The following is a 54,490-nucleotide window of genomic DNA, read 5'->3' as shown; positions in this document are numbered from 1 at the left end:
CCAGGAGTTCCAGGTCCCGGTCGTCGTCGAGGCGATCCTGGAGCGCATCACCAACATCGCGATGAGCAAGACGGTCGACATGAGCGACGTCACCGAGTTCGAAGAGCTCGCGACCGAGCCGGGCCACGCCCCGACCGCGATCAAGGCCCTCCAGGTCTGATCGGCGACCCGCGCAGTACCCGGCGACCCCCGCCCCTCCGTCAGGAGGAGCGGGGGTCGTTCCGCGTCCCAGGGGCGTGCCGGGGGCCGGGGGCCGACCGCTACGCGGGGACGGGGCCGAGCTCCGCGTCCACCGCGCCGGTCAGCAGCTCGCGGGCCCGTTCCAGGGACAGGGAGCCGCTCAGCCAGCGCTCGCTGAGGCCCTCCACCAGGGCGGTGAGCCGCTCGGCGGCGTCCAGCGGCGTGACGCGCAGATCGGCGAGGCCGGCCGCCTGGGCGTCCGAGATGGCCTCCGCGGTGTCCTGGGACCAGGAGCGGGTGGACTCGGCCAGGGTCGCGCGCAGGTCGGCGTCGAAGATGGCGCTGGCCCGCAGCTCGCCCCAGGCGGTGCTGTTCTCGCGGACCCGGGGAGTGTCCTGGAGCTCGCTCAGCAGCAGCTGCAGCAGGACGGCGCGGGCGTCCTCGGTGTCCTTGAGGGCCTCGTCGGTGTAGCCGGTGGCGCGGTCGCTGATGAAGGCGAGGGTGCGCTGGACCAGGCCGGCACGGTCCTTGAAGTGGTAGTAGATCAGCGCGGTGGAGACCCCCGCCTCGGCCGCCAGTTCCTCGACGCGCAGTCCTCTGACGCCGTTGCGCGCGATGACGCGTACGGCTGCTTCCAAGATCAACGCCTGGCGATCGGCCACTCTCGCTCGCACCTTCCGGTCGGAAACCCTTGACTGACCTTTCAGTCAGGTCCCACGATAGCTTCAACCCGACACCCTGACTCGATTTTCAGTCTCTTCGATCCTGACTGAAAATTCAGTCAATGATTTCGTTGTCCCGTCCCGCCCCGCACCGAAGGAGCACCCCGATGAGTCCGCAGACTCCGCGCCGTCCGCGCATGCCCGCCGAGTGGGCCCCGCACGAGGCCTGTCTGATGGTCTGGCCGACCCGCGCCGCCCTGTGGGGGCCGGCCTTCGAGGCGGCCAAGCGCGAGTACGCGGCCGTGGCCCGCGCCATCGCCGGCTTCGAGCCCGTGATCATGATCGCCGCGCCCGGCCTGGCCGACGAGGCCCGCGCCGCGTGCGGCGGATCCGCCGCGAGCGACGCCGACGGCGGCCACGGCATCGAGGTCGTCGAACTGCCGGCCGACGACTCCTGGCTGCGCGACTCCGGCCCGATCTTCGCCTACGACGAGCACGGCGACCGGGTCGGCGTCGACTTCCGCTTCAACGCCTGGGGGGAGAAGCACTACCCCTGGACCGCCGACGACAAGCTCGCCTCGCTCCTCCTGGACCGGCTCCGCACCCCCCGCGTCCACTCCTCCATGATCCTCGAAGGCGGTGCCATCACCGTCGACGGCGAGGGCACCCTCATCACCACCGAGCAGTGCCTGCTGCACACCAACCGCAACCCGCGCATGAGCCGCGCCGACATCGAGGACGAGCTGAAGCGCCGCCTCGGCGTCGAGAAGGTCATCTGGCTGCCCTACGGCGGCCTGGAGGACACCGAGACCGACGGCCACGTGGACGGGGTCGCCGCCTACGTCGCCCCCGCCAAGGTGGTCGTCTCCCTCCCCGAGGACCCCGCCCACCCCGACTACGCCCGGATGCGCGCCAACCTCGCCGTCCTGGAGGCCTCCACCGACGCCCGCGGCCGCGCCCTGGAGATCGTCGCCCTCCCGCAGACCACCCACGGGGAGGTCGAGGGCACCCCCGTCGAGGTGGGCTACCTCAACTTCTACCTCCCCAACGGCGGCTGCGTGGTCCCCGTCGGCGGGGGCCCGGAGGACGAGGCGGCCCTCGCCGTCCTCGCCTCCGCACTCCCCGGCCGCAAGGTGGTCGGCGTACCGACTCCGGTCCTCGCGTACGGCGGCGGCGGCATCCACTGCATCACCCAGCAACTCCCCACGGAGCGCAAGGACCTGACGGCATGAGCTACGCACTCCTCACCTCCTACGGCTCCCCGCTCGGCTCCCCGGCCCGCACCGAGCCCGCCGAGCGCGTCCCCCTGCGCGTCGGCCTCGTCCAGATGCGCTGGTACGCCGACGAGAACGAGCACGACGACCGGCTCCGCGAGGGCGTGGCCCTGGCCGCCGCCGAGGGAGCCACCGTGGTCTGCCTCCCCGAGCTCACCCGCAGCCCGTACTTCTGCACCACCGACGACCCGATGGCGCACGGCGCCGCCCGCCACCTCGAAGACGTGGAGGACGGCCCGACCGTCCACCTGGCCGCCGAGCTCGCCACCGGCCTCGGCATCACCGTGCACGCCTCGCTCTACGAACGCGCCGAGGACGGCGGCCTCGGGTACAACACCGCCGTCTGCGTGGGCGCCGACGGCAAGCTGATCGCCCGGACCCGCAAGAACCACATCCCCGCCTTCCCCGGCTACCGCGAGGACCTCTGCTTCCGCCCCGGCGACAGCGGCTTCCCGGTCGTCTCGCACCAGGGCGCCCGCTTCGGCTTCCCCACCTGCTGGGACGAGTGGTTCCCCGAACTCGCCCGCGCCTACGCCCTGAACGGCGCCGAGATCCTCGTCCACCCCACCGCCATCGGCTCCGAGGTGGGCCTGCCGGACTTCGACACCCGGCCGATGTGGGAACACGCCATCAGCGCCAACGGCCTCGCCAACGCGCTCTTCATGATCGTGCCCAACCGCACCGGAACCGAGGGCCGCTCGGCCTTCTACGGCTCCTCCTTCATCTCCGACCCCTACGGCCGGGTCATGCTGCGCGCACCCCGCGACCGGCCCGCCGTCCTCGTCGCCGACCTCGACCTCGACCAGCGCCGCGACTGGCTGGAGTTCGGCCTGCTGCAGACCCGCCGCCCCGAGCTCTACGGCCGGCTCACCGAGCCCCTCGCGCAGCACCGGAAGTAGCCGGGAGGCCGTACGACCGCACGGCGACAGGCCCACAGGGCCGGAAGGCGGGAACGGCAAAGCGCCGAGTCACGGGACCGTCCGTGACTCGGCGCTCTGGTTTGTTACCGCCCGACGGTACGAGGCTGGCGCGACAGGACGTTCGCACCGCCGGGCGGGGTATAGGGGGGAGGTGGGTTCCTCCGCGTGCAGGGGGCTCTGTGCGTAGCCCCTGTACGCAGAGGATTGGCTGGGACCGTGGCGGTCGGCGACGAGAACTCCGGCTTCGTCTCCCTCAGGTCAAGAGACGGGCCTCGGAACCCATTACCACCGCACTGGCTCGCACGCCCGCCACGGTCCTCGTCCTGCCCTCGCCGCGTACCACCCCTCATCCGGGTCCACGGGTCGGGCTCAGCACCCGGGGCCTGACCTCCCGTCAGGCCCCCGGTACAGCTGTGCGGCTCAGGCGTCGCGCAGGGCGCGCACGGCCTCCTCGACGCGACGGCCGTAGTCGGCGTCGGCGGCGTGGAAGTGAGCCAGGTTCTTCTCGATGACGTCCTCGAGGGTGACCTGAGACAGGCCGCCGGCGATGTTCGCCACCAGACGCTGCTTCTCGGCCTCCGACATCAGGCGGTAGAGCTCGCCGGCCTGGAAGAAGTCGTCGTCCTTGGTGTGGGCCGGGGCCTCGTGGGTGCCCGTGTAGCCGGAGACGGCCTTCGGGGCGCCCAGCGCCAGACCGGTCTCGGCCGGACCCTGGTACGAGTTGGGCTCGTAGTTCTTGTCGTGGCGCGAGCCGTTGCGCAGCGCCATGACACCGTCGCGGCCGTAGTTGTCGGCCTTCGTCGCCTTCGGGGCGTTGACCGGAAGCACGGTGTGGTTCACACCGAGGCGGTAGCGCTGGGCGTCGGCGTACGCGAAGAGGCGGCCCTGGAGCATCTTGTCCGGCGAGGCGGTGATGCCCGGGACGAAGTTGTTCGGGGAGAAGGCGGACTGCTCGACCTCGGCGAAGACGTTGTCCGGGTTGCGGTCGAGGACCAGGCGGCCCACGCGCTGCAGCGGGTAGTCGCTGTGCGGCCACACCTTGGTGAGGTCGAACGGGTTGAAGCGGTAGTCCGCGGCCTCGGCGGCGGGCATGATCTGCACGTACAGGGTCCACGAGGGGTTCACACCGCGCTCGATGGCCTGGAGCAGGTCGGTCTGGTGCGAGTTCGCGTCCTTGCCGACGAGCTCGGCGGCCTGCTCGCCCGACAGGCAGCGGATGCCCTGGTTCGTCTTGAAGTGGTACTTGACGAAGAAGGCCTCGCCCGACTCGTTGGTCCACTGGTACGTGTGGGAGCCGTAGCCGTTCATGTGGCGGTAGGACGCCGGGATGCCGCGGTCACCCATCAGCCAGGTGATCTGGTGCGTCGCCTCGGGGGCGTGCGCCCAGAAGTCCCAGACGTTGTCCGGCTCCTGCTTGCCCGTGAAGGGGTCGCGCTTCTGGGAGTGGATGAAGTCGGGGAACTTGATCGGGTCCTTGATGAAGAACACCGGGGTGTTGTTGCCGACGAGGTCGTAGTTGCCCTCTTCGGTGTAGAACTTGAGCGCGAAGCCGCGCGGGTCGCGGACCGCGTCCGCGCCGCCCAGCGAGTCGGCGACGGTGGAGAACCGCAGGAAGGTCTCGGTCTTCTTGCCGACCGTGTTCAGGAACGCCGCGCTGGTGTACGCGGTGACGTCGTCGGTCACCTCGAAGTAGCCGTACGCCGCCGAGCCGCGGGCGTGCACCACGCGCTCCGGGATGCGCTCGCGGTTGAAGCGGGCGAGCTTCTCCAGGAGCTGCTGGTCCTGGACCAGGAGCGGGCCACCGACGCCGGCGGTGGCGGAGTTCTGATTGTCGGCGACCGGGGCGCCGGACTCGGTCGTCAGCGTGCGCTTCGACATGGTGACCTTCCGTACGGGGTAACTGCTGACGGAAAGCGTCTTCCGTCATGCGGAACAGCCTAATTTCGGCGAGAACTAAACGTCAACAGTTTGTTGAACGAAGTTGAAGAGAGGTGATCCGGACGGCACCGGCGCTTGGGCGCGACAGGACAGGTGTCAGCGCCGGCGCCATCCGGAGACTCGGGCCCCCGTCAGGGGGAGGTGCGGCCCGGGATGCGGGCCGCGGGCTCAGATCTGAGCGCCGGAGAGGCGCTCGACCGCACGGAGCAGGGCGGAGTGGTCCAGGCCGCCGTCACCCTGGGCGCGCAGCGAGGCGACCAGCTGGGCGACGACCGCGCCGACCGGGAGCGCCGCACCGACGTTGCGGGCGGCGTCGGTGACGATGCCCATGTCCTTGTGGTGCAGGTCGATCCGGAAACCGGGCTTGAAGTCGCGGTTCAGGAAGTTGGCCTTCTTGCGGGTCAGGACCGTGGAGCCGGCCAGACCGCCGTTGAGCACGTCCAGAGCGGCTTCGAGGTTGACGCCCGACTTCTCGAGGAAGACGACGGCCTCGGCGCACGCCTGGATGTTCACCGCGACGATGAGCTGGTTGGCGGCCTTCACCGTCTGGCCGGAGCCGTGCGGGCCGCACAGGACGATGACCTTGCCGAGGGCCTCGAGGACCGGCAGGGCCTCGTCGAAGTCGGCCTGCTCGCCACCCACCATGATCGACAGGACGGCCTCGATGGCGCCGGCCTCGCCGCCGGACACCGGGGCGTCGATGACGCGGATGCCCTTGGCGGCGGCGTTCTTCGCGAGGTCGATCGAGGTCTGTGGGGTGATCGACGACATGTCGATGATCAGCGCGCCGGACTTGGCGTTCTCGAGGATGCCGTTCTCACCGTAGGAGATGGCCTCGACCTGCGGGGAGGCGGGCACCATCGTGATGATGACGTCGGCGTCCTTGACGGCCTCGGCGATCGAGCCGGCCGCGGAGCCGCCGGCGGCGGCCAGGCGGTCCAGCTTGTCCTGCTCCAGGGTGAAGCCGGTGACCGAGTAGCCGGCCTTCAGCAGGTTCTCGGCCATGGGGGAGCCCATGATGCCGAGACCGATCCACGCGATCTTGGGGAGGTTGCTCATGATGAGGGTCCTTCTCTTAATGCTTTGTACGAAAAGTTCGTGACGTGCCTGGCTGATCGCCTGGACTTTGTCCGCCTACTTCGCGGCGCGGGCCTCGGCCGGCAGCCATGCGAAGGACGCGGCAGCGTCGGCGGCCTTGTACTCCAGGCCTACGTAGCCCTCGTATCCGGCCTTCTTCAGCTGGTCGAGCAGCTCCTCGAGGGGCAGCTCGCCGGTGCCCGGGGCACCTCGTCCGGGCTTGTCCGCGATCTGGACGTGCCCGGTCTTGGCGGCGTACTTTTCGATGACCTCGGAGAGGTCCTCATCGTTCATCGCCAGGTGGTACAGGTCGAGCAGGAACTTGGCGTTGCCGAGGCCGGTGGCCTCGTTCACCTTGTCCACTACCTCGATGCCGGCCGGGGCGCTCACCAGCGGGTAGAGCGGCGACTCGGGCTTGTTGAGGGTCTCGATCAGGAGGATCGCGCCGACGCGGTCCGCGGCCTGAGCCGCCACGACCAGGTTCTTCAGTGCGAGCTCGTCCTGCACGGCCGGGTCCACGCCTTCGACGCGGTTGCCGTACAGGGCGTTCAGTGCCTTGCAGCCGACCGAGGCCGCGAAATCGGCGGCCACGTTGATGTTGGCGTTGAAGCGCTCCGACTCCTCACCGGGAACCGAGACCGCACCGCGGTCCGGGCCCGGCAGCTGGCCGGCGTAGAAGTTCAGGCCCACCAGCTGGGTGCCGGCGTCCTCAAGAGCCTGCTTGAGGGCGTCGAGCTCCTCCTGTGCGGGGGTGGGGGTCTCGATCCAGGGCCACCACAGCTCGACCGCCGTGAAGCCCGCCGCGGCGGCAGCCGCGGGGCGCTCCAGGAGCGGGAGTTCCGTGAAGAGGATCGAAAGGTTTACATCGAAGCGCTGGTCCGTGTATCCCATGAGGGGTGTGCGCTCCTTCCGTATTGCGGAAGTTAGTTTCTGCTTGATGGAAGACTGCATCGGGCTTGTCCCGGATGTCAAGTACGGACTGCCGGAAAATCGAGAGCGCGGGGTAGCTTGACCGCGTGCGATTGAGAGTGGAGTTCACGACCGAGCCCTTCGACCTCGAAGAGGCTCCTGCCCATGCCGTGGCCGCGCGTGAGGTCATCCAGAAGGCCCAGCTGGACGCGGTGGACGTCGGTCCGTTCGGCAACACCGCCGAGGGCGAGGCCGACCGGGTGCTGGCGGCGGTGGGCGCGCTGCTGCGCGATTCCCTGGAGGCCGGAGCCACGCGCGTCTCGCTCCAGGTCAACGTGATCGGGGAGGACACCCCATGACCGAGCCCCGCGACCACCCCTTCGTCACCGCGGTCAAGCCGCTGGTGGACGCCATGGGCGGCGAGCTGATGGACCCGGCCCTGGCGCAGCCCGACGACGTCGTGCTCAGCTGGGAGGGCCAGGACCTGCTGGCCGTGCGCCTGCCGCAGCTCTCGGATTCGCTGGACCACATCCTGGCGGCCCTGGAGCGCCGGCACGGCGTACCGTTGTCGCAGCTCGACCGGAAGTCCAAGCAGGACGTGGTGCGGATACTGGAGGCGCGGGGCGCCTTCTCCGTGCGGCACGGCGTGGAAACGGTCGCGAGCGCCCTGGGGGTGAGCCGCTTCACGGTCTACAACTACCTGAACCGGGATTCCGGCCCCAAAGGCAGCGCCAAGAGCAGCCAAGAGTGAAAGACTGCTGACCCGCAGTGATGAGCCGCCGCCCAATTCACCCGGGCGGCGGCTTTTGTGTACGGGAAGTTTCAACAAAGTGTTGACGCCGTGTTGTCGAGAGCGTTAGCTATGCGCAGCCCGTCAAAGCAACAACAGGCCACGGAGGCCTACCGTGACTTCGAGTCCGACCCCGGGTCTCACCCGGTTCAACACCTTGGACGACAGCGCGGCCACGGCCGAGCTGCACGAGGTGTGCGCCAGTTCGGCGTGGGGGAGCAAGCTGCTCGCCCAGCGCCCCTTCGCCACCGCAGAGTCCCTGTTCGCCGCGAACGAAGCCGCCATGGCGGAGCTCACCGCGGAGGACCTGGGCGAAGCGATGGGAGGCCACGCGCCGATCGGCCGGCCGAAGCCGGGAGACCCGACCTCCGCCCGCGAGCAGCGCGGCATGGCCGGTGCCTCGGAGGAGCTCAAGAACGAGCTCCTCGAACTGAACCTGGCGTACCAGGACAAGTTCGGCCACGTCTTCCTCATCTGCGCCACCGGTGCGACCGGTGAGTTCATGCGGGACGCGGTCAAGGTCCGGATCGACAACTCGCCGGAGCAGGAGCGGGAAATCGCCCGCGGCGAGCTCGTCAAGATCAACAAGATCCGCCTGACCCGCCTCGTCGAACTCGCAGAAGAAGGAGAGTGACCATGAGCACCGAGACCACCGCGTCGGTGTCCACGCACATCCTGGACACCAGCATCGGCAAGCCCGCCGAGGGCGTCGCCATCTCCCTGTCGGCCCGTACGGGTCTGGACGGCGAGTGGGCGGCCCTGGGCGGCTCCGCCACCGATGCGGACGGGCGCTGCAAGGACCTGCCGGCGCTGCCGGAGGGCACCACACACGTGCGTCTCGACTTCGAGACCGAGACGTACTTCGAGAAGAAGCAAGCCGAGGCGCAGCAGGACGCCCCCCGCGTAAGGGACAGCGGTGCGTTCTTCCCCGAGGTCACCATCACCTTCGCGGTGAACCCGGGCGAGCACTACCACGTACCGCTGCTGCTCAACCCGTTCGGCTACTCCGTTTACCGAGGGAGCTAGCATGGCCACGATTCTGGGCCAGAACCAGTACGGCAAAGCAGAGAACCGCGTCGTCAAGATCACGCGGGACGGCGACACGCACCACATCAAGGACCTGAACGTCTCGGTCGCTCTCTCCGGCGACATGGACGACGTCCACTACTCCGGCTCGAACGCCAACGTCCTGCCGACGGACACCACCAAGAACACGGTGTACGCGTTCGCCAAGGAGTACGGCATCGAGTCCGCCGAGCAGTTCGGCATCCACCTGGCGCGCTGGTTCGTCAACAGCCAGGAGCCGATCCAGAAGGCGCGCATCCGGATCGAGGAGTACGCCTGGTCCCGGATCGCCACCTCGGACGCCAACTCGAAGTTCATCGGCTCCGACGAGGTGAACCACTCGTTCGTCCGCGAGGGCGGCGAGACCCGGGTCACCCAGATCACGTACGACGGCAAGAACTGGGAGGTCATCTCCGGCCTCAAGGACCTCGTCGTCATGAACTCCACGAACTCCGAGTTCTGGGGTTACGTGAAGGACAAGTACACGACCCTGAAGGAAGCGTACGACCGCATCCTCGCCACCCAGGTGTCGGCCCGCTGGCGCTTCAGCTGGTCGGACGACGACCAGCGGATGCCGAACTGGGAGAAGTCCTACGCCGAGACCCGGAAGCACATGCTCCAGGCCTTCGCGGAGACCTACTCCCTGTCGCTGCAGCAGACCCTGTACCAGATGGGTTCGCGCATCATCAACCACCGTTCGGAGATCGACGAGGTCCGCTTCTCGCTCCCGAACAAGCACCACTTCCTCGTGGACCTTGAGCCCTTCGGCCTCAAGAACGACAACGAGGTCTACTTCGCCGCGGACCGCCCGTACGGTCTGATCGAGGCCACTGTTCTCCGGGACGGCGTTGACGCCCGTATCCCCGTGGACATGACCAACCTCTGACGCGGCACGCGCGTCCCGGGGCTCCGCAGTGGCCCCGGGACCGCGCGACACACTTCAGCTTCCTGAATCGGCACCCGGACGCACACCTCGGGGCGGCAGTACTGTCAGCTGTCAAGGCCCCCGGCTCCGGCACTCAAATCTCCTGGGCCTTGCCGTGCCCATACCGCCACTGAAAGCACGAGGAAGTCCCATGGCAGCATCGGCAGCCCCTGACAGCGCGGTCGAGCGCATCGTCATCGAGAACTGTGCGATCGCGACGGTCGACGCGAACGACACCGAGTACGCCTCGGGTCACATCGTCGTCGCCGGCAACAAGATCGAGTCGATCGGTGCGGGCAAAGCCCCCGAGAACCTCGAGAACGTCGTACGCCGCATCGACGGCACCGGGCACCTCGTGACCCCCGGTCTGGTCAACACGCACCACCACTTCTACCAGTGGATCACGCGTGGCCTGGCCACCGACCACAACCTCTTCAACTGGCTGGTCGCGCTGTACCCGACGTGGGCGCGCATCGACGAGCAGATGACGTACACGGCCGCGCAGGGCTCCCTCGCCGCGATGGCCAAGGGTGGCGTCACCACCGCGATGGACCACCACTACGTCTACCCCAAGGGCTCCGGCGACCTCTCCGGCTCGATCATCCGCGCCGCCTCCGAGATGGGCGTACGGTTCACCCTCGCCCGCGGCTCGATGGACCGCAGCGAGAAGGACGGCGGCCTGCCGCCGGACCACGCCGTCGAGACCCTCGAGGGTGCGCTCGCCGACACCGAGGCGACCGTGAAGAAGTACCACGACGCCTCCTTCGACGCGATGACCCAGGTCGCCGTCGCCCCGTGCTCCCCCTTCTCGGTCTCCACCGAGCTGCTGAAGCAGGGCGCCGAGCTGGCCCGCCGCCTGGGCGTGCGCATGCACACGCACGGCTCCGAGACCGTCGAGGAAGAGCAGTTCTGCAAGGAACTGTTCGGCATGGGCCCGACCGACTACTTCGAGTCGACCGGCTGGCTCGGCGAGGACGTGTGGATGGCGCACAGCGTCCACATGAACGACTCCGACATCGCCGCGTTCGCCCGCACCAAGACCGGTGTCGCGCACTGCCCGTCCTCCAACGCCCGTCTGGCCGCCGGCATCGCCCGCGTCCCGGACATGCTCGCCGCCGGTGTCCCGGTCGGCCTCGGCGTGGACGGCACCGCCTCCAACGAGTCCGGTGAGCTGCACACCGAGCTGCGCAACGCGCTCCTCATCAACCGCCTGAACCCGGTCCACCGCGAGCGCGCCCTGAACGCGCGCCAGGCCCTGCGCCTCGGTACGTACGGCGGCGCCCAGGTCCTCGGCCGCGCCGACAACATCGGCTCGCTGGAGGTCGGCAAGTGCGCCGACCTGGTGCTGTGGAACCTGAGCACCTTCCTGCACTCCTCGATCGCCGACCCGGTCACCGCGCTGGTCTTCGGTGCGGCCGCCCCGGTGACCGCCTCGTTCGTCAACGGCAAGCAGATCGTCGAGAACAACCGCCTCCTCTTCGCGGACGAGGACGCCATCGCGGTGTCCACCCGGGAAGAGGCCCAGCGCCTCGCGCGGATCTCCGCGCAGGCCTGACCCTCCCCCAGCCACCGCTGGGAGGTACCCCAGAAGTCCGGCCGGGGGGGACGGCCCCCGGCCGGCGGCCGCGGACCCGAGCGGGGTCCGTGGCAGCCGTTCCCGGGTAGCGCCTGAGGAAATCCGAGGGCGCCCCCGGGAGCGGTGACTCGTGCCACTTGTGCTGCCGCGCGCGCTTCGCGCCATGGCCACGGCACCTCCAGCCCCGCGGCTGGAAGAACAGCGCGGAACCGGTTTTTGGGCGAATCGTTTCTGCACCCCTTGGGACACGTAGTCGCACCACCCACAACTCCATACAGGCTCGACTCGCACTCCTTTCGCACCACCTCCATGACACCCACGTCCCTGCCGACGTGTTACCCGACCGGAGGAAGCCGTGGCCGCAATGCCCAGGTTTCGCAAAGACGCAGTCGCCGTACCGCAGGTCTCCGGGGAGAAACACCCGGTCGACGAGACCCTGCCTCCGCTGAAAATGTTCACCAGCGGTCTCCAGCACGTGGCCGCCATGTACGCGGGTGTCGTCGCCCCGCCCATGATCGTCGGCCCTGCCGTGGGGCTGTCCGCCACCGAGACCGCCTTCCTGATGGGCGCCTCGCTCTTCACCGCCGGCCTCGCCACCCTCCTCCAGACCCTCGGGTTCTGGAAGATCGGCGCCAAACTCCCCTTCGTCAACGGTGTTTCCTTCGCCGGTGTGACCCCGATGATCGCGATCGGCAAGGGGGAGGGGGACAACGCCATCCCCGTCATCTTCGGCGCGATCATCGTCGCCGGAATCCTCGGCTTCTTCGCCGCCCCCTACTTCGGCAAACTCGTCCGCTTCTTCCCGCCGGTCGTGACGGGCACGGTCATCACCCTCATCGGCGTCTCGCTCCTGCCCGTGGCCTTCAACTGGTCGCAGGGCGGGAACAGCACCGCCCCCGACTACGGCTCGATGAAGAACATCGGCATGGCCGCCGTCACCCTGGTCATCGTCCTGCTGATGCGCAAGTTCCTGCGCGGCTTCCTCCAGCAGATCTCCATCCTGCTCGGCCTGGTCGCGGGCACGCTCATCGCCCTCCCGCTCGGCATGACCAGCTTCGACGCCGTCAGGAACGCGTCCGTGGTGGGCTTCCCGACCCCGTTCCACTTCGGCGCCCCGCAGTTCCAGGTCGCCGCGATCATCTCCATGTGCATCGTCATGCTCGTCTGCATGACCGAGTCCACCGCCGACATCCTGGCCCTCGGCAAGATCGTCGGCCGCCCGGCGGACGCGAGGACCATCGAGGGCGGCCTGCGCGCCGACACCCTCGGCAGCGCGATCAGCCCGCTCTTCAACGGCTTCATGTGCAGCGCCTTCGCCCAGAACATCGGGCTGGTCGCCATGACCAAGGTCCGCAGCCGGTTCGTGGTCGCGGCGGGCGGCGGCATCCTGATCCTGCTGGGCCTGTGCCCGATGGCGGCCTCCGTCATCGGAGTGGTCCCGCTGCCGGTCCTCGGCGGCGCCGGCATCGTCCTCTTCGGGTCGGTCGCGGCCAGCGGCATCCAGACCCTGGCCGGCGCGGCCATGGAGAAGGGCGAGAACGCCCTGATCGTCGCCGCCTCCGTGGGCATCGGCCTGATCCCGATCGCCGCGCCGGAGTTCTACCACGCCTTCCCGAAGGACCTGCTGGTCGTCCTCGACTCCGGCATCAGCACCGGATGCGTCGTGGCCATCCTGCTGAACCTGGCCTTCAACCACCTCGGCGCCAGGAAGGGCGCGGCCTCGGGGGCCGCGCCGGATCCGGTACCGGTGCACTGACCGGCGCTGCCGGGCCGAACGGCGGTGCGCACGTCACCCACTGCGGGCGTGACGTGCGCACCGCCGTTCGCGGGCCCGGTCAGCAGGTCGAGTGGAAGAGCCCGGCGACCCGCTCGGTGGCGGCCAGCCGGTTGTAGACCTCCACGGCTGCGGTCGTCTCCGCCACGTGCACCTCGATCCCGGCCGCCCGGAGCGCCTCCAGGGTCTGCGGGGCGATCCCGAGGCGCTCGTCCATGCCCCGGCCGAGCACCACCGCGGTCACCCCCAGGCCGAGGAACTCGTGCACCTCCTGCGGCTGGATGCCGGGCTCGTGCCGCGTGCCGTGCTCGGACCAGTCCCAGGGGCGGCCGCCGCCCGGGTAGAGCCTGAAGTCCTTGCCGGGGGGGAGCCCTTCGGCCTCGATCCGGCCCCACGAGAGGTGCGTGATGCGCGGGGAGCGCTCCGCGTCCGGGGTCGGCACCGGCTCTGGCACCGGCACCGGCTCTGGCACCGGGGGAGTCCACCGCATCAGGTTGCTCATCAGCTCGGCCTGTTCGATCGCGTCGTCCAGGGCGTGGTGCGTGTGGCGGCGCCGCGACAGCAGTTCGCGGGGCATCCGGCCCTTGACCGCGGCGCGCAGCGGCACCCGGGCCTTCGTCGCGTAGAGGGTCTTCATGTCCAGGCAGCCGGAGTGGCCGAACGGGCTGTCCCCGCCGAACCGCATCAGGTACCAGTACAGGAAGGTCCAGTCGAAGGGGGCCGGGTAGCCGCACATCACCGGCTGCGCCCCGGCCTCGGCGGACACCTTCCGCACCCAGGTGCGGAACGCGTCCATGGCCGCCGCCGGATCGGTGCCCTCCCGGATGAGCCGGTCGCGGTCCAGCCCGCTCACCGCGAGTGCCTCGGGCACGAACTCCTCGCTGATGGGACGCAACTCGCGGTAGAAGGTCTGCCGTTCGGGATCAGCGGCCGTATACGAAGCCCCGTCCTGCCGGCCCGCGACCGCGGCCCCGAAACTGATCATCGAATACGGGCCGGGAATGGGTCCGTCGGCCTCGATGTCGACGGAGATGTACAGGCTGGGACGTGCGGTGCGGGCTGCCATGCGCCCGAGGATGCCACCACCCCGCGCGGCGATCACCCCGTTTTCCGGGGGCCGGGTGCGCGGAATCGACGCCCGGCCGTACCGGAGGGACCATGGGAAGCGGGGTGCCCCGGACCGAAGGAACGGCCATGTTCGAAAACAGCAGGGCATTCAGCGGATTCGCGGTCGACGACCTGGAGCAGGCCAAGGAGTTCTACGGCTCGACCCTCGGCCTGAATGTCTCGCAGGACGAGGAGATGGGCCTCCTCCGCCTGGACCTCGCGGGCGGCACCACGATCATGGTCTACCCGAAGGAGGACCACCGGCCCGCGACCTACACGATCTTGAACTTCCCCGTGGACGACGTCGAACGGGCCGTCGACGAGCTGACCGCCCGCGGTGTCGCGTTCGAGCGCTACGAGGGCTTCGAGGCGGACGCCAAGGGCATCGTGCACGGCGACGAGGGCATGCCCACCATCGCATGGTTCAAGGACCCGGCGGGCAACATCCTGTCCGTGCTGAACGGTGGCGGCCCCTGAGGTGTACGCGGCCCTGCCCGCCGGCAGGGCCGCGTACGCCCGTTCACCGGCCCTAGGAGGCCGGGGTCAGGAACATCCCGGTCTGGTCCCCGCCCGCGGTGTTCTTGCAGCTGAAGCCGGAGCTCGCGGGCTGGGCGACGACCAGGGCGAGGCAGCGTCCGGCCGCCAGCTGGCCGAAGTAGTTCGGGTGCATGGACTCCTGGATCAGGCCCTGCGACTCGTTGTTGTCGATCCAGCGCGCCCACTCGCTGGTCTTCGCCGAGGCCGGCACCGTGGAGGTCACCTGCTTGCTGGCCTTCGCGCACACCTCACGGCCCTGCATCATGTCCCGCAGGTCCAGGAACTGCACGCCCTTGGCCGCCGCGACCGCCTTGATCCGGTTGGCTATCTGCGGCACCAGCGAATCCCGCGCCCAGTCCGAGTCCCGGTTCCAGAAGGGGCAGCCGCCCGTGTTGAGCCGGCTCCAGTCGCTCTGGGTGTACCGGTTCTCCGCGCCCCGCGGGATCGGCGACGGGTAGGACTGCAGCACGATCCGGTACGAGGAGTCGGCGTACCCGGCCGCGCGCATCACGGCCCGCACCTCGTCCACGGACTTGCCGACCTTGCCCATGACCGCGTCGATCTTCTGGTCGACCCCGTACTGCTGGTCGTCGTAGCAGTACGAGTTCCAGATGACGAAGTCGAGCGCGCAGTCCTTGATGATGTCGGCGAAGCCCAGGTCGTTCCCGCCGATGGACAGGGCGATGACCTTGACGTCGTGGCTCGCGGCCACCGCGGCCAGCTGGTCCGCCTGGGGCGCCTCGCCCTTGAAGGCGACCCCGCCGTTGGAGGCGCGGAACACGTTGTCGGAAACCGCCCCGGAACAGGCCAGGTTCACGGCGACGTCGGCGATCGGCCCGGCGCTGCGCACCTCGGCGGAGTCGGAGCGGTGACACCCGCCGGCGGTGGTCCCGTAGACCTTGCCGGGATCGTAGGTGCTGCCGCTGACCCAGCCCCGGTCGGTCCCGTTCCTGCTCCCGGTGTTGGTGAGGGTGTTGCCCTTCCAGCGCCCGGCCTCGCCGGAGATGTAGCTGTCGCCCATGGACACCACGGCGGTGGGTCCGGTGCCGGGACTGGCCGCGGAGGTACCGGCGCCGCCGGCCACGAGCGCGCCGGCGGCGAGCGGCAGGACCAGTCCGGCACCGGCCAGTCGTCGCACCCGACGGCGGTCCCGGTCCTTGCTGACGTTGCGGAATCCGATCACTGCGGAACTCCTGCGTTTTCGGCCATGCCGAAGTCGGCAACGACTCCGTTGCGTGGCTGGGAAAGTGGGGGTACCGCCGGCCGGTGGCATCGGAAAGGTGACACGGGCCCACTTGTTACCGCTAGGTACAGGGAAGTTACGAACAAGTAACAACCGATCGGTCGTTCGGGAGTTCATTCCTCCTGTTGTGGAACGCAAACGGCTCCGCCCCCGCGCCGTGAAGGCGACGGGGGCGGAGCCGGCGGGTTCGGCCGCTGTGCGTTTCAGCCGGATCCGGGGATCAGCCGACCAGCTGGTCGTAGGCGGGAAGGGTCAGGAAGTCCGCGTAGTCCGCGTCCAGGGAGACCTGGAGCAGGAGGTCGTGGGCCTGCTGCCACTTGCCGGCCGCGAAGGCCTCCTCGCCGACCTCGGCGCGGATGGCGGCCAGTTCCTCGGCCGCGATCTTGCGGGTCAGGTCGGCCGTGGCCGTCTCGCCGTTCTCGAACACGACGCCTGCGTTGATCCACTGCCAGATCTGCGAGCGGGAGATCTCCGCGGTGGCCGCGTCCTCCATCAGGCCGAAGATGCCGACGGCGCCGAGGCCCCGCAGCCACGCCTCGATGTAACGGATGCCGACCTGGACCGCGTTGCGCAGGCCCTCGTACGTCGGCCTGGCGTCCAGGGAGTCGATCGCGATGAGCTCGCCCGGGGCCACCGAGACGTCCTCGCGCAGCCGGTCCTTCTGGTTCGGCTTCTCGCCGAGCACGGCGTCGAAGGAGGCCATCGCGATCGGCACCAGGTCAGGGTGGGCGACCCAGGAGCCGTCGAAGCCGTCGCCGGCCTCGCGGTCCTTGTCGGCCTTGACCTTCTCGAAGGCGACCTTGTTGACCTCGGCGTCCTTGCGGGACGGGATGAAGGCCGCCATGCCGCCGATGGCGTGCGCGCCGCGCTTGTGGCAGGTGCGGACCAGCAGTTCGGTGTACGCCCGCATGAACGGGGCGGTCATCGTCACCGCGTTGCGGTCCGGCAGGACGAACTTCTCGCCGCCGTCGCGGAAGTTCTTCACGATGGAAAAGAGGTAGTCCCAGCGGCCCGCGTTCAGGCCGGCCGCGTGGTCCTTCAGCTCGAAGAGGATCTCCTCCATCTCGTACGCGGCGGTGATCGTCTCGATGAGGACGGTCGCGCGGACCGTGCCCTGCGGGATGCCGACGTAGTCCTGGGCGAAGACGAAGATCTCGTTCCAGAGGCGGGCCTCCAGGTGCGACTCCGTCTTCGGCAGGTAGAAGTACGGGCCCTTGCCGAGGTCGATCAGGCGCTTCGCGTTGTGGAAGAAGTAGAGGCCGAAGTCCACGAGCGAGCCGGAGGCCGGGCCGCCCTCGAACCGCAGGTGGCGCTCCTCCAGGTGCCAGCCGCGCGGCCGCATCACGACGGTGGCGAGCTGGTCGGCGGGCTTCAGGGCGTAGGCCTTGCCCGTGCGCGGGTCGGTGAAGTCGATGCGGCGCTCGTAGGCGTCGATGAGGTTGAGCTGGCCGAGGACGACGTTCTCCCAGGTGGGAGCGGAGGCGTCCTCGAAGTCGGCGAGCCAGACCTTGGCGCCCGAGTTCAGGGCGTTGATGGTCATCTTGCGGTCCGTCGGACCGGTGATCTCCACACGACGGTCGTTCAGCGCGGCCGGGGCCGGCGCCACCTTCCAGTCGCCCTCGCGGACCTGTGCGGTGTCCGGGAGGAAGTCGAGGGTGGAGGTCCGGGCGATCTCGGCACGGCGCTCGGCGCGGCGGGCGAGGAGCTCGGCGCGGCGGGGGGCGAACCGCCGGTGGAGCTCGGCCACGAAGGCGAGGGCCGCTTCGGTGAGGACTTCGTCCTGCCGGGGCAGGGGCTCGGCGTCGACGATGGCCAGCGGGGACGGCGCTGGTGCGGACATATCTGTCACTCCTTCAGCGGCGGTGCCTGGCGGCCGCGGGGAATGCTCGCGCGAGACGGCACGCAGTGCCGTCGGGTGTGGAGAGTTCCGGAATACGGTCGCGGGCGCCGTCTGTGGGTTCAGGGCGCTTCTGACCAGTGGATAGTAATTTCCTCATGGTGGAAGTTCAATGGTTTGTTGATGTCGAGATTCTCTGAGTCGACAGATTCCACTCTCCGGTGGCCCTCAGTGCCATCGCCGTCACGCCGTGCTCAGAGGAGACGCACCAGGTCGGGCGGGGTGTCGATGTCGAAGGCCTCCGCGATGTCCGAGCACTCCACCAGCATGAGCTCTCCGGCATGTCGCGCAAGGTGCACCCGCGCGCCCTTGTCGCCCGTCGCCGTGGCCGCGATGTCCGCCCAGCGGTCCGCCCCGAACAGCACCGGGTGGCCGCGCTCCCCGTCGTACGCCGCCGCCACCAGGCTCGCGGGGGAGCGGTAGGCCTCCCGGACCCGGGCCACGGCCGCCGGGCCGATGCCCGGCTGGTCCACCAGGGAGACCAGGGCCGCGCGGGCGCCCGTCCCGGCCAGCGAGGTGAGGCCGACCCGCAGGGAGGAGCCCATCCCCTCCGCCCAGTCCGGGTTGTCCACGACCACGCAGCCGGCCAGGTCGGCCCGCTCGCGGACCTCGGACGCCGAGGCGCCGAGCACCACGTGCACCGGGCCGCAGCCCGCCTCGCGCAGGACCCGTACGGCGTTCTCGACCAGCGGGCGGCCGCGGTAGGGGAGCAGGGCCTTGGGCCGCCCGCCGAGCCGGCGGCCGCCGCCGGCCGCCAGGAGCAGGCCCGCGATCACGGGTGAATCGGAGGTGGAGTCGTCGAAGGGGGAGTTGGCTGACATGCCACCGATTCTCGCTCCTGTACGCGATCCCGTGAGCGCCGCGCCAGCGTGCGCCGTACGGAGTCCAGCGCGGCCCCGACGCGCAGCGGCCGGGCGACCCGGTTCTCGGCGGCGGCCAGCAGGGCACGTTCGTCACGGTCGGTCAGCATCTGGGCTTCTCCTTGCCAATCGAGGGCCAATACGGCGAGTCTGGTCCTCGATTGGCCTGGCCGTCAGAGCCAATCAGGGGAGGTTGGCATGGCAAACGGGCGAGTGGTCCAGACAGCGGACAGAACGATCGGCAGCCGGCAGCTCGCCGCCCTGCTGCCCGCGGAGGTCCTGGCCCGCCCCGGCTACCGGGCGCTCGCCGACGCCGTCCGCACGCTGATCCTCGACGGCCGGATCGCCCTGCACGTGCGGCTGCCCGCCGAACGCGAGCTCGCGGAGGCCGTCGGCGCCAGCCGGGCCACCGTCACCGGCGCCTACGACCTGCTGCGCGAGAGCGGCTACGTCCGCAGCCGGCGCGGCTCCGGCACCTGGACCGAACTCCCCGACGGCCACCGTCCGGTCGGAGCCCATGCCCTCGTCGGCGCCGGCGGCTACAGCGCCGACGGCGAGCCCGGCATCGACCTCGCCATCGCCGCCATGGGCGCCCCCGAGGGCAGCCTCGCCGAGGCCTTCGCCTGGGCCGCCCCGCGCCTGCCCCGGCTCGCCCGCAGCCCCGGCTACCACCCGTTCGGCCTGCCCGACCTGCGCACGGCCGTCGCCGAGCGGTTCACCCGGCGCGGCCTGCCCACGCGACCCGAGCAGATCCTGCTCACGTCCGGCGCCCAGCAGGCCTTCAGCCTGGTCGTCAGCCTGCTCTGCCGGGCCGGGGACCGGGTCGTGACCGAGAACCCGACCTACGCCAACGCCCTCGACGCGCTGCGCCGCGCACGGCTGCGCACCGGTTCCATCGCCGTCTCCGACACGGGCTGGGACATGGAGATCGCCGAGTCCACCCTGCGCCAGACCGTGCCGAGGATGGCGTACGTCATCCCCGACTTCCACAACCCGACGGGCGCGCTGATGCCGCCGGAGCAGCGGCTGCGGCTCCTCGCGGCGACCCGTGCGACCGGGACCTGGGTCGTCGTCGACGAGACCATCGCGGACATCGCGCTGGACGTGCCCGCGCCCCCGCCGCTGGCCTCCCTCGCGCCGCGCGGCGGCGCGGACCACGTGGTCACCATCGGCTCGCTCAGCAAGACGCACTGGGGCGGCCTGCGCGTGGGCTGGATCCGGGCCGGCGCGAAGATGATCGCCGAGCTGACGGCCGTACGGGTTTCGGCCGACATGACCGGCTCGGTCCTCGACCAGCTGGTCGCGCTCCCGCTGATGGACGCCATGGACCGGACCCTGCCCGCACGGCTCGCGCAGCTGCGGATCCAGCGCGAGGCCCTGGTGCAGGCGCTCCAGCGGCACACGCCGGAATGGTCCTGGCGGATCCCGCCGGGCGGGCTCTCGCTCTGGGTCGACCTGGGCGAGGCGGTCAGCTCCGCCCTGGCCGAGCGGGCCGCGGCCGCCGGCGTGCACATCGGCCGGGGCGCCCGGTTCGGCGTGGACCCGGGCACCTTCGAACACCGCCTCCGGATCCCGTACACGCTCTCCGCCGACCGCCTGGACGAGGGCGTCCGCCGCCTCGCGAGCGCCTTCCACGACGGGGTCCCGCTGCAGTCGGCGGTGGAACGCCCGCACTGGGTGGCGTAGTACCCCGCGCTACGCCCGCTCGCGGAAGAACGCGTTCGCCGCCGGGCGGAACATCAGGGCCACCGCCGTCAGGACGGCCGCCAAGTGGACGGTCCGGCTGACGCCGAAGACCCATTCCAGGGCGTCCGCCCGGGCGAGCGCGTCGGCGAGCGATCCGCCGTCGAGGAGGAATCCGAGCGGTTCGACGACCAGCGAGGCGGTGCCGAGGACGCCGAGGCCGATGGCCAGGGCGATCCGGGCCCAGCCGGCCCCGCGGCGCATCCGTACGGCGACCAGCACGGCGGCGGTGAACACGGCCAGCCGCACCGCCAGGCCCACGCCGAACCCCTCGGCCGGATCCCGGCCGACCATCAGGGCGGTCTCGAAGGCGCCGGCGGCCACGGCCGTGACCCACAGTGCGAAGGCGGCCCGGACGGGAGCGGCCGGCCGGCCGGGGTTCCGGTGCCGTGGGGAACGGTGCGCGGCGGCGGACGTGGCAGACATGGGAGGCTCGCTTTCCAGACGGGGTCTCGACACCCCGATGCTCGCGCCGGACCCGGGTCCCGCACGCGCCGGTGGCCTGGTGTGTCCGCCCGGGGGCTGGCCCCCCTGCCGGACCTACGGCGTGCGGATCAGCCGGCGGGTGGCGGCCGCCGCGACCGCCGAGGTGCGGGAGTCGACGCCGAGCTTGGCGTAGACGTGCACCAGGTGGGACTTGACCGTGGCCTGGCTGAGGAAGAGCTTCTTCGAGATCTGCTGGTTGGACAGGCCGTCCGCGACCAGCTGCAGCACCTCCAGCTCCCGCTTCGTCAGCGCCTCCGCCGGGGTCCGCATCCGGTCCATCAGCCGCAGCGCCACCGCCGGGGCGAGTGCCGACTGGCCCGCGGCGGCCGTGCGCACCGCCGCCGCCAGTTCCTCCGGCGGGGCGTCCTTGAGCAGGTAGCCCGAGGCGCCCGCCTCCACCGCCGCCAGGATGTCCGCGTCCGTGTCGTACGTGGTCAGGACCAGCACCCGGGGGGAGCCCGGGCGGGCGGTGATCAGGGCCGTCGCCTCGGAGCCGTGCATGCCGGGGCCGGGCCCGAACTGGAGGTCCATCAGCACCACGTCCACCGGCTCGGACGCGGCCAGCTCCACCGCCCGCTCGGCGGTCGCGGCCTCGGCCACCACCGCGAAGTCCGCCTCGGTGTCCAGGACCGCGCGCAGCCCCGCCCGGACCACCGGATGATCGTCGGCGAGCAGCAGCCGGATGGTCATCGTCAGGCCTCCAGGGGCAGCGGCAGGGTGACGGCCACGGCGGTGCCCTGGCCCGGGGCGGACTCCACGGTGAACAGCCCGCCCAGCGTCTCGGCGCGCGAGCGCATCGCGGGCAGCCCGAAGCCGCCGTCACCGGAGCCCGACGCGGCCGAGGAAGGGTCGAAGCCGTGGCCGTCGTCGACGATGTCCAGCGTGACCGAGGCGTCCATGAAGGTCAGGGTGATCTCGGCGCGCCCGGCCCGCGCGTGCCGCACCACATTGGCCAGCGCCGACTGCGCGATCCGCAGCAGGGCCACCTCGTACGGGGTGGGCAGCACCCGCGGGCTGCCGGTCAGCGAGAACCGCACCCGCGGCCCCGGCACCCCCGCGCACAGCCGCTCCAGCGCGGCGGCGAGCGACCCGTGCTCCAGGTCCGGCGGGGTCAGGGCCCGTACGAAGCGGCGCGCCTCGGCGAGGTTCTCCTGCGCGGCCTCCCGGGCCCGGGCGATGTGTTCCAGCGCCGGGGCCTCCTCCGGCAGCGCCCGCTCGGCGGCCCGCAGCAGCAGCTGGATGGAGGACAGCCCCTGGGCGAGGGTGTCGTGGATCTCCCGGGCGAGCCGCTCCCGCTCGGCCAGGATCCCGGCGCCCCGCTCGGCCGCGGCCAGCTCGGCCCGGGTGGTGATGAGCTCCTCGATCAGCTCGCGACGGCGCTCGCTCTCGCGGTACAGCGCCTGGTAGCCCAGCACGGTCGCCACCGCCACCGCCCCGCCCAGCAGCGGCCCCAGGAAGGCCCCCGGGGTCGCCGTGCTGCTGTGCGCGAGGAACCCGCCGATGGCCGCGCAGGCGGTCACCGCGACGGCCGCGACGCCCCAGCGCAGCCGCAGCAGGTGCAGCTCCAGGAAGTACAGCGGGAAGGCGATCCACAGCCCGTCGGGGGAGACCGCCAGCAGCGCCGCCCAGGCCGCGCCGAGCCCGGCCAGCCACACCGCCCCGGCGCGCGGCGAGCTGTGCACGGCGGGGGCCCGTACGCCGGCCGCGTAGAAGGCGGCCAGTACCGCGCAGGCGGCGATCACCCAGCCGGCCCGGGGCGCGGAGTCGGCCACGGCCCGGCCGGCGGCGAGCGCGAGCAGCCCGAAGAGCAGCGCGTGCAGGCACAGCCGCAGCACTTTCGACACGGGGGTGAGGGCGCGGGAAACGGAGGGAAGGGGGGCGGTGGGAAGCGGGGCGGTGGCAGCAGTCATGACCGGACCAGCGTAAGTCGGGCCCGGCCGGCCCCGGTCAACCGAAAGTTTGATGTACCCGTGCGCCCTTCGATACGAGGATCTCTACTGTGGCGCGATGCCTTGTGTCCACGCGGAACACCAGGGTGGGGAACATGTTCGTCGCATGGAGAGATCTACGGTTCGCCAAGGGACGCTTCGCCCTGATGGGCTCGGTCGTCCTGCTGATCACGCTGCTGGTCGGCCTGCTGTCCGGGCTCACCTCCGGCCTGGCCCGGGAGAACATCTCGGCCATCACCGGCCTGCCCGCCTCGCACCTGGCCTTCGCCGCGCCCGCCGGGGACCAGAAGGTGTCCTTCACCAACTCCCAGGTCCCCGAGTCCGCCTGGCTGGCCTGGCGCAAGCAGCCCGGGGTGACCTCGGCGGAGCCGCTCGGCATCCGCACCACCAACGCCGTCTCGGGTGAGCGCACCGCCGCCGTCTCGGTCTTCGGCGTGGACCCCGCCGGACGGCTCGGGCCGCAGCGCACCGGCCTCACCCAGGGACAGGTGGTCCTCGCCGAGAAGGCCGCGAAGGAGCTCGGCGGCCTCACCGCCGGCGCCAAGCTCAAGATCGGCCCGCTCGAGCTGACCGTGGCCGCCGTCTCCGGAACCGCCGCCTACAGCCACACCCCGGTCGTCTGGATGGACCTCAACGACTGGCAGCGCATCGGCAACCCCGGCACCTCCATCGACACCCTCGCCACCGTCGTCGCCGTCTCCGGCAGCGGCATCGACCTCGCGGCCGCCGACGGGGCCGCCGCGACCAGGGCCCAGACCGTCGACGAGGCCCTGGGCGCCATAGGCTCGTACCAGGCCGAGAACGGTTCGCTCCAGCTGATGCGCGGCTTCCTCTTCGTCATCTCCGCCCTGGTGATAGGGGCCTTCTTCACGGTGTGGACGATCCAGCGCAGCGGCGACATCGCCGTCCTGAAGGCACTGGGTGCCTCCACCCCGTACCTGCTGAAGGACGCCCTCGGCCAGGCCGTGGTGATGCTCGCCATCGGCACCGGACTGGGCACCGCGCTGGCCGCCGCCTTCGGCGCGCTGATCAGCGGCGGGAACGTGCCCTTCGTGCTCGACGCCGCCACGGTGCTCGTCCCCGCCGCGATCATGATCGTGCTCGGCGCGCTGGGCGCGGCCCTGTCCATCCGGCGGATCACCGCCGTCGACCCGCTGACCGCCCTCGGGAGCGCCCGATGACCCTGCTCGTCCACGACGTCACGCTCACCTACCCCGACGGCGAGAGCCGGCTGACCGCCCTCGACGCGGTCGCTCTGGAGGTGCCCGCCGGCACCCTGACCGCGGTGATCGGACCCTCCGGATCCGGCAAGTCCAGCCTGCTCGCGGTCGCCGCCACCCTGGTCACCCCGGACTCCGGCCGGGTCGTCGTCGCAGGCCAGGACACGGCGGGGCTCGGCGCCGCCGAGAAGTCGGCCCTGCGCCGGGAGAAGATCGGCATCGTCTTCCAGCAGCCGAACCTGCTGGCCTCGCTGACCGCCGCCGAACAGCTCCAGGTCATGGCGCACCTCTCCGGCCGGCCCGCCAAGGCCCTGCGCCGCCGCGCGCTGGAGCTGCTGGACGCGGTGGGCCTGGCGGACAAGGCCGACAAGAGGCCGCACCAGCTCTCCGGCGGCCAGCGCCAGCGGATCAACATAGCCCGCGCCCTGATGAACGAGCCCGCGGTGCTGCTGGTCGACGAGCCGACCAGCGCCCTGGACCACGAGCGCGGCGCCGCCGTGCTCGACCTGCTGGTCACCCTGACCCGCGAGCGCTCCACCGCCACGGTGGTGGTCACCCACGACCACGCCCACCTGGAGCGGATGGACCGTACGGCGACGATGGCCGACGGCCGCCTGACGCAGAGCCCGGAGCCGGGCACCGGTCCCGGCGTGCTGAGCGGCGTACGGGCCTCCTGAGCGGCCCGTGGGGGCACGTACGCGAAGGCCCCGGCCGTCCCTCGCTCCGAGGGACGGCCGGGGCCTTTACGCGCGGGCGCGTACCGCCTAGGCCGGGGTCTGGTTGGACAGGGCCACCGACAGCTCGGCGGCGACGCCTTGCAGGATCGGCACGAAGGACTCGGCCACGGCCTCGGTGACCCGGCCCGCCGGGCCGGAGATGGAGATCGCGGCGGCGGTCGGCGAGTTCGGCACCGACACGGCGAGGCAGCGGACTCCTATCTCCTGCTCGTTGTCGTCGACCGCGTAGCCCACCTTGCGGACCTGCTCCAGCGCGTCGAGGAAGCCCTCGGGCGTGGTGATGGTCTTCTCGGTCGCCGCCGGCATGCCGGTGCGCGCGAGGAGGGCCCGTACCTCGTCGGCGGGGGTGTAGGCCAGGAGCGCCTTGCCCACGCCGGTGGAGTGCGGCAGCACCCGGCGGCCGACCTCGGTGAACATGCGCATGGAGTGCTTGGACGGCACCTGGGCGACGTAGACGATCTCGTCCCCGTCGAGCAGGGCCATGTTCGCCGTCTCCCCGGTCTCCTCGACCAGGCGGGCGAGGTAGGGGCGGGCCCAGGTGCCCAGCAGCCGCGACGCGGACTCGCCGAGGCGGATCAGACGCGGGCCGAGGGAGTACCGTCGGTTGGGCTGCTGGCGGACGTAACCGCACGCGACCAGGGTGCGCATCAGGCGGTGGATCGTGGGCAGGGGCAGACCGCTGGCGGCGGAGAGCTCGCTCAGGCCGACCTCGCCCCCGGCATCGGCCATACGTTCGAGCAGATCGAAGGCGCGCTCAAGGGACTGGACGCCACCGCTGGCGGCAGGGGTCTTTGAGGAAGCGTCGGTGGTGCTGGCGCTGGACGTCGGCACGGCGCGGTCCTTTCGGTGCTGGCAGGCAAGGGAGCAGCCTACCCGGCGGTCGGCGTCGGTCCCAGTGCTGGGGTCTGGGCCGTCGCCGCCGGTCAGAGGCGGTTTGTCCTGGTGGCGGACGTCCTCGGGAAGTTACCTGCCCAGTTCCCGGTGGTGGTAGCTACATTCTGGATAGTGAAATCTTAATTCCATCCTGTGGAAACATCCAATTGCGGTCCTGGTGTGTCAGTGGTCCGTCCGGGCGCTCTTGACTGCTCCGGGATCGCCGTGAAGACTCCGTCAACAGAACGTTGAATTTCGCTCTGTGGAAGTAGATGGGGAGGTTCCGGTGGCCGACGTGGCTGTGGAACTGGTACTGCGCTCGACGCGCGTCATCACCCCCGAGGGGACGCGCGCCGCCTCGGTGGCCGTCGCCGGCGGGAAGATCACGGCCGTGCTGGCACACGACGCCGAGGTACCGGCCGGAGCCCGGCTGGAGGACTTCGGCGACGACGTCCTGCTCCCCGGCCTGGTCGACACCCACGTCCACGTGAACGACCCCGGCCGCACCGAGTGGGAGGGCTTCTGGACGGCCACCCGCGCCGCGGCGGCCGGCGGCATCACCACGATCCTCGACATGCCGCTGAACTCCCTGCCGCCGACCACCACGACCGACAACCTGCGCGTCAAGCAGGAGGTCGCCCGCGCCAAGGCGCACGTGGACGTCGGCTTCTGGGGCGGCGCCCTGCCCGACAACGTCAAGGACTTGGCGCCGCTGCACGACGCCGGCGTCTACGGCTTCAAGTGCTTCCTGTCGCCCTCCGGCGTGGACGAGTTCCCCGAGCTCGACCAGGAGCAGCTGGCCACCTCCCTCGCCGAGATCACCGGCTTCGGCGGCCTGCTGATCGTGCACGCCGAGGACCCGCACCACCTCGACGCCGCCCCGGTCGTGCCCGGCCCCAAGTACGCCGACTTCCTCGCCTCCCGGCCGCGCGACGCCGAGAACACCGCGATCGGCAACCTGATCGCCCAGGCGAAGCGGCTGAACGCGCGCGTCCACGTACTGCACCTGTCCTCCTCCGACGCGCTGCCGCTGATCGCCGCCGCCAAGGTCGAGGGCGTCAAGATCACCGTCGAGTCCTGCCCGCACTACCTCACCCTCACGGCCGAGGAAGTGCCGGACGGCGCCAGCGAGTTCAAGTGCTGCCCGCCCATCCGCGAGGCCGCCAACCAGGACCTCCTGTGGGACGCGCTCGCCGACGGCACCATCGACTGCATCGTCTCCGACCACTCGCCCTCCACCGCGGACCTGAAGACGAGCGACTTCTCCACCGCGTGGGGCGGCATCTCCTCCCTCCAGCTCGGCCTGCCCGCCATCTGGACCGAGGCGCGCCGCCGCGGCCGGACCCTGGAGGACGTCGTGCGCTGGATGTCCGCGGCCCCGGCCGCGCTGGCCGGCCTGGCGCAGAAGGGCGCGATCGAGGCCGGCCGCGACGCCGACTTCGCCGTGCTCGCCCCCGAAGAAACGTTCACTGTGGACCCGGCCGAGCTCCACCACCGCAACCGGGTCACGGCGTACGCGGGCAAGACCCTGCACGGCGTCGTGAAGTCCACCTGGCTGCGCGGTACGCAGATCGCCGACCACGGCACCCCGACCGAGCCCACGGGCCTCCTCCTCGAAAGGCAGAACTGACAGTGGCGATTCCTTCTTTCACCGGCAACGCGAACCCGTACGGAGGCGGCGACCCGTACGCGGACTACCGCACCGCGGACTTCCCGTTCACCCAGTACGCGAACCTCGCCGCCCGTGAGCTGGGCGCCGGCGTCATCGCTGCCAACGACGAGTTCTTCGCCCAGCGCGAGAACCTCCTCATCGCCGAGGCCGCGCACTTCGACCCCGAGCACTTCGGCCACAAGGGCAAGATCATGGACGGCTGGGAGACCCGCCGCCGCCGCGGCGTGTCCGCCACCCAGCCCTGGCCGACCGCCGAGGACCACGACTGGGCGCTCGTCCGCCTGGGCGCCCCCGGCGTCATCCGCGGCATCGTCGTCGACACCGCCCACTTCCGCGGCAACATGCCGCAGGCCGTCTCCATCGAGGGCACCTCGGTCGACGGCGCGCCGACCCCCGAGGAGCTCCTCGGCGACGACGTGAAGTGGACCACCCTGGTCCCGCGCACCGCGGTCGGCGGCCACGCGGCCAACGGCTTCGAGGTGAGCACCGAGCAGCGCTTCACGCACCTGCGCGTCAACCAGCACCCGGACGGCGGCATCGCCCGCCTGCGCGTCTACGGCGAGGTCCTGCCCGACCCGAAGTGGCTCGCCGCGCTCGGCTCCTTCGACGTGGTGGCCCTGGAGAACGGCGGCTCCGTCCAGGACGCGTCCAACCGCTTCTACTCCCCGCCGACCAACACCATCAACCCGGGCCGCTCCCGCAAGATGGACGACGGCTGGGAGACCGCGCGCCGCCGCGACAACGGCAACGACTGGATCCGCTACCAGCTCGTCACCGAGTCCGAGATCCGCGCCGTCGAGATCGACACCGCGTACCTCAAGGGCAACTCGGCCGGCTGGGCCTCCCTCTCCGTCAAGACGGGCGAGGAGGGCGAGTGGACGGAGTTCCTGCCGCGCACCCGCCTGCAGCCTGACACCAACCACCGCTTCGTGCTGGACGCCCCGGCGGTCGGCACGCACGTCCGGATCGACATCTTCCCGGACGGCGGCTTCTCCCGCCTTCGCCTGTACGGCTCCCTGACGGAGACCGGCGCGGCCGCGCTGGCCGCCCGCCACCAGGAGCTGGGCGGCTGACGCCACCCCGTTCGACCGCCCCGGGAGCCGACACTCCCGGGGCCATGCCCGGCTCGATGGGGCGCGCCGCGTCGCGGTGCGCCCCATCGGCATGCGTCCTGCCGTACGAACTCCCTTGCGGGTGCGGCACAGTGGGGCCCGGCGGCCCCGCCCGGGGGCCGGCCGGATCGGACAGGAGCAGGCCCGCATGACGGAGCAGACCATCCCGACCATCCCCGCGCAGCCGCGCACCCACGAGGAGCGGCTCAAGGACACCCTGGCCCGCTTCGAGAACGACGTCGACGTGTGGGTCGCCACCGCCGACGCGGACGGCGTCCCCTGCATGGTCCCGCTCTCCTTCCTGCGGGACGGCGAGACCTTCCTCGTCTCGACCCAGCGCACCAACCCCACCGCACGCAACCTGATCGCCAACGGCCGCGCCCGCCTGGCCTTCGGCCCCACCCGGGACGTGGTCCTGGTGGAGGGCACCGCGACGACGGTGGAGGCGGCCGACCTCGCCCCGGCCGTACGGGAGGCGTTCGCGGCCCGCACGGGCTTCGACCCGAGCGCCTTCGCCACGCCCTACCCGTACTTCCGGATCACGCCGGTATGGATCCAGGCGTGGCGCGAGGTCAACGAGATGGCGGGCCGTCAGCTGATGACGGACGGCCACTGGATCCCGTGACGTACGTTGCCCCGGGCCCGGCCAGCAAGGCCACCACGGCGGCCACCTCACCCGTCGTCCCGAAGCGCCCCAGGGCGGTCACCCCGGCCTGCGGCCCCGCGTGGGGCCCGTCCGCCGGGTTCATGCCGGTGTCCACCGGCCCCGGGTGAACGATGCGTAGAGCGTTCCGCCGGGGCCGGGGACCCGCTGGGTGACGCAGCTGCCGATGGTGATGATCCGCCCGGCCCCGCCCCAGTGCGGGGGCCGCGGCCGGGGTGGTGGTGAACACCCCGCGGACGTTGACCCCGAGCACCCGTTCCACCTCGGCCGCGGCCTCCTCGCCGCTGGGGGGCCGATGGCGTCGGCGGGAATCCGACCTCGTGTTCCCGCGGGGCCGTGCGTGGCGTCGCGACGAGATTTCGGGGGTCCGGAAGTCTGCACTCGTGTAGGGACGACCGAGCTAGGAGCGCAGAGCCATGGGAAAGCTGACCCTGACCACCTTCGTGACCCTCGACGGCGTGATGCAGGCCCCCGGTGGCCCGGAGGAGGATCGCAGCGGCGGGTTCGAGTACGGCGGATGGCTGGCGCAGTTCGCCGACGAGGGGATGCTGGAGTTCGTCAGGGAGGTCTTCGGGCGGACCGGGGCGTTCCTGCTCGGGCGGCGGACGTACGAGATCTTCGCCGGGTACTGGCCGCACCACGACGATCCGGCCGACCCCGTCGCGGGCAACCTGAACCGGCTGCCGAAGTACGTGGCCTCCACCACGCTCAAGGAGCCGGCCTGGGGCCCGGCCACCGTGCTCGACGGGGAGTACCTGCAGAGCGAGATCGTCCGGGTCAAGGACGCGCTGGAGGGGGAGCTGCAGGTGCACGGCAGCGGGCAGCTCGCGCAGTGGCTGCTGGCCCGGGACCTCGTGGACGAGCTGAACCTGCTGGTCTTCCCCGTGTTCCTGGGCGCGGGCCGGAAGCTGTTCCCGACCGGTGGGCTGCCGACCGCCTTCGAGGTGACCCAGTCCCGTGACACGCCGGCCGGAACCGCCATCCGTACCTACCGGCCGACGGGGCGGGCCACCTTCGGCACGGTCGGCTGAGACGGGCTAGCGCGGGTCCAGGGCGAGCTGGACCACGCGGCCCTCGCGCAGGACCAGCAGGTCCGGGGCCTCGTGCTCGTAGTGGCGGATGCGGCCGACCGGGCCGGGCGGGCGGACGTGGGGGGCCAGGATCAGCAGGAGGTCCTCCAGGTCCGGGAGCTGTTCCTCGTGGATCTCCTGGCGGGTGGTCAGGGCCCAGCCGCCGCGCTCGGTCGGCGCGAACTCGCCGACGAGCATGCCGCCGACCCGCCACGCCGGGCCCCGGGTCGAGAGCAGTCCGTCCCCCGTCAGCTGGTGCCGCACCTCCGCGAGCACGTCGTCCGGCGTGCTGTCGAGCAGGTCGAACGCCAGGTCCAGGGCGTAGAGATCAGCCATGCACCCGATGCTACGGGTCCCGTGCGGGGGGTCCGGAAACAGGTCGCCCGGCATGATCGGCTCCGGTAGCGTGCCCCCTGCACCCGTGCGAGCCGCCGTAGTCTCCACCTCTTCCATGACGTTGGAGACCTCCGATGACCGTGATCTCGCCGGCCCTCGAAGCCGCCCCCCGCCGGGCCTGGCTCGCCGACCTGCCGGTCCTGGCCGTCGCCGTCGTCTGGGGCGGCAGCTACCTCGCCGCCAAGGGCATCACCACCTCGCACACGGTCATCGCCGTGCTCGTGCTGCGGTTCGCCCTGGTCCTGCCCGTCCTGGTCGTGGCCGGGTGGTCGCGGCTGCGCGCGCTCGGCCCCGCCCAGCTGCGCTCCGCCGGGCTGCTGGGACTCGTACTCGGCGGGATCTTCCTCCTGGAGACCTACGGGGTCGTCCACACCTCCGCCACCAACGCCGGGCTGATCATCAGCCTGACCATGATCTTCACCCCGCTGGCCGAGGCCGCGGTGCGGCGGCGGGCGCCCTCCGCCGGATTCCTCGGGGCCGCGGCCGTCTCCGTGACCGGTGTCGTCCTGCTCACCCAGGGGGCCGGATTCACCGCGCCGGGCCTCGGCGACCTGCTCATCCTCGGCGCCGCCCTCGCCCGGACCCTGCACGTCCTGCTCATGGCCCGGATCGAGGCCGTCCAGGACGCCGACGCGCTGTCCCTGACCACCGTGCAGCTCGGCGTGGCCGTACTCGTCTTCGCGCTGCTGGCCGCCGTGCCCGGGACCGGGGCGAGCCCCTGGGCCGCCGCCGCCGGTTTCGGGGCCGCGGAGTGGGCCGGGCTGGCCTTCCTCTCCGTCTTCTGCACCCTCTTCGCCTTCTTCGTGCAGATGTGGGCCGTGCGCCGCACCTCGCCCTCCCGGGTCGGCCTGCTGCTCGGCACCGAGCCCCTGTGGGCGGCCGTCGCCGGCATCACCATCGGCGGCGAGCACCTCGGCCCCCTCGGCTACGCGGGCGCCGCCCTGGTGCTCGCCGGCACCGCGTGGGGCCGCCGCGCCGTCACCCCGGCCGCCTGAGCCCGGTCCGCGCACCTGTCCGGAAATCGACGCAGCCACGGGTGATCGTCCGCCATAGGGTGGCCCAATGCCCGTGCGCTTACAGAACCGGCAGGTCCGGGAGTTCCTCCAGGCGGACCCGGCGCCGCTCCCGGCGCGAGAGCTCGCAGGCTTCCGCGATCCGAAACGCCGCCAGTGCCTCCCGGCCGTCGCACGGGTTGGGCGCCTCGCCCCGTACGAAGTGGACGAAGGCCGCCAGCTCGGCCTCGTACGCCGGGGCGAAACGTTCCAGGAAGCCGGTCCACGGCTTGCTCGCCGGGGGCGGGCCGTGCGGTTCGGTGGAGGCGATCGGAGTCCGGTCGTCCAGCCCCACCGACACCTGGTCCAGCTCCCCGGCCAGCTCCATCCGCACGTCGTACCCGGCGCCGTTGCACCGCGTGCCGGTGGCCGTGACCAGGGTTCCGTCGTCCAGCGTCAGCACGGCCGCCGCCGTGTCGATGTCGCCCGTTTCCCGGAACAGGGCGGGTCCCGCGTCCGACCCGGCCGCGTACACCTCGACCACCTCGTGCCCGGTCACCCAGCGGACCATGTCGAAGTCGTGCACCAGGCAGTCCCGGTAGAGCCCGCCGGAGGTCGCCAGGTAGGCGGCCGCCGGCGGCGCCGGATCGGCCGTCATCGTCCGGACGGTGTGCAGCCGCCCCAGGGCGCCCGAACGGACCAGCTCGCGGGCCGTGCCGTAGCCCGCGTCGAAGCGGCGCATGAAGCCCACCTGGAGCAGCCCGCCCGCGGCCGCGACCTCCCGCAGCGCCGCCAGGGTCCGGTTCAGGTCCGGGGCCAGCGGTTTCTCGCAGAACACCGGCAGCCCGCCGCGCACCGCACGTACGACGAGGTCCGCGTGCGCCTCGGTCGCGGACGCGACCACCACGGCGTCCACGCCCCAGGTGAAGACCTGCTCCACCGAGGGCGCGGCGGTGGCCCCGAGCCGGTCGGCGAGGCGCGCCGCCCGCGCGGGATCGGCGTCCGCGAGCAGGAGCGAGCCGGCTTCCGGGTGGCGGGCCAGTACGGCGGCGTGGAAGGACCCGATCCGGCCCGTTCCGATGAGCCCGATGCGCATGCACTCAACCTGACCCTGTCGGCGGAACCTGTCAATCCGCCCGCGCATGTCAACCTGCCCGTGCGTGCCCCGATGACCCTTCATGGTCGACTGTGGCGGATACTGAGCGGCTGGACCGGAATGGAGCCGGAATGACCGGATTGGTGACCGGCTCGACGACGGACCGCATTGATGACGAGGGAAGGGCGCGGCGACGTGGCTAGGGTTCGGACAGGGGTGCGCGTCGTGGGCGCGGTGCTCGCGGCGGTACTGGGGGCCTCGCTCGCGGGCTGCAGCAGTACGGGTGGCAAGCGCGCCGAGGAGCGGGCGAAGGCCGCCGCGGCGGGCCGGCCGGCCGTCTCCACCCCGCGCTGGACCTTCGCGATGGTCACGCACGCGGGCGACGGCGACACCTTCTGGGACATCGTCCAGAAGGGCGCCAAGGAGGCCGCGGCGAAGGACAACATCAACTTCGTCTACGCCCACGACGACCAGGCTCAGCAGCAGGCGCAGTTCGTGCAGAACGCCATCGACCAGAAGGTCGACGGGATCGTCGTCAGCCTCGCCAAGCCGGAGGCCCTCAAGGACGTCATCGCCAAGGCCGTGAAGGCCGGCATCCCGGTGATCACGGTCAATTCCGGCTCCGCCCAGTCCGCCGAGTACGGCGCGCTGACCCACATCGGCCAGGACGAGGAGATCGCCGGCGAGGCGGTCGGCACCGAGCTGGGCAAGCGCGGCCGCAAGAAGGCCGTCTGCGTCCTGCACGAGCAGGGCAACGTCGGCCACGAGCAGCGCTGCGCCGGGGCCAAGAAGACCTTCAGCGGCACGATGGAGAACCTGTACGTCGAGGGCACCAACATGCCCTCCGTCCAGGCGGCCATCCAGGCGAAGCTGCAGGCCGACCCGTCCGTCGACGCGATCGTCACCCTCGGCGCCCCCTTCGCCCCGACCGCGATCAAGGCGAAGGAGGCGGCGGCCAGCAAGGCCGAGGTCGACACCTTCGACCTCAACGCCTCCGTGGCCCGCGACCTCAAGTCCGGGGCCCTCGGCTTCGCCGTCGACCAGCAGCCCTACCTCCAGGGCTACGAGGCCATCGACCTGCTCTGGCTGTACCGCTACAACGCGAACGTGCTCGGCGGCGGCCGCCCGGTGCTCACCGGACCGCAGATCGTCACCGCCGCCGAGGCGTCCAAGCTGGAGGAGTTCATCAAGCGGGGCAGCCGATGAGCACGCAGGCCGCCGTCGACGAACGGCTCGCGCCGACCTCCGTCGTGCGCAAGCTGCTCGCCCGCCCGGAGCTCGGCTCGGTGGTGGGCGCCGCCGCCGTCTTCGTCTTCTTCTCCATCGCCGCGCCCAGCTTCCTGCAGGCCTCCAGCCTCAGCACGGTCCTGTACTCGGCCTCGACCATCGGGATCATGGCCGCTCCGGTGGCGCTGCTGATGATCGGCGGCGAGTTCGACCTCTCCGCCGGTGTCATGGTCACGACGTCCGCGCTGGTGAGCTCGATGTTCAGCTACCAGATGACGGCCAACGTCTGGGTCGGCGTCGCGGTGTCGCTGCTGGTCACGCTGGCCATCGGCTTCTTCAACGGCTTCATGCTGACCCGCACCAGGCTGCCCAGCTTCATCATCACGCTCGGCACCTTCCTGATGCTGACCGGCCTGAACCTCGGCTTCACCAAGCTGATCAGCGGTTCGGTCTCCACCAAGACCATCGCCGACATGGAGGGCTTCTCCTCCGCGCGGGCCCTGTTCGCCTCGCAGTGGAACATCGGCTCGGTCACCCTCAAGGTCACCATCCTGTGGTGGTTCGCCATCGTCGCCGTGGCCACCTGGATCCTGCTGCGCACCCGCGCCGGCAACTGGATCTTCGCCGTCGGCGGCGGGGCCGACGCGGCCCGCGCGACCGGCGTGCCCGTCGTGAAGACCCGTATCGGCCTCTACATGGGCGTCGCCCTGTGCGCCTGGATCTCCGGGCAGCACATCCTCTTCTCGTTCGACGTGGTCCAGTCGGGCGAAGGCGTCGGCAACGAGTTCCTCTACATCATCGCGGCCGTCATCGGCGGCTGTCTGATGACCGGCGGCTACGGCTCCGCCATCGGCTCGGCGGTCGGCGCCTTCATCTTCGGCATGACCAGCAACGGCATCGTCTACGCCCAGTGGAACCCGGACTGGTTCAAGTTCTTCCTCGGCGCGATGCTCCTGCTGGCCACGCTGCTCAACGCATGGGTCCGCAAGCGGGCGGAGGCACGGTCATGACCACGGCACTCGTGAAGCTGACCCACGTCAGCAAGTACTACGGCAACATCCGCGCCCTCCAGGGGGTCTCCCTGGAGGTCTCGGCGGGCGAGATCACCTGCGTCCTCGGCGACAACGGCGCCGGCAAGTCCACCCTCATCAAGATCATCGCGGGGCTGCACCGGCACGACGCCGGCACCTTCGAGATCGAGGGCGAGGAGACCGTGCTCGCCAACCCGCGCGCGGCCCTGGACCTCGGCATCGCCACCGTCTACCAGGACCTCGCCGTCGTCCCGCTCATGCCCGTGTGGCGCAACTTCTTCCTCGGCTCCGAACCCACCAAGGGCCGCGGCCCCCTCCGCCGCCTCGACGTGGACCTCATGCGCGAGACCACCCGCGCCGAGCTGCTGCGCATGGGCATCGACCTGCGCGACGTGGACCAGCCCATCGGCACCCTGTCCGGCGGCGAGCGCCAGTGCGTGGCCATCGCCCGCGCCGTGTACTTCGGCGCCAAGGTCCTCGTGCTCGACGAGCCCACCGCGGCCCTCGGCGTGAAGCAGTCCGGCGTGGTCCTCAAATACGTCGCCGCCGCCCGAGACGCGGGCCTCGGCGTGGTCCTCATCACCCACAACCCGCACCACGCGTACCTGGTGGGGGACCGTTTCGTCCTCCTCAAGCGCGGCACCATGGCGGGCAGCCACACCCGTGACTCGATCACGCTCGACGAGCTCACCCGGCAGATGGCGGGCGGCTCCGAGCTGGACGAACTGAGCCACGAACTGGAGCGAGTGGCAGAATCAGGGGCAGACGCCCCACCCGGCGCAGCCGACCCGGCTTCCCGCCCCACCCCACCGAAGAGGGACGACACGACTCGATGAGCACGTACCGGGACTTCACGCTCTCCCACCGGGGGTCGGCGCGAGGCACCGTCCTGCGGACCATCGGCACCCGTGAGCGCCGGTCGCACCTGACCGCCCCGCGCGTCCCGACCGTCGGCATCGACATCGGCGGCACCAAGGTGATGGCGGGCGTCGTCGACGCCGACGGGATCATCCTGGAGAAGATCCGCGCGGAGACCCCCGACAAGTCCAAGAGCGCCAAGGTCGTCGAGGACACCATCGTCGAGCTGGTGCTGGACCTCTCCGACCGGCACGACGTGCACGCGGTCGGCATCGGGGCCGCCGGCTGGGTGGACGCCGACCGCTCCCGGGTCCTGTTCGCACCCCACCTGGCCTGGCGGGACGAGCCGCTGCGCGACGCCCTCCAGTCCCGGCTCGCCGTCCCGGTCATGGTCGACAACGACGCCAACACCGCCGCCTGGGCCGAGTGGCGCTTCGGCGCCGGACGCGGCGAGGACCACCTCGTCATGATCACGCTCGGCACCGGCATCGGCGGGGCCATCCTCGAAGGCGGCCAGGTCAAGCGCGGCCGCTACGGGGTCGCCGGCGAATTCGGCCACATGCAGGTCGTCCCTGGCGGCCACCGCTGCCCCTGCGGAAACCGCGGCTGCTGGGAGCAGTACAGCTCCGGCAACGCCCTGGTCCGCGAGGCCCGCGAGCTGGCCGCCGCCGACTCCCCGGTCGCGTACAACATCATCGCCAGGGTCGGCGGCAACGTCCACGAGATCACCGGGCCGCTCATCACCGAGCTGGCCCGCGAGGGCGACGCCATGTGCGTCGAGCTCCTCCAGGACATCGGCCAGTGGCTCGGCGTCGGCATCGCCAACCTCGCCGCCGCCCTCGACCCCTCCTGCTTCGTCATCGGCGGCGGCGTCAGCGCCGCCGACGACCTGCTGATCGGCCCCGCCCGGGACGCCTTCCGCCGCCACCTCACCGGCCGCGGCTACCGGCCGGAGGCCCGCATCGCCAAGGCCCAGCTCGGCCCCGAGGCCGGCATGGTCGGCGCCGCCGACCTCGCCCGGCTCGTCGCCCGGCGCTTCCGCCGCGCCACCCGCCGGCGGGTCGAGCGCTACGAACGGTACGAGCGCTACGCGCAGCAGCTGGGCCGGCGCGACCCCGCCGGACCCGAGGACCAGGAAAAACAGTGACACCGCCCTCCCTGCCCCACCAGGCCTCCGCCCCCGACGCCACGCCGCCGCCCACCGCCGAGGACCGCAGGCACGTGGTCAAGCGCCGCTGGATCACGGCGATCATCATCCTGCTGCTGATCGGCGTACCCGCGGGCTACCTCGCGATCTCCACCCAGCAGAGCCGCGAGAGCGGCCGCGACAAGGCCGCCAAGGTCGGCGCGTCCGAGGTGCGCCCCGGCTGGCCCTCCAAGGTGCAGCGGAGCATCTACGAGGTCCCGATCCCGCCGAAGGCCTGGCGGGTCGGGTTCCTGGAGACGAACAACTGGCGCACCAGCCGGCTGTTCACGGCCTTCGCGGTGACCCCCGAGGACCTGGACGCCTTCCTCGCCGCCGTCGGCACCAGCCGGGCCGGGCTGAAGCGGGGCGAGGTCTCGATCTCCGCGCACGACTCCGAGGTCGCCGGCTGGAGCTGGAGCCCGGAGGCCACCTGGTACGGGACCACCGTGGAGCAGCCGGACCCGCGCCCCAGCCGGGACATCACGGTGGACCTCACCGACCCCGAGAAGCCCCGGGTCTACGTGGTCTCCACGACCACCCCCTGACCGGGGCCGGTCCACCGCTAGCCTGGGATCATGAAGCTTACCAAGCGGCTGCACTCCTGCGTCCAGTTGGAGAAGGACGGGCGCACGCTCGTCATCGACCCGGGCGCCTTCAGCGAACCGGACGCGGGCCTGAGGGCGGACGCCCTGCTGGTCACGCACGAACACCCCGACCACTTCGAGGAGGGCCGGCTGCGGGCCGCCCTCGACGCGAACCCGGCCGCCGGGCTGTGGACCCTGCGCAGCGTCGCCGAGAAGCTCGCCCCCGCCTATCCGGGCCGGGTGCACACCGTCGGCCACGGCGACGTCTTCACCGCCGCCGGGTTCGAGGTCCAGGTGCACGGGGAACTGCACGCGGAGATCCACCCGGACATGCCGCGGGTCACGAACGTCGGCTACCTCGTGGAGGGTTCCCTCTTCCACCCCGGGGACGCCCTGACCGTGCCCGGGGTGCCGGTGGAGACCCTGATGGTCCCGGTGCACGCCCCCTGGAACAAGGTCGCGGAAGTGATCGACTACCTCCGCGAGGTCAAGCCGCGCCGGGCCCTCGACATCCACGACGCCTACCTCTCCGACATCGCCCGGCCGATCTACGACTTCGCCCTGGACGCCCTCGGCGGCACCGACCACGGCCGACTCACCGCGGGGGACAGCACCGACCTGTGAGTGTCGGTGCCTGGAGGTAGGTTGGAACGCATGCGTATCGCCACCTTCAACGTCAACTCCATCACCGCCAGGCTGCCGCGTCTGCTGGCCTGGCTGGAGAGCTCCGGCACCGATGTCCTGTGCATCCAGGAGACCAAGTGTTCGGCGGAGCAGTTCCCGCACGCCGAGCTGCGCGAGCTGGGCTACGAATCGGCCGTCAACGCCACCGGCCGGTGGAACGGCGTGGCCCTGCTCTCCAAGGTGGGCCTGGACGACGTGGTCTCCGGGCTGCCCGGCGGGCCCGACTACGAAGGCGTCCAGGAGCCCCGCGCGATCTCCGCGACCTGCGGCGGGGTCCGGGTCTGGTCGGTCTACGTGCCGAACGGCCGGGAGGTCGAGCACGACCACTACGGCTACAAGCTGGACTGGTTCCGCTCCCTGACCACGGCCGTCGCCGAGGACGCGGCCGGCCCGCGCCCCTTCGCGGTGCTCGGCGACTTCAACGTGGCCCCCACCGACGAGGACGTCTACGACCCGGCCGTCTTCGCCGGCCTCACCCACGTCACCCCCGCCGAGCGGGCCGCCCTGGAGGCACTGCGCGGCGCGGGGCTCTCCGACGTGCTGCCGCGCCCCCTCAAGTACGACCGCCCGTACACGTACTGGGACTACCGGCAGCTCGCCTTCCCCAAGAACCGCGGCATGCGCATCGACCTGGTGTACGGGAACGAGCCCTTCACCAAGGCCGTCACCGATGCCTACGTCGACCGCGAGGAGCGCAAGGGCAAGGGTGCGTCCGACCACGCGCCGGTCGTCGTGGACCTGGACCTCGACCGGTAGGCCGCGCCGGACGGCCCCCGCGCGCCGTCGCCGGCCGTCATCCGGGCCGGCCGATCCAGGCGCGCCCTGTGGCCAGCGGCGGATCCTGGTGCGACGCTGGGCGGTATGAACATCCCTTTCCTGGACAACTGGCTGAACCGGCGTGAAACGGAACAGGGTGCGGGACTTGCCGCCGCCCTCGCGGACGATCCCGAGGGCGTCGCCGAGCTGTTCTCGGAGTGCGAGATGCTGCGCGTCCAGGCGCGGGCGGCCGGCCTCGAACTCGACGGGAGCCAGGGCTCCTTGGAGGCCCTGGACCAGCTGATGCCCCGCTGGCGGCGGGATCCGGAGGCGGTGCCCTGGCTCGGCAACGACGCGGGCTTCTACCTCGGGACCGTGATCGTCCGGACCATTCCGGGGGCCGCCTGGCAGGTGTGGCCCAACGGCCAGCCGGTGATCAGGCTGGCCTCGGGCCGCGAGCTGAACGTGATCGAGTCGGGGGTGTCCTGGGCGATGACCGGATCCCCCGAACTCAGCCAGGCGTACGCCGAGGCCTCCGAGGGCTGATGCCCCGGCGCCCCGGCGTGTCGGGGCGAAGTGCCCTTCCGCGGCTGGATAGTTTGCGCTGACCTCGACACACCGACACCGAGTGGGCAGGGCAGCGCATGACCGTCGATCCGTTGATCGAGCTGCGGGACGTCAACAAGCACTTCGGACAGCTGCACGTCCTGCGGGACATCAACCTCACCGTCGGCCGTGGCGAGGTGGTGGTGGTCATCGGCCCCTCCGGTTCCGGCAAGTCCACCCTGTGCCGGGCGATCAACCGGCTGGAGACCGTCGAGTCGGGCACGATCCTGCTGGACGGGGAGCCGCTGCCCGCCGAGGGCAAGGAGCTGGCCCGGCTGCGGGCCGAGGTCGGGATGGTCTTCCAGTCCTTCAACCTCTTCGCGCACAAGACCGTCCTCGCCAACGTCTCGCTCGCGCAGGTCAAGGTCCGCGGGCGCAAGAAGGGCGAGGCGGACCGGCGCTCCCGGCAGCTCCTGGACCGCGTCGGCCTCGCCGACCAGGCGGAGAAGTTCCCCGCCCAGCTCTCCGGCGGCCAGCAGCAGCGCGTGGCGATCGCCCGGGCGCTCGCCATGGACCCCAAGGCCCTGCTCTTCGACGAACCCACCTCCGCGCTCGACCCGGAGATGATCAACGAGGTGCTGGAGGTCATGCAGCAGCTCGCGAGCGAGGGCATGACCATGGTCGTGGTCACCCACGAGATGGGCTTCGCCCGCTCCGCCGCGAACCGGGTGGTCTTCATGGCCGACGGGCGGATCGTCGAGGACCGCACTCCGGAGCAGTTCTTCACCGCTCCGGAGAGCGACCGGGCCAAGGACTTCCTCTCCAAGATCCTCAAGCACTGACGGGCCGGCGGCGGCCCCCGGTCACTGCTCGCGCAGCGGTACCGAGACGTACGACGGATCGGAGCGCGGCGAGGAGAAGGTCAGCTGCGCCCCCGTGGGGTTGTGCTCGATGTAGAGCGGGTCGACGGTGTCGATGACGAGGGCGAGCCGGTGGCCCGCGGGCACGTCGTAGGCGGTGGAGAAGAGCTCCAGGTCCACCCCGAACGCCCGGCCCGGCGTACGGCCGTGGAAGGTGTACGGGGCGTTGGTGACGAGCTTGCCGATGCCGAGCGGGCCGACGTCGTAGAGGTACGCGACGAAGGTGCCGTCGGCCCTGGTGGGCGTGACGGTGGTGTGCAGGCCGACGGTGCCGCGGACCCGGCGCGCGGTGTCGTAGCGCTCGGACTGCCAGACGGCGGCGAAGGCGCGGGGGAGCAGCGGTATGGACGCGGCCGGGGGCGCCTTGACGAACTGGTCGAGGACGCTGGAGAGGAGGAGGATGCCGCCGTTGGCGCCGGAGTCGATGTTGGCGAAGAGGTGCTCGCTGTCGGAGAGCGGGAGCTTCTCGGTGCCGCCCGAGCCGACCGACTTCCAGTCGGCGTAGCCCTCGTAGCCGTCGTTGCTGCGGGACTTGATCTGCACCGGGGCCTCGGTGTCGATGCCGTTGCGCTCGCCCTTGAGGTAGCGGTCGAACCAGCGGTGGGCGTTGGTCCAGGTGTCGTTGGGCAGGCCGAGCAGGCCGGTGCCCTCGGCGGTGGCGTGGTCCCCGGGCCGGAACTCCAGGCGCTTGGGGCCGGTCAGCCGCTCGTAGAACTTCGCGTACTGGTTGGGCGGGAAGATCGTGTCCCCCCAGGCGTTGCCGAGCATGATCGCGGCGCCGTTGGCGTTGATCCGGTCCACCTGCTCGGACGCCGATCGCTTCCTGCCCCACTCGATCATCTGCTGCTCCTGGTCCAGCCGGGAGCCGAGGAAGTTGCCGAGGAGCGTCTGCAGTTCGGGTCCGGGGCGGCCGGTGAGGTAGCCGGCGGCGCCGAGCATCGCGGCGGCCTGGACGTGCTGGGTGCGACCGGAGTAGATGGATTCGATGAGGTCGGCCCAGCCGCTCATCGCGACCACGGCCTTGACGCGCGGGTCCTGGGCGGAGGCCAGCAGGGTGATGCCGGCGGCGTACGAGACCCCGCCGAGGCCGATGCGGTCCGCGTCGGCGGGGGAGTTGGCGAGGGCCCAGTCGATGACGGCGCTGACGTCGGCGATGTCCGGCGGGCCGGCCACCTCGATGTTGCCGCCGGAGAGCCAGAAGCCGCGCGAGGTGTAACTGACCACGATGTAGCCGGAGTCGGCGAGCTTCTTGGCCTGGGCGATGTATTCGATCTGCGGCAGGCCCCAGCTGGTGGGCAGCACGATCAGCGGGTACTTCCGGCCGCTCACGGCCCCGGCCGGGGTGAAGACGTTGCCCTTGAGGGTGATGCCGCCGGAGCCGGGGATGTCGTGGAAGCGCAGTTCCGGCGAGGCCGCCGGGGCGCCGGCGACGGCTGCCGCGGTGGGGGCGGGAGCCGCCTGGGCCTGGTGGGGGGCCAGGCCCAGGGCGGCTGCCGCCAGCAGGGCTGCCACGGCTGCGGCGGTGGTGGTGCGCTGCATCGATCGCTCCTCGCGTACGCCGGGGTTGTCAAAGTGACCCGACGGTAACGGGAGGGACTTACTGAAGGTAACCCGTCAGTAAGTTACGTGGTGGTAACAATTGAACGAGAGTCAGTGGAACGGTCCGCAGGTCAGCCGTTCTGCGGGGCGGCCGACAGGGCGCTCTTGGCCTTCCATTCGTCCCAGGAGAGGTTCCACTCGCCGTAGCCGTTGCCGATCGGCGCCTGGCCCTTCGAGCCCTCGCCGACCACCTCGAAGAGGTCGCCGACCTGGGACTGTCCGAAGAACTCCTTGGCGTCGGCGTCGCTCATCCCCACGCAGCCGGAACTGCTGTTGGTGCGGCCGAAGTTGCCGCTGTTCCACGGGGCGGCGTGCGCGTACATGCCGGACCAGGTCAGACGCATCGAGTAATCGACCATCTTGTCGTAGGCGTTGTCCAGGCCCACCGTCTGGGAGTCCATCCGGATGGTGCCCTCCTTGGTCATGATCACCATCTTCCCGGACCAGGAGGCCTTCTTGCCGCCGGGAGTGCCGGCCGAGATCGGGATCGTCCTGAGCGCCTGGCCGTCCTGGGTGACCGACATCTTCTTCGTGTCGAGGCTGACCTGGACCCGGCGGTCCTTGCCTATCTTGAACTCGGTGTTGTAGTCGCGGGCGAACAGCCCGCCGCCCTTGCCGGAGTCCACGCCGTTCAGGTGCATGTCGACCTTCACGTCCGTGCCGGACTTCCAGTAGTCCTTGGGCCGCCAGTCGACGCGGTCCTTGCCGTCGTGGTCCTTCATCCAGCCCCAGGAACCCTCGGTGTTGTCCGAGGTGGTGACCTTGAGCTGCTTCTCCACCTCGGCCTTGTTCGTCACCGGGTTGTCGAAGACGAGGGACACCGGCATCGCCACGCCCACCGTGCTGCCCTTGGAGATGTTGATCGAAACCTTGTTCACCTTGTCGGCGGGGCCGGTCTTGAACTGCGTGGTGGCGCTCTGGCTGTCGGTGTTCTGCGCCTCGACCTTGTACTCCGCACCGGCCGGGGCGTTGCGCTCCGAGGTCCAGGTCTTCCCGTCGTCGGCTATCTTCCCCGGCAGCTCCGCGCCCTTGGCGTCGGTCACCTTCACCTGCGCCAGCTTGCCTTCGGCGACGGTCACCGTGACGGGCTGACCGGCCTTGACCTGATCTCCCGTCAGGTTCACCGAGACGGCCATGTCGGCCTTCGGCTTCAGCTCTGCCTTGCCGGTCGCACCGCTCCCGCCATCGCTTCCGCCCGAGCAGGCGGTGAGCGCGGCGGCCAGAAGTGCGGTACCGGCCATGGCGGTGCGGCGTGTGCGGCTCAACGTAAACCCCTCCCAAGAATTAACCGTTCGCACACCTAGATGCGAACGGGACGACTCTAGGTTGCGCAATCCGCCGAAAATGTCGTCCCACCGGTTGTGACGTGGACCGCAGCGAAACCGTCACCGTCCGGTCACAATCGCCGCGCCGTCCGGTCACGGGCGGCTGTGAGAGTCCTGTGCATCCCGGGCCCCGGCCCCGCCCACCGACGTACAGGAAGGCCGATCAGCCATGTGTGCACTGCTCGTGACCCCCGCCCGGCAACACGACCAGGACCGGGAGCTGATGGTGCGCACCCTGTCCGACCCGGAATACCAGGCGTTCCTTTCCCGGCACGGACGGGCGAGTTTCCTCCAGTACCCGTCCTGGGCCGCGGTAAAGGACCTTTGGCGGTCGGAAAAGGTCGGATGGCACTATCCCGGCGGCGAAATAGAGGGTGCCGGACTCGTTCTCTACCGCCAATTCCCCGGCACCCGGAAATATTTCGCCTACCTTCCCGAGGGCCCCGTCGCGGACTGGTCCGACCCGCGCATCGACCGCTGGCTCAACCCGCTCATGCGCCACATGCGCGCCTCCGGTGCCTTCGCCGTCCGCATCGGCCCCACCCCGGCCTACCGCCGCTGGGACGCGGCCACCGCCAAGGCAGGGACCGGGACCGGCCGTCAGATATCCGACGTGCTCGCCACCGAGGTCGACCCGGTGGGCGCCGCCCTCGCCGACCGGCTGCGCACCCGCGGCTGGAAGCGCTGCGGCGGTGAGGACGACGGCGACGCCCAGCCCCGCCACGTCTTCCGCGTGCCGCTGGCCGGCCGCTCCCTGGACGACCTGTGGTCGGGCCTGAACCAGGAGTGGCGGCGCAATGTCCGCAAGGCCGGGAAGGCCGGTGTGGAGACGGTCCTCGGCACCTCCGCCGACCTGCCCGAGTTCTACCGGCTGTTGCGCATCACCGAGGAGCGCGACGGCTTCCGGCTCGGCCGCTCCCTCGCGTACTACGAGCAGCAGTACCGGGTCCTGAACGCCGAGCAGCCCGGCCGCATGCGCCTCTACCTGGGCATCCACCGGGGCGAGATCCTCGCCGCGCACACGATGATCGTCGCCGGGAAGCGGGTCTGGTACCAGACCGGCGCCTCCGCCGACCACCGCCGCGAGGTGCGGCCCAGCAACGCCCTGCAGTGGCGCATGATGTGCGACGCACACGCCCTCGGGGCGGAGGAGTACGACATGCGCGGGGTACCCTCCACCCTTGACCCCGACGAACGTTCTTTCGGGCTGCTGCGCTGGAAGCTCGGCACCGGCGGGCAGGTCGTCGAAACGCTCGGCGAATGGGAGACCCCGATGGACGGAGTGGCCAACACGGCGCTCTACAAGGCCTTCCAGGCCTACCTGGCCCGCCGGTGACGGCCACTGACGCCCGGCATACCGCCGCCGATGCCGACGGCGGCCCGGCAGCGGGCAAGACCTCGGTGCTGCGCAGCGGCGCGCTCATGGCGGCCGGTTCGATCGTCTCCCGGGCCACCGGATTCATCCGCTCCGCCGTCGTCGTCGCCGCCCTGGGCATCGGCATGCTCGGAGACGGCTACGCGGTGGCCAACACGGTCCCGAACATCATCTACATGCTGCTCATCGGCGGTGCGCTCAACGCCGTCTTCGTGCCCGAGCTGGTGCGGGCCGCCAAGGAACACGCCGACGGCGGCGCCGCCTACACCGACCGGCTGCTCACCGCCTGCACGGCGGCGCTCGTCGTGCTCACCGCGGCGGCCGTCCTCGCCGCCCCGCTGATCGTCTCGGTGTACACCGGCTACAGCGGGGCCCAGGAGAGCACCACCGTCGCGCTGGCCCGCTACTGCCTGCCGCAGATCCTCTTCTACGGGCTCTTCACCCTGCTCGGCCAAGTGCTGAACGCACGCGGCCGGTTCGGCGCGATGATGTGGACCCCGGTCCTCAACAACCTCGTGATCATCGGCGTCTTCGGGCTCTTCCTGTACCTCTCGCACGATGCCGCGGACGGCCTGACCGCCGCCGAGACCCGGCTCCTGGGCCTCGGCACCACCGCCGGCATCGTCCTCCAGGCCCTCGCCCTGATCCCCTCACTGCGCGCCGCCCGCTTCCGCTGGCGCCCCCGCTTCGACTGGCGCGGCAGCGGGCTCGGCCGCCCGCTGCGCAACGCGGGCTGGCTGGTCATGCTCGTCCTCACCAACCAGATCGCCTACTGGGTCGTCACCCGGCTCTCCACCACCGCCGGCACCGAGGCGGACCTGGCCGGCCTCCCGGGCGCCGGCTACACCGCCTACAGCAACGCCTACCAGCTGTGGATCGTCCCGCAGGGCATCATCACCGTCTCCCTCGTGACCGCCCTGATGCCCCGGATGAGCGCGGCCGCCTCCGACGGCGAACTCGCCACCCTGCGCGCGGACATCTCCTACGCGCTGCGCTCCAGCGCCGCCCTCGTCGTCCCCGCCGCCGCGCTCTTCGCGGCCCTCGCCCCCTGGGTGATGGGCAGCGTCTTCGAGTACGGCGTCACCGATGCCTCGGACATCGAGGTCATGGCGGGCATGCTCATGGCCTTCGCCCCCGGCCTGATCGCCTTCTCCGCGCAGTACGTGCTCTCGCGCGGTTTCTACGCCCTCTCCGACACCCGGACCCCCTTCTTCCTGAACCTGGTCATCGCCGCGCTGAACGCCGGTCTGTCCGCCGCCGCCTACTTCCTGCTGTCCCCCCGCTGGGCGGTCACCGGCATGGCCGCCGCCTCCTCCCTCGCCTTCCTCGCGGGCGCCGCCGTGACCGCGTACACCCTCTCCCGGCGGCTCGGCCCGCGCGCGGGGACCCGTACGCAGCGGCGCGCCACGGCCGTACGGACCCACCTGCGGCTCCTGGCCGCCTGCGTCCCGGCGGCCGCCGCGGCCTACGCGGCCGCCCGGGCCGTCGAACGCTTCGGCGACTTCGCGGCGGTCGGGGCGGGAACCGCGGTCCTCGCCCTCGGCGTCGTCCTCCTTGCCGTGCCGCTGCGCCTGACGGAGATCACGGACCTGCTGGACTCCGTGCGGCGCAAGTTCGGCCGATAGCAGGAGGAAGCGCAACAGAACGACTTGGCATACTGGCCGGATGCCACGTGTACTGCTGATCGAGGACGACCCGTCCATCCGCGAGGGCGTGGGCCTGGGCCTGCGCCGACGCGGCCACGAAGTGAGCTCCGCCGAGACCGGTGAGGAGGGGCTCGCCCTGATGGCGGGCTTCCGCCCCGAACTCGTCCTCCTCGACCTGATGCTGCCCGGCATGAACGGTGTGCAGGTCTGCCATCGCATACGCGAGAACAGCGAGGTGCCGATCATCATGCTCACCGCGCGCGGCGACGACTTCGACGTGGTCATCGGCCTGGAGGCCGGCGCCGACGACTACATCGTGAAACCCGCCCGTACCGAGGTCATAGAAGCCCGCATCAAAGCCGTACTGCGCCGGCTCAGCGACCCCGTGGGCGCCCGCCCCGAGATCGCGGTCCACGGCGAACTCGCCATCGACCGCGCCGGGCTGACCGTCGCCAAGAACGGCGAGCGCGTCGCCCTCGCCCCCAGCGAGATCAAGCTCCTGCTGCACCTGTCGGCCTCGCCCGAGCAGGTCTTCTCCCGCCAGCAGCTCCTGGAGTACGTCTGGGACCACAGCTACCACGCCGACTCCCGGCTCGTGGACGCCTGCGTCCGCCGCCTGCGCCACAAGATCGAGGACCCCGCCGGCAGCCCCCGCTACATCCAGACCGTGCGCGGCTTCGGCTACCGCTTCGGCCCCCTGTAGGCCGCGGTGCGACGCATAGCACCGCTCGGGCTGCGCACCCGGCTGATAGCGGCCTTCCTGCTGGTCGCCGCGATCAGCGCGGTCAGCACGGCCGCCCTCACCTACCAGCAGGCGCGCAACGCCATCCTCAAACAAACCCAGGACACCGCCGTCAACACCCTGCGGGACCAGATCGAGCAGCAGGAGATCCACCTCCCCGTCGGCCAGCCGGAGCTCCAGCGCATCGTCATCGAGCTCGGCAAGCGCGGCAAGCCCCACCCGTGGATCATCTTCGGCGAGTACGGCGGGCTGCGGGTCTCCACCAACCCCGACACGCCCACCTCCAGCGTGATCACCGACAGCCTGCGCGACAAGGTCCGCAACAACCAGTACGCCGCCTTCCAGCGCGCCGAGGACCAGCGCGGCAACCCGTGGCTCACCATCGGCGTCCCCGCCGTCTTCGAGCACAACGGCTACACCGAAGCCACCGGGGTCGTCTTCTACGCCAGCGTCCCGCTCTCCACCGAGAAGCAGACCGTCGAAGCCATGGTCGAGGCCGCCCAGCAGGGCGCCGTCCCCGGGCTGGCCATCGCCATCATCCCCGCGCTGCTCGCCGCCCGCAGCGTGCTGCGGCCGGTCCGCGACATGCGGCGCGCCGCCCAGCGGCTGGGCCGGGGCCGCCTCGACACCCGCATCGAGGTCCGGGGCGCCGACGAACTCGCCGGACTCGCCCGCACCTTCAACGAGACCGCCCGCGCCCTGGAGCAGTCCGTGCGCGAGCTGCAGGACGCGGAGACCCGGGCCCGCCGCTTCGCCTCCGACGTCTCCCACGAACTGCGCACCCCGCTCGCCGGGATGCTCGCCGTGACCGAGGTCCTCGACGAGGACGCCGCGCGCCTCGACGCCGACACGGCCAAGGCCCTGCGCCTGGTGAGCGCCGAGACCGGCAAACTCGCCGTCCTCGTCGAGGACCTGATGGAGATCTCCCGCTTCGACGCCCGGGCCGCCGAACTCAACCTCGACGACGTGGACATCGCCGAAGCCGTGCGCAAGACCCTCGAACGACGCCACTGGGACGACGAGCGCGTCGTCACCCGGCTCCCGGACCGGGTACGCGCCCGGCTCGACCCGCGCCGCTTCGACGTGATCCTCGCCAACCTCGTCGGCAACGCCCTGCGCCACGGCGGCGCCCCCGTACACGTCACCGTGCGCACCGCACCGGGCGAGGACGGCGAACGGCTGCTCATCGACGTCGCCGACAGCGGGCCCGGCATCGCCCCCGAGGTGCTGCCCCACATCTTCGACCGCTTCTTCAAGGCCGACGCGGCCAGGACCCGATCCGCCGGCAGCGGCCTCGGACTCGCCATCACCCTGGAGAACGTCCGCCTGCACGGCGGCACCCTCCGGGCGGGCAACGGGCCCTCCGGGGGAGCCCTCTTCACCCTCGACATGCCGCTGGAGGCCCGCGAATGACAGGGCGCGAGACGAGAGCCCGGGCGACGGCGGCCACGGCCGCGCTGGCGGGCTGCGCCCTGCTGCTCACCGGATGCGGGATCAAACGCACCGGGGTGATCGACAGCGGCCACGCCGCCACCGTCAAGGTCCCCGGCGCCAAGAACGCCGCCGTCCTCTACTACGTCTCCAAGGAGGGCGACCGGCTCGTCCCGGTGCCGTTCACGGTCGGCCCCGACTACACCCTCGCGCCCGTGCCGCTCGTACGGGTGCTGCTGAACGGCGTCAGCGCTCCGGCCCAGGAGGCAGGGCTCACCACGGCGCTGCCCCGGCCGCCCGTCGAGCAGACGGACGCGGTGACCGTGAGCGCGTACGCGCCGGACAAGGGGCTGACGGTCCGGCTGCCGTTCGCCGTGGGCACCCTGTCGGACCTGGCCCGCAAGCAGCTGGTGTGCACCGTCGGCGTCTCCGCCGTGCCGGACGTCATCACCCCGGTCACCCTGCAGGGCACCGACACCACCCTCCCGTCCGCGGAGTGCGAGCGGCGGCGCTGACGTGTGCGGCCGGCCCGCGGCCGGCCGCGCCCTTGCGGGCAGGCCGCGCACCCGTCACGGTGGCCCCATGGATCACGCCGCGGACGTCCCGGACGTCTTCGACCCCCGGATCTACGCCGGGGGCGTCCCGCACGACAGCTACCGGCTGCTGCGCGAGCACCATCCCGTCGCCTGGCAGCCGGAGCCGCCGATCCAGGGCTGGCCCGCCGGGCCCGGCTTCTGGGCCGTCACCCGGCACGCCGACGTCGTCCGCGTCCTGCGCGACCACCGCACCTACTCCTCCTGGATCGGCGCCACCCAGATCCGCGACCCCGACCCGGCCGACCTGCCGTTCCTGCGGCGCACCATGCTCAACCAGGACCCTTCCCCCAGGCCCTGCGGGCCGGGGGAGACCCCCGCCGCACACGGCCGCCTGCGCCGGCTCGTCTCCCGCGCCTTCACCCCCGCCCGCGTCGACGCCTTCGCCGGCCGGGCACGGGAACGCGCCCGCGCCCTGCTGGCCGCCGCGCGGGAGGGCGCCGAAGACGGCGCCGCCGACCTCGTGCGCACCGTCACCGACGAATACGCGCTGCTGAACCTCACCGACCTGCTGGGCGTCCCGGCCGCCGACCGCGCCCTGCTGCTGGAGTGGACCGTACGGATCATCGGCTACCAGGACCCCGAAGACGCCCCGGCCCCCGTGCTCGGCCCGGACGGCGAGCCCCTCAACCCGCGCTCCCCGGCGCTGCTCGGCGAGATGTTCGCGTACGCCCGCGAACTGGCCGCCCACAAGCGCGCGCACCCCGGCGACGACGTGATGACCGCCCTGGCCGGAGCCGGGCTCGACCCGGCCGAACTGGAGATGTTCTTCTTCCTGCTGACCGTCGCCGGCAACGACACCGTGCGCAGCGCCGCCCCAGGCGGCCTGCTCGCACTCGCCGGCGCCCCGGACGCCTACCGGCGGCTCGTGGACGGACGGGTCCCCGTGGAGCGGGCCGTCGACGAACTCCTGCGCGTCCACCCGCCGGTGCTCAGCTTCCGCCGCACCGCCGCCGTCGACACCGAACTGGCCGGGCGGCCCATCCGGGCCGGGGACAAGGTGGTGGTCTTCCACGCCTCCGCCAACCACGACAAGCGGGTCTTCACCGACCCCGGCCGCCTCGACCTCGGCCGGACACCCAATCCGCACGTCTCCTTCGGGGACGGCCCCCACGTCTGCCTCGGCGCCCACTTCGCCCGGCTCCAGCTGCGGACCCTCTACGAGGAGTGGTGCGCGGCCATGCCCGTGCCGGAACTCGCAGGCCCGCCACGGCGGTTGGTGTCGAACTTCATCAACGGGATCACGCGGCTGCCGGTACGGGTGTCCGGGCCGGCCCGGTGACGTCCGCCAACAGCTCCGTGACGTCGGGCCCGTAGGCGTCGGAGTTGATCACCTTCAGCACGAGGCAGAACGTCCCGTTGCCGTACTTGCGGGCCAGCCGCTCGTGGTGCCTGGCCAGGTACCGGGCCGCGGCCTGGTTGCTGTTGGCGGTCTGTCCCGACAGCAGGAACACCGGCCGGGAGCCCTGCCCGGTCGTCAGCCGCGCCAGCAGGACGTACTCGACCTGGCCCTTCACCCAGCGGTACGTCTCCTCACCGATCCGGATGGCCGCACGGTCCGGATGGCCCGAAGGGAGGCCGACGTCGGTCTGCACCCCCGGCAGCATGGACGCCAGGTGCGCGGTCGTCCGGACATTGGAGACCGGCCCGCCCACGCAGAACTCGGCGCGCTCGCCGAAGCCCTGCCGGGCGGCATCGTGGGTGACGATCTGCACGGTCGCCCCGCAGTCCTTGATCAGGGAGGAGATCTCCAGCAGGGCGAAGGCGTCGTTGCGGTGCAGGGACGCATCGGTGCCGCCCATCTGCCGGTTGACCACGAACAGACAGTCGGAGCCGGTCGGCAGGCCGAAGAAGGCCTGCTTGCGGCGGAGCGCGCGCCGCCAGAGGTAGGTGCGGGCGAACCAGCCGAGCCCGCCGCTGAGGGCGGTGGCTATCACCCCGAGCAGGATGTTGCGCACGTCGTCGTTCATGCGCCGGATGCTAGCGCCGAGGCCGCGGCACGGGGACACCCGGTGCGGGAGATCACCTGCGCCGCTCCCGGCTCCGGCCAACGACGCGCGCCACCACGCGTCCTGACGGGGCGGGGGGCTCGGCGCTAGGCTCGGCGCCACGCTGCCACTGGAGGTCCGGATGCACCGTCCCGTCGCCCGCACGTTACCGCTGCTGGCCGTCGTCGCCGCACTCGTCTCGACCGGCGCCGCACCGCCGTCCGCCGCCGGGGCCGCGGCCCCGCCGGCGAAGGTCCCGGTCGCCGCGGGCTACGGCGGGGCGGTCGCCAGTGTCGACGCCGACGCCTCGGCGGTGGGCATCGGCGTCCTGCGCTCCGGCGGCAACGCCGTGGACGCCGCCGTCGCCACCGCCGCCGCGCTCGGCGTCACGGAGCCCTACTCGGCCGGCATCGGCGGAGGCGGCTACTTCGTCTACTACGACGCCAAGTCCCGCCGCGTGCACACCATCGACGGCCGGGAAACCGCGCCGGCCTCGGCCACCGCCACCCTCTTCCAGGAGAACGGCGTCCCCATCCCCTTCGCCGAGGGCCAGACCAGCGGCCTCGGCGTCGGAGTCCCCGGCACCCCCGCCACCTGGACGAGCGCCCTCGACGCCTGGGGCACCCGCCGGCTGCCCCAGCTCCTCAAGCCCGCCGAGAAACTGGCCCGCGACGGCTTCACCGTGGACAGCACCTTCCGGGCCCAGACCGAGCTCAACGAGGCCCGCTTCCGGGACTTCCCCGACACCTCGAAGCTCTTCCTGCCCGGCGGCGCCCTGCCGGTGGTCGGCTCCACCTTCAAGAACCCGGACCTGGCCGACACCTACGCCGAACTGGCCCGCAAGGGCACCGGCGCGCTCTACCGGGGCCCGATCGCCGAGGACATCGTCCGGACCGTCCGCAAGCCCCCGGTGGACCCCGCCGCGACGCGGACCGTCCGCTCCGGCGACCTGACCACCCGCGACCTGCGCGCGTACGCGACCAAGCGGCAGGAGCCGACCCGGGTGGGCTACCGGGGCCTGGACGTCTACGGCATGGCGCCCTCCTCCTCCGGCGGCACCACCGTCGGCGAGGCCCTCAACATCCTGGAGCGCACCGACCTCTCGAAGCTCTCCGAGACGCAGTACCTGCACCACTTCATCGAGGCCTCGCGGATCTCCTTCGCCGACCGGGGCCGCTGGGTGGGCGACCCGGCCGCCGTCAGCGTGCCGACGCGCGGGCTGCTCTCGCAGCGGTTCGCCGACTCGCGCGCCTGCCTGATCAAGCCGGACCGTACGCTGACCAGCCCGCTCGCCCCCGGTGACCCGCGCAACCCGGTGCCGTGCGCCACCACCGGGCAGGCCGCCCCCACCACGTACGAGGGGGAGAACACCACCCACCTGACGGTCGCCGACCGCTGGGGCAACGTGGTCTCCTACACCCTGACCATCGAGTCCACCGGCGGCAGCGCGATCACCGTGCCGGGCCGCGGGTTCCTGCTCAACAACGAGCTGACCGACTTCTCCTTCGCCCCGGCCGCGCCCGGAGTCCCGGACCCGAACCTGCCCGGCCCGGGCAAGCGGCCGCGCTCCTCCATGTCCCCGACGATCGTGCTGGAGGACGGCCGGCCGGTGCTCGCCGTGGGCTCCCCGGGCGGCGCCACCATCATCACCACCGTCCTGCAGACCCTCATCGGACACCTGGACCGGGGCCTGCCGCTGGTCGACGCGATCGCCGCGCCGCGCGCCAGCCAGCGCAACCAGGCCACCACCGAGCTGGAGCCGGGCCTGTGGAACAGCCCGGTCCGCGCCTCCTTGGAAGCACTCGGGCAGGGCTTCCGCCAGAACCCGGAGATCGGCGCCGCCACCGGTGTCCAGCGGCTGCCCGACGGCCGCTGGCTGGCGGCGGCCGAGACCACCCGCCGCGGCGGGGGCTCGGCCATGGTCGTCCACCCGCACGGCAGGCCGTAGCGCCGCGCGGCGGGGGAGTGCGCGGCGGCCGGGGGAGTGCGCGGCGGGGCCCGCGCCCCGGCTCCCGTGCCCACCGGGCCCCGGCGGCGGTCCGCTACGGCGCGGTGAGGATCCTCGGGCCGTCGGCGGTGATCGCGACCGTGTGCTCCGAGTGCGCGGCGCGGCTGCCGTCGACGGTGCGCAGGGTCCAGCCGTCCCCGTCGCACCGGTAGTCGTCCGTACCGCCCGCGATCAGCATCGGCTCGATGGCGAGGACCATGCCGGGGCGCAGCTTCATGCCGCGTCCCGGCGGGCCCTCGTTGGGCACGCCCGGGTCCTCGTGCATGCTGCGGCCGATGCCGTGACCGCCGAAGCCGTCCGGGACGCCGTACCCGGCGGCGCGGCAGACCGTGCCGACGGCGTGGGCGATGTCCCCGATCCTGTTGCCGGGCACCGCGGCGGCGATCCCGGCCGCGAGGGCCGCCTCGGAGGTCTCGATCAGCCGCAGGTCGGCCGGGCGGGCCCGGCCGATAGTGAAGCTCACCGCCGCGTCCCCGACCCAGCCGCCGAGCTTCGCCCCGCAGTCGATGCTGACCAGGTCTCCGTCACCCAGCCGGTACCCGTCGGGGATGCCGTGCACGATCGCGTCGTTGACCGAGGCGCACACCACGCCCGGGAAGGGCACCGGCGCGAACTGCGGCCGGTAGCCCAGGAAGGGCGAGGTCGCGCCGGCCTCCTGGATCACCCCGCGGGCCACCCGGTCCAGGTCCAGCAGGGACACCCCGACGCGCGCGGCCTCCCGTACGGCGGCCAGGGCGCGGGCGACCACCCGGCCCGCGGCACGCATGTCGTCGATCTGTCGGTCCGTCTTCAGTTCCACCATGCCAATAACTATACCGGTATAATAATGACGGGATAGTTATTGGCGTCCGGGGTAGGATGAGCGCATGGTCCGTACCCCCCTCACCCCTGAAGAGCGCGAGCGCGGCGAGCGGCTCGGTGCGCTGTTGCGCGAGGCACGCGGCGGCCGCAGCATGGTCGAGGTCGCGGCCGGCGCGGGGCTCTCCGCCGAGACCCTCCGCAAGATCGAGACCGGCCGGGCGCCCACCCCCGCCTTCTTCACGGTCGCCGCGCTCGCCGGGGCGCTCGGCCTCTCACTGGACGATCTGCTGACGCGCTGCGCCGTCGTGCCCGCCTGAGGGCGGTCCTGTCCGGGCCGGTCCGGGCCAGTCCGTCCGAGCCGGTCCGTCCGGGCGGGTCCGGCGGGCCGAACGGCCCAATCGGCGGTGGGAGCACCGGGCCGCGGGGCAAGCGTGAAGGCGTGTCAG

At 71.5% G+C, this 54,490-nt stretch carries 55 protein-coding genes and 1 pseudogene (2 of these 56 running past the window's edge); 37 read left to right on the top strand and 19 right to left on the bottom strand.

Going from position 1 to position 54,490, the window contains the following annotated elements:
- Nucleotides 1-160, top strand: partial view of a glyoxylate carboligase gene (gene gcl / locus ACIPYQ_RS26320; RefSeq protein ID WP_361769781.1) — the final stretch only. 1,628 nt of this gene lie to the left of the window's left edge; the window shows 160 of its 1,788 coding nt (coding positions 1,629-1,788); its start codon lies off the left edge, out of view; its stop codon occupies nt 158-160.
- 100 nt (nt 161-260) lie between these two features.
- On the opposite strand, the gene ACIPYQ_RS26315 is transcribed toward gcl, so the two are convergent.
- Complete coding sequence (locus ACIPYQ_RS26315) at nt 261-842, bottom strand: TetR/AcrR family transcriptional regulator (RefSeq protein WP_401255660.1); 582 nt, start codon at nt 840-842, stop codon at nt 261-263.
- Nucleotides 843-1,009: 167 nt separating this feature from the next.
- On the opposite strand from ACIPYQ_RS26315, the gene ACIPYQ_RS26310 reads away from it, so the two are divergent.
- Nucleotides 1,010-2,074, top strand: a complete 1,065-nt coding sequence (locus tag ACIPYQ_RS26310) for an agmatine/peptidylarginine deiminase (protein WP_401255657.1) — start codon at nt 1,010-1,012, stop codon at nt 2,072-2,074.
- Nucleotides 2,071-3,015 (top strand): nitrilase-related carbon-nitrogen hydrolase, encoded by a 945-nt coding sequence (locus ACIPYQ_RS26305; RefSeq protein WP_401255654.1) that lies wholly within the window; start codon nt 2,071-2,073, stop codon nt 3,013-3,015. The genes ACIPYQ_RS26310 and ACIPYQ_RS26305 overlap by 4 nt, the downstream gene beginning before the upstream one ends.
- Nucleotides 3,016-3,456: 441 nt before the next feature.
- Here ACIPYQ_RS26305 and ACIPYQ_RS26300 read toward each other — a convergent pair whose 3' ends face one another.
- The 3 genes from ACIPYQ_RS26300 to ACIPYQ_RS26290 all read right to left on the bottom strand — a co-directional run bounded on the left by ACIPYQ_RS26300 (nt 3,457) and on the right by ACIPYQ_RS26290 (nt 6,942).
- The gene (locus ACIPYQ_RS26300; protein WP_401255651.1) at nt 3,457-4,914 is read right to left on the bottom strand and encodes a catalase; all 1,458 of its coding nucleotides are present in this window, start codon (nt 4,912-4,914) and stop codon (nt 3,457-3,459) included.
- Between the two features lie 228 nt (nt 4,915-5,142).
- Complete coding sequence (locus tag ACIPYQ_RS26295) at nt 5,143-6,033, bottom strand: 2-hydroxy-3-oxopropionate reductase (RefSeq protein ID WP_361769791.1); 891 nt, start codon at nt 6,031-6,033, stop codon at nt 5,143-5,145.
- Between the two features lie 75 nt (nt 6,034-6,108).
- A complete protein-coding gene (locus tag ACIPYQ_RS26290) occupies nt 6,109-6,942 on the bottom strand; it encodes a TIM barrel protein (RefSeq protein WP_361769793.1) in 834 nt (277 codons plus the stop codon).
- Between the two features lie 125 nt (nt 6,943-7,067).
- Here ACIPYQ_RS26290 and ACIPYQ_RS26285 point away from each other — a divergent pair, with 125 nt between their 5' ends.
- The 7 genes from ACIPYQ_RS26285 (at nt 7,068) to ACIPYQ_RS26255 (ending at nt 13,072) form a co-directional block, all read left to right on the top strand.
- The gene (locus tag ACIPYQ_RS26285) at nt 7,068-7,319 is read left to right on the top strand and encodes a thiamine-binding protein (RefSeq protein WP_326587156.1); all 252 of its coding nucleotides are present in this window, start codon (nt 7,068-7,070) and stop codon (nt 7,317-7,319) included.
- Nucleotides 7,316-7,711 (top strand): helix-turn-helix domain-containing protein, encoded by a 396-nt coding sequence (locus ACIPYQ_RS26280; RefSeq protein ID WP_361769795.1) that lies wholly within the window; start codon nt 7,316-7,318, stop codon nt 7,709-7,711. Before ACIPYQ_RS26285 ends, ACIPYQ_RS26280 begins: the two co-directional genes overlap by 4 nt.
- 154 nt (nt 7,712-7,865) lie before the next feature.
- Nucleotides 7,866-8,384: a 2-oxo-4-hydroxy-4-carboxy-5-ureidoimidazoline decarboxylase gene (uraD, locus tag ACIPYQ_RS26275; RefSeq protein ID WP_401255645.1), complete on the top strand. Its 519-nt coding sequence runs from the start codon at nt 7,866-7,868 to the stop codon at nt 8,382-8,384.
- A gap of 2 nt (nt 8,385-8,386) precedes the next feature.
- Entirely contained in the window at nt 8,387-8,776 is a 390-nt protein-coding gene (gene uraH, locus ACIPYQ_RS26270) for a hydroxyisourate hydrolase (RefSeq protein WP_030390359.1), read from the top strand.
- Nucleotide 8,777: 1 nt separating this feature from the next.
- Nucleotides 8,778-9,701 (top strand): factor-independent urate hydroxylase, encoded by a 924-nt coding sequence (gene pucL, locus ACIPYQ_RS26265; RefSeq protein ID WP_361769801.1) that lies wholly within the window; start codon nt 8,778-8,780, stop codon nt 9,699-9,701.
- Between the two features lie 190 nt (nt 9,702-9,891).
- A complete protein-coding gene (locus ACIPYQ_RS26260; RefSeq protein WP_361769803.1) occupies nt 9,892-11,295 on the top strand; it encodes an 8-oxoguanine deaminase in 1,404 nt (467 codons plus the stop codon).
- Between the two features lie 376 nt (nt 11,296-11,671).
- Entirely contained in the window at nt 11,672-13,072 is a 1,401-nt protein-coding gene (locus ACIPYQ_RS26255; protein WP_401255640.1) for a nucleobase:cation symporter-2 family protein, read from the top strand.
- A gap of 79 nt (nt 13,073-13,151) precedes the next feature.
- Here ACIPYQ_RS26255 and ACIPYQ_RS26250 read toward each other — a convergent pair whose 3' ends face one another.
- The gene (locus ACIPYQ_RS26250; RefSeq protein WP_401255637.1) at nt 13,152-14,156 is read right to left on the bottom strand and encodes an MTH938/NDUFAF3 family protein; all 1,005 of its coding nucleotides are present in this window, start codon (nt 14,154-14,156) and stop codon (nt 13,152-13,154) included.
- Between the two features lie 128 nt (nt 14,157-14,284).
- On the opposite strand from ACIPYQ_RS26250, the gene ACIPYQ_RS26245 reads away from it, so the two are divergent.
- The gene (locus ACIPYQ_RS26245) at nt 14,285-14,674 is read left to right on the top strand and encodes a VOC family protein (RefSeq protein ID WP_401255634.1); all 390 of its coding nucleotides are present in this window, start codon (nt 14,285-14,287) and stop codon (nt 14,672-14,674) included.
- 52 nt (nt 14,675-14,726) lie between these two features.
- Here the strand turns inward: ACIPYQ_RS26245 and ACIPYQ_RS26240 are convergent, their stop codons facing one another.
- From ACIPYQ_RS26240 to ACIPYQ_RS26230, 3 genes are all read right to left on the bottom strand, one after another.
- A complete protein-coding gene (locus ACIPYQ_RS26240) occupies nt 14,727-15,917 on the bottom strand; it encodes a GDSL-type esterase/lipase family protein (protein ID WP_401255631.1) in 1,191 nt (396 codons plus the stop codon).
- Between the two features lie 280 nt (nt 15,918-16,197).
- A complete protein-coding gene (gene aceB / locus ACIPYQ_RS26235) occupies nt 16,198-17,817 on the bottom strand; it encodes a malate synthase A (RefSeq protein WP_361762983.1) in 1,620 nt (539 codons plus the stop codon).
- Nucleotides 17,818-18,068: 251 nt separating this feature from the next.
- Nucleotides 18,069-18,695, bottom strand: coding sequence for an NTP transferase domain-containing protein (locus ACIPYQ_RS26230; protein WP_401255627.1), 627 nt, complete (start codon nt 18,693-18,695; stop codon nt 18,069-18,071).
- 237 nt (nt 18,696-18,932) lie between these two features.
- Here ACIPYQ_RS26230 and ACIPYQ_RS26225 point away from each other — a divergent pair, with 237 nt between their 5' ends.
- Entirely contained in the window at nt 18,933-20,420 is a 1,488-nt protein-coding gene (locus tag ACIPYQ_RS26225; RefSeq protein WP_401255624.1) for a PLP-dependent aminotransferase family protein, read from the top strand.
- Nucleotides 20,421-20,429: 9 nt separating this feature from the next.
- On the opposite strand, the gene ACIPYQ_RS26220 is transcribed toward ACIPYQ_RS26225, so the two are convergent.
- The 3 genes from ACIPYQ_RS26220 to ACIPYQ_RS26210 form a co-directional block, all read right to left on the bottom strand.
- A complete protein-coding gene (locus tag ACIPYQ_RS26220; RefSeq protein WP_401255621.1) occupies nt 20,430-20,903 on the bottom strand; it encodes a hypothetical protein in 474 nt (157 codons plus the stop codon).
- 114 nt (nt 20,904-21,017) lie between these two features.
- Complete coding sequence (locus tag ACIPYQ_RS26215; RefSeq protein WP_361762995.1) at nt 21,018-21,653, bottom strand: response regulator transcription factor; 636 nt, start codon at nt 21,651-21,653, stop codon at nt 21,018-21,020.
- A gap of 2 nt (nt 21,654-21,655) precedes the next feature.
- Entirely contained in the window at nt 21,656-22,873 is a 1,218-nt protein-coding gene (locus ACIPYQ_RS26210; RefSeq protein WP_401255617.1) for a sensor histidine kinase, read from the bottom strand.
- Nucleotides 22,874-23,007: 134 nt separating this feature from the next.
- On the opposite strand from ACIPYQ_RS26210, the gene ACIPYQ_RS26205 reads away from it, so the two are divergent.
- Nucleotides 23,008-24,093 carry an ABC transporter permease gene (locus ACIPYQ_RS26205; protein WP_401255614.1) on the top strand — a complete coding sequence of 362 codons (1,086 nt, stop codon included), beginning with the start codon at nt 23,008-23,010 and terminating at the stop codon, nt 24,091-24,093.
- Complete coding sequence (locus ACIPYQ_RS26200; RefSeq protein WP_401255611.1) at nt 24,090-24,809, top strand: ABC transporter ATP-binding protein; 720 nt, start codon at nt 24,090-24,092, stop codon at nt 24,807-24,809. Before ACIPYQ_RS26205 ends, ACIPYQ_RS26200 begins: the two co-directional genes overlap by 4 nt.
- 87 nt (nt 24,810-24,896) lie before the next feature.
- Here the strand turns inward: ACIPYQ_RS26200 and ACIPYQ_RS26195 are convergent, their stop codons facing one another.
- Nucleotides 24,897-25,700, bottom strand: a complete 804-nt coding sequence (locus ACIPYQ_RS26195; protein ID WP_326587139.1) for an IclR family transcriptional regulator — start codon at nt 25,698-25,700, stop codon at nt 24,897-24,899.
- A 337-nt stretch (nt 25,701-26,037) separates the two neighbouring features.
- Between ACIPYQ_RS26195 and allB the strand changes: the two genes are divergently transcribed.
- The 3 genes from allB (at nt 26,038) to ACIPYQ_RS26180 (ending at nt 29,151) form a co-directional block, all read left to right on the top strand.
- Nucleotides 26,038-27,372, top strand: a complete 1,335-nt coding sequence (gene allB / locus ACIPYQ_RS26190; RefSeq protein ID WP_401255787.1) for an allantoinase AllB — start codon at nt 26,038-26,040, stop codon at nt 27,370-27,372.
- A 2-nt stretch (nt 27,373-27,374) separates the two neighbouring features.
- Nucleotides 27,375-28,487: an allantoicase gene (gene alc / locus ACIPYQ_RS26185; RefSeq protein WP_401255607.1), complete on the top strand. Its 1,113-nt coding sequence runs from the start codon at nt 27,375-27,377 to the stop codon at nt 28,485-28,487.
- Nucleotides 28,488-28,674: 187 nt separating this feature from the next.
- On the top strand, nt 28,675-29,151 hold the full coding sequence (locus ACIPYQ_RS26180) for a pyridoxamine 5'-phosphate oxidase family protein (RefSeq protein WP_401255604.1): 477 nt from the start codon (nt 28,675-28,677) through the stop codon (nt 29,149-29,151).
- On the opposite strand, the pseudogene ACIPYQ_RS26175 reads toward ACIPYQ_RS26180, so the two are convergent.
- Nucleotides 29,099-29,458, bottom strand: a pseudogene (locus tag ACIPYQ_RS26175) (hypothetical protein); the annotation flags it as partial. The gene ACIPYQ_RS26180 and the pseudogene ACIPYQ_RS26175 overlap by 53 nt on opposite strands.
- 148 nt (nt 29,459-29,606) lie before the next feature.
- Here ACIPYQ_RS26175 and ACIPYQ_RS26170 point away from each other — a divergent pair.
- Nucleotides 29,607-30,221 (top strand): dihydrofolate reductase family protein, encoded by a 615-nt coding sequence (locus ACIPYQ_RS26170; protein ID WP_401255601.1) that lies wholly within the window; start codon nt 29,607-29,609, stop codon nt 30,219-30,221.
- 6 nt (nt 30,222-30,227) lie between these two features.
- On the opposite strand, the gene ACIPYQ_RS26165 is transcribed toward ACIPYQ_RS26170, so the two are convergent.
- Nucleotides 30,228-30,596 (bottom strand): hypothetical protein, encoded by a 369-nt coding sequence (locus ACIPYQ_RS26165; protein WP_401255598.1) that lies wholly within the window; start codon nt 30,594-30,596, stop codon nt 30,228-30,230.
- 134 nt (nt 30,597-30,730) lie between these two features.
- Between ACIPYQ_RS26165 and ACIPYQ_RS26160 the strand changes: the two genes are divergently transcribed.
- Entirely contained in the window at nt 30,731-31,651 is a 921-nt protein-coding gene (locus ACIPYQ_RS26160; RefSeq protein ID WP_401255595.1) for a DMT family transporter, read from the top strand.
- A gap of 79 nt (nt 31,652-31,730) precedes the next feature.
- Here ACIPYQ_RS26160 and ACIPYQ_RS26155 read toward each other — a convergent pair whose 3' ends face one another.
- Nucleotides 31,731-32,744 carry a Gfo/Idh/MocA family oxidoreductase gene (locus tag ACIPYQ_RS26155; RefSeq protein WP_361763025.1) on the bottom strand — a complete coding sequence of 338 codons (1,014 nt, stop codon included), beginning with the start codon at nt 32,742-32,744 and terminating at the stop codon, nt 31,731-31,733.
- A gap of 225 nt (nt 32,745-32,969) precedes the next feature.
- Here ACIPYQ_RS26155 and ACIPYQ_RS26150 point away from each other — a divergent pair, with 225 nt between their 5' ends.
- From ACIPYQ_RS26150 to ACIPYQ_RS26110, 9 genes are all read left to right on the top strand, one after another.
- Entirely contained in the window at nt 32,970-33,950 is a 981-nt protein-coding gene (locus tag ACIPYQ_RS26150) for a substrate-binding domain-containing protein (protein WP_361763129.1), read from the top strand.
- Nucleotides 33,947-34,981 carry an ABC transporter permease gene (locus tag ACIPYQ_RS26145; RefSeq protein ID WP_401255591.1) on the top strand — a complete coding sequence of 345 codons (1,035 nt, stop codon included), beginning with the start codon at nt 33,947-33,949 and terminating at the stop codon, nt 34,979-34,981. The genes ACIPYQ_RS26150 and ACIPYQ_RS26145 overlap by 4 nt, the downstream gene beginning before the upstream one ends.
- A complete protein-coding gene (locus ACIPYQ_RS26140) occupies nt 34,978-35,838 on the top strand; it encodes an ATP-binding cassette domain-containing protein (protein ID WP_401255588.1) in 861 nt (286 codons plus the stop codon). Before ACIPYQ_RS26145 ends, ACIPYQ_RS26140 begins: the two co-directional genes overlap by 4 nt.
- The gene (locus tag ACIPYQ_RS26135; RefSeq protein ID WP_361763034.1) at nt 35,835-37,007 is read left to right on the top strand and encodes an ROK family glucokinase; all 1,173 of its coding nucleotides are present in this window, start codon (nt 35,835-35,837) and stop codon (nt 37,005-37,007) included. Before ACIPYQ_RS26140 ends, ACIPYQ_RS26135 begins: the two co-directional genes overlap by 4 nt.
- Nucleotides 37,004-37,591, top strand: a complete 588-nt coding sequence (locus ACIPYQ_RS26130; protein ID WP_401255584.1) for a hypothetical protein — start codon at nt 37,004-37,006, stop codon at nt 37,589-37,591. Before ACIPYQ_RS26135 ends, ACIPYQ_RS26130 begins: the two co-directional genes overlap by 4 nt.
- A 30-nt stretch (nt 37,592-37,621) precedes the next feature.
- Nucleotides 37,622-38,254: an MBL fold metallo-hydrolase gene (locus ACIPYQ_RS26125; protein WP_401255581.1), complete on the top strand. Its 633-nt coding sequence runs from the start codon at nt 37,622-37,624 to the stop codon at nt 38,252-38,254.
- Nucleotides 38,255-38,284: 30 nt separating this feature from the next.
- Nucleotides 38,285-39,070, top strand: coding sequence for an exodeoxyribonuclease III (locus ACIPYQ_RS26120; RefSeq protein WP_361763043.1), 786 nt, complete (start codon nt 38,285-38,287; stop codon nt 39,068-39,070).
- 105 nt (nt 39,071-39,175) lie between these two features.
- Nucleotides 39,176-39,616 (top strand): DUF6278 family protein, encoded by a 441-nt coding sequence (locus ACIPYQ_RS26115; RefSeq protein ID WP_401255577.1) that lies wholly within the window; start codon nt 39,176-39,178, stop codon nt 39,614-39,616.
- 98 nt (nt 39,617-39,714) lie between these two features.
- A complete protein-coding gene (locus ACIPYQ_RS26110; RefSeq protein WP_361763048.1) occupies nt 39,715-40,458 on the top strand; it encodes an amino acid ABC transporter ATP-binding protein in 744 nt (247 codons plus the stop codon).
- A gap of 21 nt (nt 40,459-40,479) precedes the next feature.
- Here the strand turns inward: ACIPYQ_RS26110 and ACIPYQ_RS26105 are convergent, their stop codons facing one another.
- Both ACIPYQ_RS26105 and ACIPYQ_RS26100 read right to left on the bottom strand, forming a co-directional pair.
- Entirely contained in the window at nt 40,480-42,075 is a 1,596-nt protein-coding gene (locus ACIPYQ_RS26105; protein WP_401255574.1) for a CocE/NonD family hydrolase, read from the bottom strand.
- A 131-nt stretch (nt 42,076-42,206) separates the two neighbouring features.
- The gene (locus tag ACIPYQ_RS26100; protein WP_401255783.1) at nt 42,207-43,376 is read right to left on the bottom strand and encodes an Ig-like domain-containing protein; all 1,170 of its coding nucleotides are present in this window, start codon (nt 43,374-43,376) and stop codon (nt 42,207-42,209) included.
- A 307-nt stretch (nt 43,377-43,683) separates the two neighbouring features.
- Here ACIPYQ_RS26100 and ACIPYQ_RS26095 point away from each other — a divergent pair, with 307 nt between their 5' ends.
- The 6 genes from ACIPYQ_RS26095 (at nt 43,684) to ACIPYQ_RS26070 (ending at nt 50,529) form a co-directional block, all read left to right on the top strand.
- Entirely contained in the window at nt 43,684-44,796 is a 1,113-nt protein-coding gene (locus tag ACIPYQ_RS26095; RefSeq protein ID WP_401255780.1) for a lipid II:glycine glycyltransferase FemX, read from the top strand.
- On the top strand, nt 44,793-46,460 hold the full coding sequence (gene murJ, locus ACIPYQ_RS26090; RefSeq protein WP_401255571.1) for a murein biosynthesis integral membrane protein MurJ: 1,668 nt from the start codon (nt 44,793-44,795) through the stop codon (nt 46,458-46,460). Before ACIPYQ_RS26095 ends, murJ begins: the two co-directional genes overlap by 4 nt.
- A gap of 40 nt (nt 46,461-46,500) precedes the next feature.
- Nucleotides 46,501-47,184, top strand: a complete 684-nt coding sequence (locus ACIPYQ_RS26085; RefSeq protein WP_361763060.1) for a response regulator transcription factor — start codon at nt 46,501-46,503, stop codon at nt 47,182-47,184.
- Nucleotides 47,185-47,190: 6 nt separating this feature from the next.
- Nucleotides 47,191-48,636 carry a HAMP domain-containing sensor histidine kinase gene (locus ACIPYQ_RS26080; protein ID WP_361763063.1) on the top strand — a complete coding sequence of 482 codons (1,446 nt, stop codon included), beginning with the start codon at nt 47,191-47,193 and terminating at the stop codon, nt 48,634-48,636.
- Nucleotides 48,633-49,169, top strand: a complete 537-nt coding sequence (locus ACIPYQ_RS26075) for a hypothetical protein (RefSeq protein WP_361763066.1) — start codon at nt 48,633-48,635, stop codon at nt 49,167-49,169. The genes ACIPYQ_RS26080 and ACIPYQ_RS26075 overlap by 4 nt, the downstream gene beginning before the upstream one ends.
- Before the next feature lie 67 nt (nt 49,170-49,236).
- The gene (locus ACIPYQ_RS26070; protein WP_401255566.1) at nt 49,237-50,529 is read left to right on the top strand and encodes a cytochrome P450; all 1,293 of its coding nucleotides are present in this window, start codon (nt 49,237-49,239) and stop codon (nt 50,527-50,529) included.
- On the opposite strand, the gene ACIPYQ_RS26065 is transcribed toward ACIPYQ_RS26070, so the two are convergent.
- Complete coding sequence (locus ACIPYQ_RS26065) at nt 50,489-51,217, bottom strand: hypothetical protein (RefSeq protein WP_401255563.1); 729 nt, start codon at nt 51,215-51,217, stop codon at nt 50,489-50,491. The two genes, ACIPYQ_RS26070 and ACIPYQ_RS26065, sit on opposite strands and share 41 nt — an antisense overlap.
- Nucleotides 51,218-51,377: 160 nt before the next feature.
- Between ACIPYQ_RS26065 and ggt the strand changes: the two genes are divergently transcribed.
- Entirely contained in the window at nt 51,378-53,183 is a 1,806-nt protein-coding gene (ggt, locus tag ACIPYQ_RS26060; protein ID WP_401255560.1) for a gamma-glutamyltransferase, read from the top strand.
- 94 nt (nt 53,184-53,277) lie between these two features.
- Here the strand turns inward: ggt and map are convergent, their stop codons facing one another.
- A complete protein-coding gene (gene map, locus ACIPYQ_RS26055) occupies nt 53,278-54,045 on the bottom strand; it encodes a type I methionyl aminopeptidase (protein WP_401255557.1) in 768 nt (255 codons plus the stop codon).
- A gap of 64 nt (nt 54,046-54,109) precedes the next feature.
- On the opposite strand from map, the gene ACIPYQ_RS26050 reads away from it, so the two are divergent.
- Together ACIPYQ_RS26050 and ACIPYQ_RS26045 are read left to right on the top strand one after the other, a co-directional pair.
- Nucleotides 54,110-54,361 (top strand): helix-turn-helix transcriptional regulator, encoded by a 252-nt coding sequence (locus ACIPYQ_RS26050; protein ID WP_351292622.1) that lies wholly within the window; start codon nt 54,110-54,112, stop codon nt 54,359-54,361.
- A gap of 122 nt (nt 54,362-54,483) precedes the next feature.
- Nucleotides 54,484-54,490: the beginning of a hypothetical protein gene (locus ACIPYQ_RS26045; RefSeq protein ID WP_401255553.1), read on the top strand. It continues 200 nt past the right edge of the window; 7 of the gene's 207 nt are visible here — the first part of the coding sequence; it begins with the start codon at nt 54,484-54,486; the stop codon falls past the right edge of the window.

The sequence above is a fragment of the Streptomyces sp. NPDC090045 genome, assembly GCF_044747975.1.
Classification (GTDB): Bacteria; Actinomycetota; Actinomycetes; order Streptomycetales; family Streptomycetaceae; genus Streptomyces.
This window is presented reverse-complemented; position numbering and strand designations above follow the sequence as displayed.

What these genes read in the sequence shown, in the direction of transcription:
- ACIPYQ_RS26245 (WP_401255634.1), top strand. Translation starts at nt 14,285, where the DNA reads ATGTTCGAAAACAGCAGGGCATTCAGCGGATTCGCGGTCGACGACCTG.
- ACIPYQ_RS26180 (WP_401255604.1), top strand. Translation starts at nt 28,675, where the DNA reads ATGACGGAGCAGACCATCCCGACCATCCCCGCGCAGCCGCGCACCCAC.
- ACIPYQ_RS26135 (WP_361763034.1), top strand. Translation starts at nt 35,835, where the DNA reads ATGAGCACGTACCGGGACTTCACGCTCTCCCACCGGGGGTCGGCGCGA.
- ACIPYQ_RS26205 (WP_401255614.1), top strand. Translation starts at nt 23,008, where the DNA reads ATGTTCGTCGCATGGAGAGATCTACGGTTCGCCAAGGGACGCTTCGCC.
- ACIPYQ_RS26075 (WP_361763066.1), top strand. Translation starts at nt 48,633, where the DNA reads ATGACAGGGCGCGAGACGAGAGCCCGGGCGACGGCGGCCACGGCCGCG.
- ACIPYQ_RS26200 (WP_401255611.1), top strand. Translation starts at nt 24,090, where the DNA reads ATGACCCTGCTCGTCCACGACGTCACGCTCACCTACCCCGACGGCGAG.
- ACIPYQ_RS26305 (WP_401255654.1), top strand. Translation starts at nt 2,071, where the DNA reads ATGAGCTACGCACTCCTCACCTCCTACGGCTCCCCGCTCGGCTCCCCG.
- ACIPYQ_RS26230 (WP_401255627.1), bottom strand. Translation starts at nt 18,695, where the DNA reads ATGTCAGCCAACTCCCCCTTCGACGACTCCACCTCCGATTCACCCGTG.
- pucL (WP_361769801.1), top strand. Translation starts at nt 8,778, where the DNA reads ATGGCCACGATTCTGGGCCAGAACCAGTACGGCAAAGCAGAGAACCGC.
- ACIPYQ_RS26120 (WP_361763043.1), top strand. Translation starts at nt 38,285, where the DNA reads ATGCGTATCGCCACCTTCAACGTCAACTCCATCACCGCCAGGCTGCCG.
- ACIPYQ_RS26085 (WP_361763060.1), top strand. Translation starts at nt 46,501, where the DNA reads ATGCCACGTGTACTGCTGATCGAGGACGACCCGTCCATCCGCGAGGGC.
- ACIPYQ_RS26165 (WP_401255598.1), bottom strand. Translation starts at nt 30,596, where the DNA reads ATGGCTGATCTCTACGCCCTGGACCTGGCGTTCGACCTGCTCGACAGC.
- ACIPYQ_RS26100 (WP_401255783.1), bottom strand. Translation starts at nt 43,376, where the DNA reads ATGGCCGGTACCGCACTTCTGGCCGCCGCGCTCACCGCCTGCTCGGGC.
- ACIPYQ_RS26070 (WP_401255566.1), top strand. Translation starts at nt 49,237, where the DNA reads ATGGATCACGCCGCGGACGTCCCGGACGTCTTCGACCCCCGGATCTAC.
- ACIPYQ_RS26310 (WP_401255657.1), top strand. Translation starts at nt 1,010, where the DNA reads ATGAGTCCGCAGACTCCGCGCCGTCCGCGCATGCCCGCCGAGTGGGCC.
- map (WP_401255557.1), bottom strand. Translation starts at nt 54,045, where the DNA reads ATGGTGGAACTGAAGACGGACCGACAGATCGACGACATGCGTGCCGCG.
- ACIPYQ_RS26220 (WP_401255621.1), bottom strand. Translation starts at nt 20,903, where the DNA reads ATGTCTGCCACGTCCGCCGCCGCGCACCGTTCCCCACGGCACCGGAAC.
- ACIPYQ_RS26155 (WP_361763025.1), bottom strand. Translation starts at nt 32,744, where the DNA reads ATGCGCATCGGGCTCATCGGAACGGGCCGGATCGGGTCCTTCCACGCC.
- ACIPYQ_RS26110 (WP_361763048.1), top strand. Translation starts at nt 39,715, where the DNA reads ATGACCGTCGATCCGTTGATCGAGCTGCGGGACGTCAACAAGCACTTC.
- ACIPYQ_RS26095 (WP_401255780.1), top strand. Translation starts at nt 43,684, where the DNA reads ATGGTGCGCACCCTGTCCGACCCGGAATACCAGGCGTTCCTTTCCCGG.
- ACIPYQ_RS26260 (WP_361769803.1), top strand. Translation starts at nt 9,892, where the DNA reads ATGGCAGCATCGGCAGCCCCTGACAGCGCGGTCGAGCGCATCGTCATC.
- ACIPYQ_RS26050 (WP_351292622.1), top strand. Translation starts at nt 54,110, where the DNA reads ATGGTCCGTACCCCCCTCACCCCTGAAGAGCGCGAGCGCGGCGAGCGG.
- ACIPYQ_RS26170 (WP_401255601.1), top strand. Translation starts at nt 29,607, where the DNA reads ATGGGAAAGCTGACCCTGACCACCTTCGTGACCCTCGACGGCGTGATG.
- ACIPYQ_RS26115 (WP_401255577.1), top strand. Translation starts at nt 39,176, where the DNA reads ATGAACATCCCTTTCCTGGACAACTGGCTGAACCGGCGTGAAACGGAA.
- uraH (WP_030390359.1), top strand. Translation starts at nt 8,387, where the DNA reads ATGAGCACCGAGACCACCGCGTCGGTGTCCACGCACATCCTGGACACC.
- ggt (WP_401255560.1), top strand. Translation starts at nt 51,378, where the DNA reads ATGCACCGTCCCGTCGCCCGCACGTTACCGCTGCTGGCCGTCGTCGCC.
- ACIPYQ_RS26145 (WP_401255591.1), top strand. Translation starts at nt 33,947, where the DNA reads ATGAGCACGCAGGCCGCCGTCGACGAACGGCTCGCGCCGACCTCCGTC.
- ACIPYQ_RS26125 (WP_401255581.1), top strand. Translation starts at nt 37,622, where the DNA reads ATGAAGCTTACCAAGCGGCTGCACTCCTGCGTCCAGTTGGAGAAGGAC.
- ACIPYQ_RS26140 (WP_401255588.1), top strand. Translation starts at nt 34,978, where the DNA reads ATGACCACGGCACTCGTGAAGCTGACCCACGTCAGCAAGTACTACGGC.
- ACIPYQ_RS26295 (WP_361769791.1), bottom strand. Translation starts at nt 6,033, where the DNA reads ATGAGCAACCTCCCCAAGATCGCGTGGATCGGTCTCGGCATCATGGGC.
- ACIPYQ_RS26065 (WP_401255563.1), bottom strand. Translation starts at nt 51,217, where the DNA reads ATGAACGACGACGTGCGCAACATCCTGCTCGGGGTGATAGCCACCGCC.
- ACIPYQ_RS26250 (WP_401255637.1), bottom strand. Translation starts at nt 14,156, where the DNA reads ATGGCAGCCCGCACCGCACGTCCCAGCCTGTACATCTCCGTCGACATC.
- ACIPYQ_RS26210 (WP_401255617.1), bottom strand. Translation starts at nt 22,873, where the DNA reads ATGACTGCTGCCACCGCCCCGCTTCCCACCGCCCCCCTTCCCTCCGTT.
- ACIPYQ_RS26280 (WP_361769795.1), top strand. Translation starts at nt 7,316, where the DNA reads ATGACCGAGCCCCGCGACCACCCCTTCGTCACCGCGGTCAAGCCGCTG.
- ACIPYQ_RS26290 (WP_361769793.1), bottom strand. Translation starts at nt 6,942, where the DNA reads ATGGGATACACGGACCAGCGCTTCGATGTAAACCTTTCGATCCTCTTC.
- ACIPYQ_RS26160 (WP_401255595.1), top strand. Translation starts at nt 30,731, where the DNA reads ATGACCGTGATCTCGCCGGCCCTCGAAGCCGCCCCCCGCCGGGCCTGG.
- aceB (WP_361762983.1), bottom strand. Translation starts at nt 17,817, where the DNA reads ATGTCCGCACCAGCGCCGTCCCCGCTGGCCATCGTCGACGCCGAGCCC.
- ACIPYQ_RS26105 (WP_401255574.1), bottom strand. Translation starts at nt 42,075, where the DNA reads ATGCAGCGCACCACCACCGCCGCAGCCGTGGCAGCCCTGCTGGCGGCA.
- ACIPYQ_RS26225 (WP_401255624.1), top strand. Translation starts at nt 18,933, where the DNA reads ATGGCAAACGGGCGAGTGGTCCAGACAGCGGACAGAACGATCGGCAGC.
- ACIPYQ_RS26300 (WP_401255651.1), bottom strand. Translation starts at nt 4,914, where the DNA reads ATGTCGAAGCGCACGCTGACGACCGAGTCCGGCGCCCCGGTCGCCGAC.
- ACIPYQ_RS26215 (WP_361762995.1), bottom strand. Translation starts at nt 21,653, where the DNA reads ATGACCATCCGGCTGCTGCTCGCCGACGATCATCCGGTGGTCCGGGCG.